The 57,671-nt window shown below is 42.7% G+C and carries 46 protein-coding genes (1 of these 46 cut by a window edge); 28 read left to right on the top strand and 18 right to left on the bottom strand.

Annotated features, from left to right (window positions below; translation table 11 throughout):
• Positions 1-404: 404 nt before the first annotated feature.
• From ACR63N_RS13000 to epmA, 3 genes are read left to right on the top strand one after another with little or no spacing between them, the layout of a single operon-like run.
• Positions 405-1,571, top strand: coding sequence for an AI-2E family transporter (locus ACR63N_RS13000; protein ID WP_367104534.1), 1,167 nt, complete (start codon positions 405-407; stop codon positions 1,569-1,571).
• A 42-nt stretch (positions 1,572-1,613) separates the two neighbouring features.
• Entirely contained in the window at positions 1,614-2,732 is a 1,119-nt protein-coding gene (locus ACR63N_RS12995; RefSeq protein ID WP_367108508.1) for a 4-phosphoerythronate dehydrogenase, read from the top strand.
• Between the two features lie 21 nt (positions 2,733-2,753).
• Entirely contained in the window at positions 2,754-3,812 is a 1,059-nt protein-coding gene (gene epmA / locus ACR63N_RS12990; protein ID WP_367108507.1) for an EF-P lysine aminoacylase EpmA, read from the top strand.
• A 75-nt stretch (positions 3,813-3,887) separates the two neighbouring features.
• Here epmA and ACR63N_RS12985 read toward each other — a convergent pair whose 3' ends face one another.
• The 6 genes from ACR63N_RS12985 to ACR63N_RS12960 all read right to left on the bottom strand — a co-directional run bounded on the left by ACR63N_RS12985 (position 3,888) and on the right by ACR63N_RS12960 (position 8,981).
• On the bottom strand, positions 3,888-4,526 hold the full coding sequence (locus ACR63N_RS12985; protein WP_472782126.1) for an NAD(P)H-binding protein: 639 nt from the start codon (positions 4,524-4,526) through the stop codon (positions 3,888-3,890).
• A gap of 190 nt (positions 4,527-4,716) precedes the next feature.
• Positions 4,717-5,166 carry a YaiI/YqxD family protein gene (locus ACR63N_RS12980; RefSeq protein WP_367108505.1) on the bottom strand — a complete coding sequence of 150 codons (450 nt, stop codon included), beginning with the start codon at positions 5,164-5,166 and terminating at the stop codon, positions 4,717-4,719.
• On the bottom strand, positions 5,166-6,515 hold the full coding sequence (locus ACR63N_RS12975; protein WP_472782125.1) for a 5-(carboxyamino)imidazole ribonucleotide synthase: 1,350 nt from the start codon (positions 6,513-6,515) through the stop codon (positions 5,166-5,168). The genes ACR63N_RS12980 and ACR63N_RS12975 overlap by 1 nt, the downstream gene beginning before the upstream one ends.
• Positions 6,516-6,686: 171 nt before the next feature.
• Positions 6,687-7,253 (bottom strand): 5-(carboxyamino)imidazole ribonucleotide mutase, encoded by a 567-nt coding sequence (purE, locus tag ACR63N_RS12970; protein ID WP_367106525.1) that lies wholly within the window; start codon positions 7,251-7,253, stop codon positions 6,687-6,689.
• Positions 7,254-7,390: 137 nt separating this feature from the next.
• Complete coding sequence (locus ACR63N_RS12965; RefSeq protein ID WP_367106526.1) at positions 7,391-8,344, bottom strand: metallophosphoesterase; 954 nt, start codon at positions 8,342-8,344, stop codon at positions 7,391-7,393.
• 28 nt (positions 8,345-8,372) lie between these two features.
• Positions 8,373-8,981 carry a rhomboid family intramembrane serine protease gene (locus ACR63N_RS12960; RefSeq protein WP_367104542.1) on the bottom strand — a complete coding sequence of 203 codons (609 nt, stop codon included), beginning with the start codon at positions 8,979-8,981 and terminating at the stop codon, positions 8,373-8,375.
• Positions 8,982-9,225: 244 nt separating this feature from the next.
• Here ACR63N_RS12960 and ACR63N_RS12955 point away from each other — a divergent pair, with 244 nt between their 5' ends.
• On the top strand, positions 9,226-10,839 hold the full coding sequence (locus ACR63N_RS12955; protein WP_367106527.1) for a hypothetical protein: 1,614 nt from the start codon (positions 9,226-9,228) through the stop codon (positions 10,837-10,839).
• A 581-nt stretch (positions 10,840-11,420) separates the two neighbouring features.
• Positions 11,421-13,112 (top strand): OmpA family protein, encoded by a 1,692-nt coding sequence (locus ACR63N_RS12950; RefSeq protein WP_367106528.1) that lies wholly within the window; start codon positions 11,421-11,423, stop codon positions 13,110-13,112.
• Between the two features lie 144 nt (positions 13,113-13,256).
• On the opposite strand, the gene nagZ is transcribed toward ACR63N_RS12950, so the two are convergent.
• A complete protein-coding gene (gene nagZ, locus ACR63N_RS12945) occupies positions 13,257-14,342 on the bottom strand; it encodes a beta-N-acetylhexosaminidase (protein WP_367106529.1) in 1,086 nt (361 codons plus the stop codon).
• Positions 14,343-14,961: 619 nt separating this feature from the next.
• Between nagZ and ACR63N_RS12940 the strand changes: the two genes are divergently transcribed.
• A complete protein-coding gene (locus ACR63N_RS12940) occupies positions 14,962-17,190 on the top strand; it encodes a carboxy terminal-processing peptidase (RefSeq protein WP_367104546.1) in 2,229 nt (742 codons plus the stop codon).
• Positions 17,191-17,697: 507 nt separating this feature from the next.
• On the opposite strand, the gene ACR63N_RS12935 is transcribed toward ACR63N_RS12940, so the two are convergent.
• Positions 17,698-18,183 carry an FKBP-type peptidyl-prolyl cis-trans isomerase gene (locus ACR63N_RS12935; RefSeq protein ID WP_367104547.1) on the bottom strand — a complete coding sequence of 162 codons (486 nt, stop codon included), beginning with the start codon at positions 18,181-18,183 and terminating at the stop codon, positions 17,698-17,700.
• Positions 18,184-18,543: 360 nt separating this feature from the next.
• Here ACR63N_RS12935 and ACR63N_RS12930 point away from each other — a divergent pair, with 360 nt between their 5' ends.
• Positions 18,544-20,502, top strand: a complete 1,959-nt coding sequence (locus ACR63N_RS12930; RefSeq protein WP_367106530.1) for a M61 family metallopeptidase — start codon at positions 18,544-18,546, stop codon at positions 20,500-20,502.
• Positions 20,503-20,549: 47 nt separating this feature from the next.
• Here ACR63N_RS12930 and ACR63N_RS12925 read toward each other — a convergent pair whose 3' ends face one another.
• Together ACR63N_RS12925 and ACR63N_RS12920 are read right to left on the bottom strand one after the other, a co-directional pair.
• Entirely contained in the window at positions 20,550-21,173 is a 624-nt protein-coding gene (locus ACR63N_RS12925) for a pseudouridine synthase (protein WP_367106531.1), read from the bottom strand.
• Between the two features lie 415 nt (positions 21,174-21,588).
• Positions 21,589-23,805 (bottom strand): NADP-dependent isocitrate dehydrogenase, encoded by a 2,217-nt coding sequence (locus ACR63N_RS12920; protein ID WP_367106532.1) that lies wholly within the window; start codon positions 23,803-23,805, stop codon positions 21,589-21,591.
• A gap of 747 nt (positions 23,806-24,552) precedes the next feature.
• Here ACR63N_RS12920 and ACR63N_RS12915 point away from each other — a divergent pair.
• The 4 genes from ACR63N_RS12915 to ACR63N_RS12900 all read left to right on the top strand — a co-directional run bounded on the left by ACR63N_RS12915 (position 24,553) and on the right by ACR63N_RS12900 (position 31,873).
• Positions 24,553-25,884, top strand: coding sequence for a GNAT family N-acetyltransferase (locus tag ACR63N_RS12915; protein WP_472782124.1), 1,332 nt, complete (start codon positions 24,553-24,555; stop codon positions 25,882-25,884).
• 347 nt (positions 25,885-26,231) lie between these two features.
• Entirely contained in the window at positions 26,232-27,485 is a 1,254-nt protein-coding gene (gene glyA / locus ACR63N_RS12910; protein WP_472782123.1) for a serine hydroxymethyltransferase, read from the top strand.
• Between the two features lie 310 nt (positions 27,486-27,795).
• On the top strand, positions 27,796-29,622 hold the full coding sequence (gene pepF / locus ACR63N_RS12905) for an oligoendopeptidase F (protein WP_367110433.1): 1,827 nt from the start codon (positions 27,796-27,798) through the stop codon (positions 29,620-29,622).
• 709 nt (positions 29,623-30,331) lie between these two features.
• Entirely contained in the window at positions 30,332-31,873 is a 1,542-nt protein-coding gene (locus ACR63N_RS12900) for an alanine/glycine:cation symporter family protein (protein WP_472782122.1), read from the top strand.
• A 273-nt stretch (positions 31,874-32,146) separates the two neighbouring features.
• Here ACR63N_RS12900 and ACR63N_RS12895 read toward each other — a convergent pair whose 3' ends face one another.
• The 5 genes from ACR63N_RS12895 to ACR63N_RS12875 form a co-directional block, all read right to left on the bottom strand.
• Positions 32,147-32,485 carry a barstar family protein gene (locus ACR63N_RS12895; RefSeq protein ID WP_367106536.1) on the bottom strand — a complete coding sequence of 113 codons (339 nt, stop codon included), beginning with the start codon at positions 32,483-32,485 and terminating at the stop codon, positions 32,147-32,149.
• A 1-nt stretch (position 32,486) separates the two neighbouring features.
• Entirely contained in the window at positions 32,487-33,221 is a 735-nt protein-coding gene (locus ACR63N_RS12890; protein ID WP_367106537.1) for a ribonuclease domain-containing protein, read from the bottom strand.
• Positions 33,222-33,450: 229 nt separating this feature from the next.
• Positions 33,451-34,725, bottom strand: a complete 1,275-nt coding sequence (locus ACR63N_RS12885; protein WP_367104558.1) for a sodium/glutamate symporter — start codon at positions 34,723-34,725, stop codon at positions 33,451-33,453.
• Between the two features lie 406 nt (positions 34,726-35,131).
• The gene (locus ACR63N_RS12880; protein WP_367104559.1) at positions 35,132-35,830 is read right to left on the bottom strand and encodes a ZIP family metal transporter; all 699 of its coding nucleotides are present in this window, start codon (positions 35,828-35,830) and stop codon (positions 35,132-35,134) included.
• Between the two features lie 191 nt (positions 35,831-36,021).
• Positions 36,022-37,323 (bottom strand): glutamate-5-semialdehyde dehydrogenase, encoded by a 1,302-nt coding sequence (locus tag ACR63N_RS12875; protein ID WP_367104560.1) that lies wholly within the window; start codon positions 37,321-37,323, stop codon positions 36,022-36,024.
• A 470-nt stretch (positions 37,324-37,793) separates the two neighbouring features.
• Here ACR63N_RS12875 and ACR63N_RS12870 point away from each other — a divergent pair, with 470 nt between their 5' ends.
• The 9 genes from ACR63N_RS12870 to ACR63N_RS12830 all read left to right on the top strand — a co-directional run bounded on the left by ACR63N_RS12870 (position 37,794) and on the right by ACR63N_RS12830 (position 44,452).
• Positions 37,794-38,264: a hypothetical protein gene (locus ACR63N_RS12870; RefSeq protein ID WP_472782121.1), complete on the top strand. Its 471-nt coding sequence runs from the start codon at positions 37,794-37,796 to the stop codon at positions 38,262-38,264.
• Between the two features lie 76 nt (positions 38,265-38,340).
• Positions 38,341-38,661: a hypothetical protein gene (locus tag ACR63N_RS12865; protein ID WP_472782120.1), complete on the top strand. Its 321-nt coding sequence runs from the start codon at positions 38,341-38,343 to the stop codon at positions 38,659-38,661.
• A gap of 75 nt (positions 38,662-38,736) precedes the next feature.
• Positions 38,737-39,102, top strand: a complete 366-nt coding sequence (locus ACR63N_RS12860; protein ID WP_472782119.1) for a hypothetical protein — start codon at positions 38,737-38,739, stop codon at positions 39,100-39,102.
• Between the two features lie 75 nt (positions 39,103-39,177).
• Positions 39,178-39,585: a hypothetical protein gene (locus ACR63N_RS12855; RefSeq protein ID WP_472782118.1), complete on the top strand. Its 408-nt coding sequence runs from the start codon at positions 39,178-39,180 to the stop codon at positions 39,583-39,585.
• A gap of 298 nt (positions 39,586-39,883) precedes the next feature.
• A complete protein-coding gene (locus tag ACR63N_RS12850; RefSeq protein ID WP_367104565.1) occupies positions 39,884-40,681 on the top strand; it encodes an ABC transporter ATP-binding protein in 798 nt (265 codons plus the stop codon).
• A gap of 240 nt (positions 40,682-40,921) precedes the next feature.
• Complete coding sequence (locus tag ACR63N_RS12845; RefSeq protein WP_367104566.1) at positions 40,922-41,719, top strand: transporter substrate-binding domain-containing protein; 798 nt, start codon at positions 40,922-40,924, stop codon at positions 41,717-41,719.
• 75 nt (positions 41,720-41,794) lie between these two features.
• Positions 41,795-42,673, top strand: a complete 879-nt coding sequence (locus tag ACR63N_RS12840; RefSeq protein WP_367106539.1) for a transporter substrate-binding domain-containing protein — start codon at positions 41,795-41,797, stop codon at positions 42,671-42,673.
• A gap of 305 nt (positions 42,674-42,978) precedes the next feature.
• Positions 42,979-43,710: an ABC transporter permease gene (locus tag ACR63N_RS12835; protein WP_367104568.1), complete on the top strand. Its 732-nt coding sequence runs from the start codon at positions 42,979-42,981 to the stop codon at positions 43,708-43,710.
• A gap of 16 nt (positions 43,711-43,726) precedes the next feature.
• Positions 43,727-44,452 (top strand): ABC transporter permease, encoded by a 726-nt coding sequence (locus ACR63N_RS12830; protein WP_367104569.1) that lies wholly within the window; start codon positions 43,727-43,729, stop codon positions 44,450-44,452.
• Between the two features lie 36 nt (positions 44,453-44,488).
• Here the strand turns inward: ACR63N_RS12830 and ACR63N_RS12825 are convergent, their stop codons facing one another.
• Entirely contained in the window at positions 44,489-45,817 is a 1,329-nt protein-coding gene (locus ACR63N_RS12825) for an erythromycin esterase family protein (RefSeq protein WP_367104570.1), read from the bottom strand.
• The gene (locus ACR63N_RS12820) at positions 45,804-46,472 is read right to left on the bottom strand and encodes a protein-L-isoaspartate(D-aspartate) O-methyltransferase (protein WP_367104571.1); all 669 of its coding nucleotides are present in this window, start codon (positions 46,470-46,472) and stop codon (positions 45,804-45,806) included. The genes ACR63N_RS12825 and ACR63N_RS12820 overlap by 14 nt, the downstream gene beginning before the upstream one ends.
• Positions 46,473-46,844: 372 nt before the next feature.
• Between ACR63N_RS12820 and ACR63N_RS12815 the strand changes: the two genes are divergently transcribed.
• Positions 46,845-48,323: an esterase/lipase family protein gene (locus ACR63N_RS12815; protein WP_472782117.1), complete on the top strand. Its 1,479-nt coding sequence runs from the start codon at positions 46,845-46,847 to the stop codon at positions 48,321-48,323.
• Positions 48,324-48,442: 119 nt separating this feature from the next.
• Here the strand turns inward: ACR63N_RS12815 and hslO are convergent, their stop codons facing one another.
• Positions 48,443-49,411 (bottom strand): Hsp33 family molecular chaperone HslO, encoded by a 969-nt coding sequence (gene hslO, locus ACR63N_RS12810; RefSeq protein WP_367108481.1) that lies wholly within the window; start codon positions 49,409-49,411, stop codon positions 48,443-48,445.
• A 408-nt stretch (positions 49,412-49,819) separates the two neighbouring features.
• On the opposite strand from hslO, the gene ACR63N_RS12805 reads away from it, so the two are divergent.
• The 7 genes from ACR63N_RS12805 to ACR63N_RS12775 form a co-directional block, all read left to right on the top strand.
• Positions 49,820-50,791, top strand: a complete 972-nt coding sequence (locus ACR63N_RS12805; protein WP_367104574.1) for a glutamate/aspartate ABC transporter substrate-binding protein — start codon at positions 49,820-49,822, stop codon at positions 50,789-50,791.
• Positions 50,792-50,901: 110 nt separating this feature from the next.
• Complete coding sequence (locus ACR63N_RS12800; RefSeq protein ID WP_367104575.1) at positions 50,902-51,648, top strand: amino acid ABC transporter permease; 747 nt, start codon at positions 50,902-50,904, stop codon at positions 51,646-51,648.
• The gene (locus ACR63N_RS12795) at positions 51,645-52,313 is read left to right on the top strand and encodes an ABC transporter permease subunit (RefSeq protein WP_367104576.1); all 669 of its coding nucleotides are present in this window, start codon (positions 51,645-51,647) and stop codon (positions 52,311-52,313) included. The genes ACR63N_RS12800 and ACR63N_RS12795 overlap by 4 nt, the downstream gene beginning before the upstream one ends.
• A gap of 147 nt (positions 52,314-52,460) precedes the next feature.
• Entirely contained in the window at positions 52,461-53,180 is a 720-nt protein-coding gene (locus tag ACR63N_RS12790) for an amino acid ABC transporter ATP-binding protein (protein WP_367106607.1), read from the top strand.
• Between the two features lie 199 nt (positions 53,181-53,379).
• On the top strand, positions 53,380-54,594 hold the full coding sequence (locus ACR63N_RS12785) for an FAD-dependent oxidoreductase (RefSeq protein ID WP_367104577.1): 1,215 nt from the start codon (positions 53,380-53,382) through the stop codon (positions 54,592-54,594).
• 398 nt (positions 54,595-54,992) lie between these two features.
• A complete protein-coding gene (locus ACR63N_RS12780) occupies positions 54,993-56,750 on the top strand; it encodes an AMP-binding protein (protein WP_472782116.1) in 1,758 nt (585 codons plus the stop codon).
• Positions 56,751-56,971: 221 nt separating this feature from the next.
• A protein-coding gene (locus tag ACR63N_RS12775) for an AMP-binding protein (RefSeq protein ID WP_367104579.1) crosses the window boundary here: on the top strand, positions 56,972-57,671 show its 5' end (the start). 1,070 nt of this gene lie beyond the right edge of the window; only the first 700 of its 1,770 coding nucleotides appear in the window; it begins with the start codon at positions 56,972-56,974; its stop codon lies off the right edge, out of view.

Genomic DNA, 57,671 nt, shown 5'->3' with positions numbered 1-57,671 from the left:
CTAAGATTGTAAATATTTCATCAAATATAGGAACTAATGACTTGATTATAAACAGCAAAAACGCTAGTAAAAAATAAAACATATTGTTACCTATTCAGTGTTTCTTATTGCATAATAGACGTCAGTAGGTAAATTAAGTTACAGCTCGCTATTAACAAATTATTTGTTGTTACATCTAACTGGTAGTCCTGCTAATAAGCTATAGTCTCAGTTGTAAGAGCAGTTGCAGACTTTAGTTGTAAAAAGACTTAAATGTACTGAACTTATGAAATACTATCCTCGTATATGGATATAGTTTATGGATATAGTTTATAAATACTGTCCATAAGCTGACGCCTGCACACTTATATATTTTGCAGTAGAAACCTATTGAATTTTTGCTGTCAGTTGTTGGTCTACAAGTTATGATTGAAAATTGGACGAAAGAAGTCGTTATCCAGCGTCTGCTTGCTATTACGCTATTGGTTATGTTATTTATCTTGTGCTTTCAGGTAGTGCAGTTTTTTATTGTGCCTGCATTATGGGCAGCAATTCTAGCTTATGTTACTTTTCCGATTTATAACTTTTTTTATAAAAAAGTCAAACTTAGTCCAAATGTCAGCGCTGGCATTATGACCGTAAGTATCTCTTTGATTATCGGCGTACCGTTAGTAGTAGGGGTGTTTATTCTGCAACAAGAAGCTCTTAGCCTATATAGCAACTTAATCTATCGGGTCAAAGTAGGTTATCTTGATGTACCAGATGCGCTCAAAGAGTTGCCTGTTATTGGGCAACAAGTCAAAGATGCGCTATGGCGTATCAACAAAAATCCTGAGGGCGCACTTGAAGCGTTTCGAGCATGGATTCAGTCGCATCTATATTATGGCAAAATGGCACTTGATGTGGTGCTAAGCAGCTTAGCGAAGCTTGGTATGGCGCTAATGACTCTGTTTTTCTTTTACCGCGATGGTATTAGTTTGGTGCGTCAAATTCGTCAGGCTCTGCGTAATATCATTGGCAATCGTATCGATGGCTATATCGATTCTGTAGGGATGACGACACGAGCAGTGGTATATGGTATTGGTTTAACAGCGCTGGCACAGGCATTACTTGCTGGTATTGGTTATTATTTCGCCAATGCTCCAAGCCCTATTTTGCTAACTATTATTACCTTTATCATTGCTTTAATCCCATTTGGTACGCCTTTTGTTTGGGGCGCAGTATCGATCTGGTTACTCAGCCAAGGACATACGGTAGAAGGTATTGGTCTGGCCTTATGGGGTATATTTGTTATTAGCTGGGTAGATAACTTGATTCGTCCTATCGTTATCAGCGGTGCCACCAAAATACCTTTTATCATTATATTTATTGGTGTATTGGGCGGGCTAACTGCTTTTGGCTTCGTAGGTTTGTTTATCGGCCCGGTGGTGCTAGCAATCGCTCTTGCTGTCTGGCGCGAATGGATATCTCAGCATAAAAACGAGATTTTTGAGCCTAAAGAGGCAGCACTGATAGACAATCAGATGTTGTTAAACTTTGATGATCAAGCTTTTCATGATCAAAGCAAAGGTAAAAAAAAGAAGCTTTTCTAAACCTATCTTTTTAATATAAACAATAAATAGAGACGCTCGTTTATGCCTAGTAAAATAACCATCATCGCTGATAGTAATATCGCCGGTCTTAATGACTTCTTTAATAGTAAGACGCTTGGTCAAGAGGCGTACCAAACTGTAAATATCATTAGCGCTAATGGGCGCGACATCACGTCAAAACTACTGGCTGAGGTGCAGCCTGAGGTATTGTTGATACGCTCAGTGACGCCCGTAAACGCGCAACTATTGGATGGCAATACTAGTGTCAAGTTTGTCGGCTCAGCAACCATTGGGACTGACCATGTGGATCAAGATTATTTAGCGCTGCGGCAAATTGGTTTTGCAAACGCCGTCGGCAGTAGTAAGCATTCAGTAGCGCAATATGTTTTAACGTCTATTTTGACCCTACGAGCAGAGTATTGGCGTCAAGCACCGACCCTAGGTATTATCGGACTTGGCAATATTGGAAGCACTCTTGCACAGTATGCCTATGATTTAGGCTGGCGAGTGCTTGGTTATGATCCGTTACTACCGCTCTCAGCATTGAATAACGCAAGCTTTGAGATGGTGTTAAGCCAAAGTGATGTTATCAGCTTACACGTACCGCTGACCGATGCAAAAAGCTCTGATAATCCTCACCCTAATGCCAGCGACTATCCGACACGGCATCTGATTGATGAAAAGGCGTTGAGTCTAATGCCAGCGGCCACGCTACTTATTAACACTGCGCGCGGGCCTGTGATTGATAATACTGCTCTAGAAGCTGATATTGAACAAAACGGCCGACAAGCAGTGCTCGATGTCTTTGAGAGTGAGCCACAAGTCCCCGAGCCGCTACTCTCAAAGCTGGCTTTAGCCACCCCGCATATTGCCGGTTATACCTTAGAAGGCAAGCTGCGCGGTACACAAATGATCTATGATGAGTTGTGTGAGTGGTTAAAGGTAACACCTTTACAGTCGATGCAGCAGCTTATGCCCATAAACATGTATCTGTGGTCTGAGCTAAAAGCACATCCTGATAGGTTAGCTACATTTTATGACATTAAGCAAGACGACGAAGCGCTGCGGGCAAAAGTAGGTAGGGGACAGGTTAGTGGCGCAGACTTTGATCAGCTACGCCGCGATTATCATTTGCGCCGTGAATGGCAATTTGGACAATAGAGCATACTAATGAGTCTAAACATGTCGAGCCATTTAAATACCTTGAATAACAGTGCTGCTCAAAACAATACTAAAAGTTACGAGCCGACCATGACTCTAGCGATGGCACAAAAGCGTGCTCAGCTATTGGCAAATATTCATCAGTTTTTTGCTACGCACCAAGTGTTAGAAGTACAAACGCCTTTGCTATCCCAAGCAGGCAATACCGACACCTTTTTGCAATCAGTAGCGGCCAGCGTCATGTATCAAGATAAACCGCGCACTTTCTATCTGCATACCTCGCCTGAGTTTGCTATGAAGCGCCTGCTTGCCAGCTGGCAAGTACCTATTTATCAGGTTTGTCCGGTATTTCGCGATAATGAGATAGGAAGTCGCCATAATATCGAGTTCACTATGCTTGAGTGGTATAGGCCATATTATAATTTGACTGACTTAGCAGATGAGCTCCGCAGCTTGCTTGAGATGCTTTACGGTCATCCGATAGTCATGAATCACTATCGCTATGTCGATGCATTTATGGACTTTGTGGGTATTCATCCCTTAACAGCTAGTATTACAGCACTGCAAGCGGTAGCTGAAGATAAAGGGCTAGTAGGTTTTGACTTTAAAACAACTATAAATGACATCGATGACGAGAGTAAAGGCAATGAAGAGGAGATCCGGCAAAGCTGGCTGGACTTACTATTTAGTCATGTCGTTGAGCCCAATCTTGGTCACGACTTACCAACACTAATTATTGAATATCCGCCCGCTACTGCTGCCTTGGCAAAAATTGGTCCAGATAAGGAGGGTAACCTAGTGGCTAGGCGCTTTGAGTTATATATCAATGGTATTGAGATTGCCAATGCTTATGATGAGCTGAATGATGGACAAGCACTGCGCGCACGTTTTGAGCAAGATAATGTACTGCGTTGTCGTCACGGTCTTGCGCCGATGCCACTAGATGAGCACCTGCTAGCGGCTTGCGATAATCTACCGCCTTGTAGTGGGATAGCAGTTGGCCTCGATAGGTTATTAATGGTCATTACTGGCGCTAGTAATCTACAAGAAGTCATTCCTTTTCCCAGCGGTTTGGCCTAACTTTTTTTAATAACTACAAACGAAAAAGCGAGCAAACCAAAAAGTCTACTCGCTGTCGTTTCTTGTCAGTTTTTATTATAGATTGGCGACTGCCTCTTTAATATCAGTATTCCCGTTTTGCATGTGGAATACCTTTTTAATAGCGTTGTCTGCTGTTAATACAGCAGCTAAAGTAGCGGCCACATCTTCAATAGCATTCTCGCCTGCCTCTTCAGTATTGACAGCTATTTTACCGGTACCGTCACGCTCTTTTAGAGCACCAGGCTGGACAATGGTGTAATCTAGTTTACTATCATTTACCAGCCAGTTATCGGCATAATGCTTACCAATGTAATAATCTTTTAACTCAGCAATGGCAGGAGCGTCCCATTTACTAGTGTCAAGTGAGAATACCGAGCTTAGCATGATGTAGCGCTTGATACCTTTATCTTCTGCCGCCTGCATAGTTTTGACCGCACCATGTAAATCAACTTCCAATATATTTTTACCGCCCGAGCCTGCTACAAAATAAATGGCTTCAATATCATCGTCCATCTGTTTTTGAATCTCATTTTTGCTAGCAGTAAGGTCTAAATCTAGCTGGCTATAGTTATCGTTATCAAATAACTGTTTATCTTGACGGGTAGTACCAACGACTTGATGGTTATCGTTTAGTAATTGTTCAACCAATTTACCACCAACACGGCCACTAGCGCCTACGACTAATATCTTCATAATGTTTCCTATTGTTATCAATGTATTTTCGTTCTTAAAGAGTTTAATTACGAGCTAACTCGAATAACTGAATATACAATAACAAAAACGGATGCGACACTTAGTTATGATAAGTGCTTGTTGCATTAAGTTTGGTTGCAGAGTGTAAGGGTTTGCAAGATAGATTGAGAAGGATAAAGGTTGATAAAGATTAACGCACTAGTTTATTTAAGCCATCGGCAAAAGCTTTTTTGTCACGGTCGCCATAAGGTTTTTGTCCGCTCATCTCTTGCAGCTCTAATACACCAGTACCGCGCATAGTATCCATAAAATCGCGCATATTAAGCTTTTGCTTGATATTGTTCTTATCATAGATAACGCCGCGTGCGGTAATCACTTGCGCGCCTTTATCAAGAATATCGTTGGCTAAAGGAATATCGCTAGTAATTGCCAAATCTCCTGCTTGAATATTCTCGGCAATATAATCGTCAGCTTTATCAAAGCCTTGCGGTACCACAGTCATAATTAATAATGGGGATTTACGTAATTTAATCGGCTGGTTGGCAACAAATATCGCTGTCGTTTTGGTACGCTCAGCGGTCTTGATAATTAAATCTTTAGCGATAAGTGGTACTGAATCAGCATCTATCCAAATTTGCATTATTTTTTTACCCGCTGATTATTATTCTCTGCGTCTAGCTCACTGATACTTTCGGCAAATTCATTTTTGTCGTTGTCAGCGTACTTGGTTTCAGCGTTCATGGTACTATCTTGGTCGTTGGTCTCATCTTGGTTTTCATCAGCGACTGCACTATTTTTATCAAGCCCAATCTTATTTGGTAATACTGTGATTAGTTTGGCAAGAGCAGGATTGAGATCGACGACATCATTAGGCATCAGGGTAATATGAGCAATTTTGCGGGCCTCACGCTCCTCTTTATGATAGCTATGATAATGCGCGCCATCAATAGCTAGTACTGTGCTGATATCGGGATATTGACCGAGTACGTTGACCATTATTGCTGGATGAATATTATCAGTGTCTCCTAAAGGCAGGCCAACTACGGCACGAATATGATTTTCAAATTGACTGGTTATAGCGCCTTCAATACTCCAATGACCCGAGTTATGCACGCGCGGGGCAATCTCATTGGCAAGCAGATAATCATGACCGCGTGCGTCTTTACTGACGAATAATTCAAGCGCCATTACGCCGACATAATCAAGATGATTCATAAGTTTGATCATGGACGCTTGTGCTTGCGCCAATAAATGACTAGTGCCTACTGCCGGCGCTCGGGTCTTGGCTAAAATACCTTGATGATGGGAATTTTCAACCAAATCATAGCAGCGTACGCTACCATCTTGTCCGCGAGCGGCGATGATAGAAACCTCACGGCTAAAATTGATAAATCCTTCTGCTATTAAAGGCGCAGGCGTTGGCGTTAAGCTGCCTTTACCGCTGACCGCGTCTTTTAACGCCTCCCAAGCCAGCTTGATATCACTATCTTGCTTGATGACGTATTGCCCTTTACCGTCGTAGCCGCCGCGACTGGTTTTGAGTACGATAGGTAAGCCTAAGGTATCACAAGCTTTTTGTAATTCGACCTGCGAGCTGACTGCCATAAAAGGTACAGTCGCAATAGCTAAATCATTAAACAGCTGCTTTTCTTTGAGACGGTCCTGCGCGATATCAAGAGCGATAGGCGGCGGAAACATACCTTGTTTTTGCTGGTTGGCAGAGAGCTTAGCTAACTTTTGAACCGTCATTGTTGGGGTGTTTTCAAACTCTAAAGTAAATACGTCAGCAGCAGTAATAAAATCCTCTAACTGCTCGCTACTGTAGACTCGACCATAAAGACTGGCAGGACAATCGATATTATCTTCTAAAAATATACATTTGTAACCAAGGGGTAATGCTGCCTCAGCGAGCATCATGCCAAGCTGACCACCGCCTAAGATACCGATAGTATGGATAGTTTGAGTAATAGGATAGGCATTAGCGGTCATAGCAGGCTCTTTAAGTTGGTAATAAGTTCAAACAATTATAAAAAAATAGCGCAAATGAAATAGAAAAAGGTGCAACGTATGCACCTGTATTAAGCCTATGTAAAAAAGAATATCAAGTCAAGCAGGTTTAGATGAAAGTGGATCGACTATAAGAAAGTTTGCTAAAAAAACTTATTCGTTAATAATACCCGGCGTAGGGCTGGCTAAAATCGTTTCAGTTTGGGTCTGGCGAAGATGATGCAGTTTGCTTGCAATAGCAGCGTCGTGCAGCGCTAAAATCTGAATAGCGAGCAGTGCTGCGTTATAGGCTCCAGCGGTACCGATAGCTAAAGTACCAACCGCTACACCTTTGGGCATTTGTACGATGGAGAGCAAGCTATCCCAGCCGCTTAGCATAGAGGATTTTACCGGTACACCGAGGACGGGCAGAGGCGTTTGACTGGCGCACATGCCTGGTAGGTGGGCAGCTCCGCCAGCGCCAGCAATAATAACTTGTAAGCCCTGATCTTTCGCGCTTTTAGCATAATCAAACAAGCGATCCGGCGTACGATGTGCTGACACCACTTCACATTCAAAAGCAATATCAAAATCGGCCAATAGCTGCGCCGCTGCACTCATAGTTGCCCAGTCGGATTGGGAGCCCATAATGATACCTACTTTAGCTTGACCACTAGGAGAGGCAATAGGACTGGTAGAACTTGGTTGATTGGTAGAGCTAATATCCGGTGTCGCGCTCATGATGCACTATCCTCAAAAAGACCATCATACAAAAGTTTTATAGCCACCGTAAAGCTGAGTTTAAGCTTTTTTTACAAACTTGAGCGTGTTGAATATTCCCCAATAGAGCAGTGCCAAAGTCGAATACTTAACACGTGTTATGCTAAATCATGACGGTATTGCACAAAGTTGGCGGCTATTAAAGGCAGAGGATTATTAGTATCAAGCTGATAAGCGGTCAAATAACCACTATCTACTGCTGCTGAATAGTCGGTACAAACTACTTGTGGGCTAAGCGGTTCAGGATTTCCTGCTAGCCAATAGTGACCGACGAATACTGGCTTATTAGTCTTGAGCGCAAAGTCAATATTCTCAGCCAAAGCATCTATTGGAATCTGAGCTAAAGCAGAAGTAGGGGCGCGGGCGATTTCATGAATCGTACGTTTATTAAGCTCATCAAGCCACCAGCGTACGCGTACTCGCGAGCGTTCGGTGCCTTCTTTATCCACCATAACTATACCGTTAGGTAGGGGGGTTTCCACCCCTTTTAATACGCGCTCTAGCGCCTCATAAGGCGCGCTACCTTTTTGTGCCGTCTGTATCAATCCCTCAGGTGTTAAGCAGTTATCGGTGGTAAGCAAGGGCTTTAATACAGCCATGCTATCGACATCCCAACAAGCATGGACAAAACAGGCGTCATCAGTCTCAATCCATAAAGGCAGCTCGTAAAGACGCTTGAGCCAATATTCATGCAGTGTAGAACCAAACGGGATCTCTGCCAAAAATGCTTCGTGCTGGCGCGCATGTAGTTCAGTATGACTACGCAGATACTTTTTAGAATGACTCTCTACATCAAGCGTAGCAAAGGCTAGGGCATTATATTCGTGATTACCCATTACGGCATGGGCAACGCCTGCATCTATCATCGCAAAAACTATCTCAAGCGTTGCCAGCTGCTGCGAGCCGCGATCAATCAAGTCACCAATGAATAGCGCTTGATGACCCTCTGGTGGTACAAAGTACTTACCGTTATGAGTGTAACCTAGCTGCTCAAGCAGTCCGGTTAACTTATCTGCATAACCATGAATGTCGCCAATAATATCTATAATCATAAGTTGTTTTCTAATCTAAATGGTCTAATCAAAAGCTGGGCGAGAGGAGGACACTGATAAAGTGCGGTAATACCTTCGGTTCTAATATAATGGTGGCGACCACGCCAAATGCTCCGCCCCACATGTGCGCCATATGATTGATATTAGAGCCGCCGCGTTTGTCTGCATAAATACTATAAGCCACATAAGCGACCGCAAATAAAATAGCAGGTATAGGAATAATGGCAAATAAATAAATCAGATCCCATGGCGCAAGCAAAATAAAGGCAAATAGCACTGCTGACACGCCACCTGATGCCCCCAAACTTAAATAACTGGCGTTTTTCTTATTTTTTACATAGCTAGGTATCATTGCTACAACAATAGCGGCTACATAAAATACTACAAAACCATAACCCCACAAAAAGGGCTGATATAAACCTTCGATGGCGCGACCAAAGAAATACAAGGTAAACATATTGAAGAGCAGATGCATACTATCAGCATGAATAAAGCCGTGGGTGACAAAACGATCCCATTGACCCTTACTAACAGCAGGAGGATAAAAAATCAAACGGTTAAACAGTGCTTTGTTCTGCCATGCTAATAAGCTTACGATGACCGTAATAATGATGATAAGGGTAGTATGGTTAAACAAAGTGTAATCCTTAGGACAGTTCAGACGGAAAAGACAGCATAAACGCAAGTAACGACTTCTTATTCTTATGGTATTTAATTTGCATGATATCTATTTTCATTATAGTAGTGACTATGATGCCAAATAACAATTGTGGGCGGACTGAATTTACATAGCTATACAATTTATTATAGCTTAATTGTAGATTTTCTTAGTAATACACACGCTATTACTCTTATTTTTAGCGTCACCAAAGGCAGTATCTATGACTATTCTTGACCAGCTTGAGCAAACCGTTACCCTCTCTATTTTAAATGAGAAGAGTAATTCAGCATACGTCAGCTTGCTTGAGCAATTCTACGCTATTCTTATCACGCGCTTAGCTTGGTCAGGCGTCTATAGGCAGCTATCTCATAATGAGCAGACCATGCAGTTAGACACCAAGTCAAACCAAACTTTGTTTGAGCAAATTTGGCAGGAACCCGCTCAGCGCCAACTATTGATTGATGAATTAGCCGCAACTTACCACGCTGATAAAAAAACTACTGAGCAGTTATTAGTAGATACCGTATATCCGAGCTGTCTAGAATTAGAAAACTTAGCCGATGGACAGTATTTGCCAGCTTTTTTACAAACCCAGCAAACGCTAGTCCGCCCGTACTTACCAGTGTGGGCAGAAAAAGTGCTACCGTCGTTAGCTCAGACTTTTGAGAGTAGTGCTGATGTAAGTACGATGTATAATGAGACGACTGATAATAATACAGCAGATGATAACGACTTAAAAACTGATGTTGGAGTATCAAGCGTAGCTCAAAGCACGCTGCTAACAAAGAGTGTAACCATAGATTTGGCGAGAGCAGAAACACCATCAAACGAGCCGCTGCTTGCATCAGCAAATACCTTATCAGCAACCCCTATAGAATCTATAAACCCTACCAATGCTATTCATGCCAATCCCTCTTATCACTATGACGTATCTACTTCTAAGCGCCGATCAACTACCAGTCCACGTAGTCACAAGAACAATTTGCTGATGCGAGGGTTGTTACTAGTGGGACTGTTAGCAGCCGTCGGTTTTGTATGGCTATTGATTATTCAGCCTTATTATAAACCAGCAATAGAGCCTACAGTTGCTCCTATCATTACAAACATTACCGCGCCTACCCAAAAACCTGTAGCATCAGTAACCATCCCTGCTAAGCTTTTAGTTGGTGTGGACAATGTAGGCAATTTATATACTTGTACCGCTACAGTCGGCAGTATAGAGCTGCAAGACATCATCAAACAAGCGATGCAGATAAGCTTTGGTGAGCAAACAGATATATGTAAGTTAACAATACAAGAAGGCCGCGCAAACCAGATATCTACTATCGATGTGCAGACTTTGTCTAGCTTATTGACTCTGTTACGTTCAGTGCCTTTTGCGCGTTTGCAATTACAAGATGAGACCCTTAGCTTAGAAGCACCCGACGCAACTATGCTACAGCAGTTACTCACGGACATACGTACATTAGCACCGACATTAACTATCAAGAGTGTAGCGCCTCTATCACAGCCATACTATGATAGCCTCAATAACGATAAGACAGAGAGCCGTAGTGAAGCGGCCAACGAAAATACATCTATAGACGACCCTTACACTAATGCTTATCCTGATAATGCAATGAATGCTGAGCAAAAGTATCAACAGCTAGATGCTGACAAAACAGCACCAGCACCTGTGTACAATAATTTTGATAGTAGTAACAACGAAGATAATAGTTTCAACAATGGCGCTAGGCGCTCAGCATCTATCTCATCTCTAGAAGTTGATGATTTGGCCAATAGTACTATCGTTGCTGAACAGCTAAGCGGTGAAAACCCTATCAACGCAGATTAGATTTGAGATAAGTAAATACTCTACAGCGACATAAATATAATCATGTAAAATCCTGCTAAGAAAGTAGACAAAATTGAGTTCTTGTGGTTACTAAACGTACTATATTTGCAGCACAGTTACGTGCCTCATCTGAAAAATTACTCAATGTAGCATTTGCACAACAGCCTGTTGGTATAAATAAATGAATTATTGTTAGTATAATAGGGGAAGCTAAGTAAGGTGAAAAAGTAGACAAGTCAAATGTTTATCGCTTTACTGTTTTTATTAGAAGTAGCTTATTAGAGTATTTCGATTATTAAATTGATAAGGTAACTGACTTAGTAGGTAATTTCCAAAACCATGGTATCAAATCAAATTTATGAGGTTAGGTTGCTTTAGTTAGACTGCTTTAATTGTAATTACTTAGATTGTAAATTTTACTTATAAAAAGTAACGAAATTAATATATTTATTGAAAGCTATTTTTGTCCTAATTGTTTTAGCTTGTTTAGTCAATATGATTGATACAATTATGAAATACCTAGCTTCAACTATTTAAAATCTTTAGCTATTTAAAATAATTTTCACTGGAGGAAACATATTATGGATATTATTAGTCATCTAACACGTACAGTAACGCCAGCAGTGTTGGGAGATGATCAGTCTCCTGCCAAACAGAGTTTACTTGAACAGTTTTATGCAATATTTGCAGCTCGTCTTGCCGATCAAGATACTTATGGCCGTTTTGCTAACGAAAATATCGCTCGTGATGATCAAGGTTTTTATGACCGTGTATGGACTGATGGTTCGCACCGCGATCAGATCTCGCGCGAGCTTGCAGCTAAGCATAACGTGGATGCTACGGCAACTCGTGGTCTAATTGCTATGGCCGCTCCCCTAGCTTTTCATGAGATCAAAAGCTTAGCAGGTTCTACTCCAGTACCACAGTTTTTAAATGACAATCTTTCTAGCTACCAGCACCATATCCCAGCATGGGCCAGTGCTGTTATTCCTGCTGGTATGGTTGCTGCGGCACCTGCTGGTGAGCGTATCTCTGATACTACTAGTATGGCACCCCTACAGCACGAAGAAGAAAAATCAGGTAGCTTTATGAAGGCGTTATTGCCTATTATTGGTCTGATTATTCTAGGTGCGTTAGCATGGGCTTTATTACGTGGTTGCCAAGACAATCCGGAGCCAGTTGCAACGCCAGTTGTAGTTGAAGAGCAACCAGTTACTGATGAAGCAGCAGTGGCTGTTGCAGCTGCTGAACCTGCGTCACTACGTTTGGCTATGGGCGAAGGCAATACTTTATATGCTTGCCGCATGAATGTTGGTGATGAGGCATTACAAACTACTGTTATGAGCGCCTTATCTAATGCTTATGGCGATGAAGCAGATAAGTGCCGTGCTGATGTCGATGATAGCTTTACTACGGACATGGCCGCAGCGCCGCAGCTTGCTGCTATTTTAGATATCTTTAAAGAAGTTTCTGATGCTAGCATGATTATCAAAGGTGATAACATCGTTGTAAACTCAGCCGATGCTGGTGTGCTTAGCCAATTGGTATCTGATCTTCAAGCTGCAGTTCCTGCTGGTATGACAGTTGAGGCTGAAGGTCCGCTAGACTTACAAGGTGAGATTGATAATAGCTTGGTTGCTGCAGAAACAGCAGTTGACAATCTAGGTGAAAACCCAGATCCTCGTGATGTTGCTCGTGCCTTAAGCTTACAGGTGATTAATTTTGAGCTCGATAAAGCGTTTATTCCTGATGTGAACAAACCTTTCCTTGATCGTGCCGCACAGATTATCACTGAAGTGCCGGATATGGAGCTTATGATTATTGGTCACACTGATAATCTGGCTTCTGATGCTTACAACATGGAGTTATCTCGCGATCGTGCTGAAGCAGTAAAAGAATACTTGGTATCGCAAGGTGTTGATGCTAGTAAACTGACTACTAAAGGCATGGGCGAGTCTGATCCAATCGCTGACAACTCAACAGAACAAGGCCGTTTCCGTAACCGCCGTATTGAGTTCACTGTTTATGACGAAGCGGCTATGAATAGCGATGGTATAGCAGTAGGTGACATGGATATGAATGCCGATATGGATCCAGATTTAAATCCTCTTGATAGCAATAACGATGACATGATGCCGGACTCTGATGATACTGGCGTGAATGCCACTATGCCAGATCCTGATTTGAACCCACTAGACAACAACAATGATGATGTGTTGCCAGATAGTGATGATCCAAGTCAAGGTACAGCGCTAGATCCAGCAGCTCAGTAAGACTGTTTATATTATTGACGACAAAGCTGTTGAATATTGAATAAGAAAAGACCGCATTTAATAAAATGCGGTCTTTTTTATGGAATTAGACTAGGGTTTATTGTTGATATCATGAAATCTTTGTAAGGTATGACTTATTATAGACTACTTATAATGAGTAGGATCGTCAGCTCTAATGCTATTGCCTGTTAATAAACTATTGGAGGGCGATTCAAAGAATGTTTGCATAATCGAGTGTCGCGCTTGTTGCCAATATTCAAATTGTTGACAAGTTGCTTCAAGATCACTTTGCCATGCTGGTATTTGACCACACATGGTTTTAATACGGCTTTGATCAGGGTAGGGCAGATTTTGCGCCGCCTTGGCTGCTTCATGAGCGGCAATGCGATCATTACATACCAAGGCAATGTCACAACCCGCCTCAATAGCGGCTTGTACACGTGCACTGACACTACCAGCTGCCTGAGCGCCTACCATGGATAAATCATCAGAGAATAAAACCCCATCGAACTTAAGCTGCTTACGAATAATATCTTTAAGCCAAATCTTAGAAAAACCAGCAGGCTTATCATCTACTTGTGGAAATCTCACATGAGCTGGCATCAATGCATCAAGCCAAGGCAAAGTCTGAGCAAAGGGCTGCATGTCACTGCTTAAAATCTCGTCAAGGCTACGATTATCAACTGCTTCTGCCACATGAGAATCAGGGGCTATAGCACCATGTCCGGGGAAATGTTTACCTGTAGTTGCCATACCAGCGGCTCGCATACCGCGCATAAACTGCGTGGCTAGAGCCACGATCACTTGCGGGTCTTTATGGAAGCTACGATCACCGATCACTTGGCTAATACCGCCTCGATCAAGAACAGGTGCGAAGCTCAAATCAATCCCAACAGCTAAGACCTCAGCTGCCATCAAATAACCGCAATCATAAGCGCAGCTTAGCGCCTGAGTAGGATTATAATCGAACAATTCACCAATTTTTCCCATAGCTGGTAGTGGCGTGAAGCCTTCACGTAACCGCGCCACACGCCCGCCTTCTTGGTCAATACCGATCAAGATATCAGGGTTATGATAACGAATGCTATCACATAAAGCTCGTACTTGAGCTGCATCGACTACGTTGCGGGCGAACAAAATTACACCGCCGATCTGTGCTTGCTTGAGTAAACTGACGTCTTCAGTTGTCAGCGCTGTGTTATCAATATCAATCATTAATACGCCATACATAGTAATATCCTCAAAGTGCTGGGCACGGTTGTTTTGTTATGAAAGTACTGCAAGGCCTAAGCGTCGTTTTCATTTCTTGATTTTTTCTAGTAAGTATATTATGCCAGTTATAAGCAAACGCTGACGCATTACCTGTCCTTAATAAATGCGACAGCGCGTATAATAAATATGACAGAAAGTTTGGTATGTACCCATGTAGGGTGTAATATTGTTTATACAGTTTGCGACAGTTAGCTGCCAGCGAGCATGATAGCATTGACTGTCATTTAATTAGTCCCAATATAACAAGACCAGAACCGTAATAAAAACTTGTTTTTATCGTTGCTTAACTATTAATAAATATAGTCGATCTACTATAAAATAAATACAATGCTATAAGGATGCTTTATTCTTAAAACATAGGCTTTCTCAAAGCGTAGTTTACTTAGCTTCTGTCTGCTAGCTACAGCGAGCAAGGAAAATTTATACTAGTAACACGCTATAGTAGTTGTACTCCTTTAATTTAGGATTCAATATAGCTTGAGCTATAAATTGCACTTCATGCTTTTTATACCTTATAAATGATTAAAGCAACATATAGTTTGGATACTTCATTACTCAAGGCAATCAGGTACATATAATGAAAAAACAACCAGCACAGTGGTTACTCAGCGTAGCATCAGTTGGCGTAGTCGGGCTTATTCTCACCCAAAGCTACGATACTGCAGTAGCAAACACTAATACAGAAGGCTTTGTTCAGACCCCTGAACAAAAAATCACTACTAGGCAAGTAGCGGCTTTACTTGATCGCAGTCATTATCTCAATCAGCCGCTTGATCGTGAAATGGGCAGCGAGATGTTGTCTATGTATATTGATAACCTTGATCCAAACCATACTTTGTTTCTACAATCCGATGTTGATGAGTTTAAAGAAAAGTATGCAAGCGACTTTGCTAATCGGCTCAAACGCGGTGATTTATCAGCTGGAGTAGATATTTTTGAGCGTTATCGCAAACGCTCGAATGAGTACTTTGAGATGGCAAAAAGAATGCTCAAAACTGATATAGACCTGACATCTGATGAAACCATCGTTCTTGATCGAGAAAAACTGCCACATTTTAAAACCAAAAAAGATCAGCGTGACTATTGGGAGCGACAGCTTAAATTTCAGTTAATAAGTATCACTTTAGGGCAAGAAGATGAAAAAGCTAAAGAAGAGGTGTTTTTAGCCAATCCTGATATCACTCGTGGTCAAGACTTAGTACGCAATGATCAACGTACACCCAATGAGATATTGCTCAATCGCTTATCAAGGCAGCAAGGACAAATAACGCGTATCAAAGATAACGAGATCATGGAGACGATCTTAAATACGGCCATGCTCACTTACGATCCTCATAGTAATTACTACGCGCCTATTCAAGCCAATGAGTTACAGATCCAATCAAGCTTACAACTTGAAGGTATTGGAGTGTCTATTCGTCCAGATCGCAAAAACCCTAACTTCACGCGCATTGTTACCTTAGTAGACGGCGGGCCTGCAGCCAAGACCGGTCAAATCAAACCTAACGATCTTATCATCGGTATCGCTGAAGACGGCAAAACGATGACTGACGTCGTAGGATGGTCAACCCGTGAAATTGTGGGCTTGATCCGCGGTAAACGCGGCACTTCGGTCACTTTGAAACTGCGTCAGCCCAATACGCCTGATGCTAGCGCCCGTACTGTTACAGTGGTACGTGATGTTATCGAACAAGAAGAATCTGGAGTTACGCATCGCGTAGTCGAGGTACAGCGTCCCAATATTGATAGTACTCCGAAGCGTATCGGTGTTCTTGAGATTCCAAGTTTTTATCTCAACTACCAAGCTCGCCGTAATGGCGAGAATTATCGTAGCGTTAGTATCGATGCTGAACGTGCCATTGAAGCTTTGAATAAAGAGAACATCGATGGTCTAGTGGTCGATCTGCGTAATGATCCTGGTGGTTCGTTAGATGAAGTTGCCAAAATGCTAGGACTATTTATCAAACAAGGTCCTTTGGTACAAATCCGTGACAATCGCGGCAACATTCAAGTTTATCGTGACGATGATGGTGGCAAGCAGTTGTACGACGGCAAAATGGTAGTATTGACCAATTTAGCTTCAGCGTCTGCTAGTGAGATTTTCGCCGCGGCTATTCAAGATTATGGGCGCGGATTGGTGGTAGGTAATACGACTACAGGCAAGGGTTCGGCGCAAATTCAGCTAGATAATCTAGCTTTAGGTTCAGCAACCTTGACCCAGCGTAAGTTTTATCGTATCACTGGTGGTAGTACGCAAAATAAAGGGGTAGTACCCGATGTGGAGCTGGTCAACATTTATGATGATGCTACTTTTGGAGAGCGCGCGCAGAAGAAAGCCCTGCCTTGGGATACGATAAAAACCGCCGCTTATAAGCCTGAGGGCAAATTTAGTGCGGATACGCTGGCAACATTGAATCAGCAATCAAAAATTCGTCAAGAGCAAAATCCGCAGTTTGTCTATTTATCGACGCTCAATGATATTCGCGATATGGAAGATGAGAAAAAGCCTATCAGTCTTAATATTAATGATCGCCGTGCGAAGATGAAACTGATTGAAGAGCGCTCGCTCGCTGCTGAAAATAAGCGTTTGATCGCTATGGGTGAGCAGCCTTATGCCAACTGGAATACTTATCAGGCTGCAATGGATGCTAAGTTTGAAGAGCGCAGCCAGATGAAGGCCAGCGAACGTCCAGATCTGCCAGAGAATGAAGCTTATATTAATGAGGCCGCTTATCTGATGCTCAGTGCTGACTCTAAAAAACCTATCAGTCCCGAGGAGACATTACCAGTAGCAATAGAGCCTTAAGTTAGCTTAAGTAAACATGTAAGCATATGCTTACATACATTGACGTTTATAGCTCTTACTATGTACTGTCAAATCTGCGATTATACATCTACGGCATAACTTGATTACACTATTGATGGATACTAGGGATTGGTATTTATAAAGTGTTTATAAGTTGATTCAAGGATGAGGTGCCAATCAAGGACGATAAGATAAGGCTGGATGCCTGTCAGTTACTATTCATCTCGGGATTAGATGGATAATAGCACTAACAAGGATAGTTAGTAATGGAAACCGTATAACTCTAGTGGTTATACGGTTTTGTTACGTCTGTAGATTGAAAATACGTTCAAAGTATAAAAACAATAGTTTTATACTTAAATAGTTTTACACTTAATTAGTTATAAATTTATACATTAATAGATATTAATAAAAAGGCTGCCCCTAGTCACCAGGGGCAGCCTTTTTATTAGATTAAGTCCATTAAACGAATTTATCTTTGTGTAGAAGTATATATACCTATACTAATTAATGCTCAACGCCACCAGCACCATGGACATGACCATGATTTAATTCATCTTCAGTGGCAGCGCGTACTTCTTGAATATCAACATCAAATGTTAGACGCTTACCCGCTAGCGGATGGTTGGCATCAACAGTCACTTCATCATCATTGACATCAGTAACGGTTACTAACATGACCTGGCCACCAGCTTCTGACTGAAATTGCATGCCGGGTTGAATATCATCAACGCCTTGGAAATTATCACGTGGTACACGTTGTACGGCTTGATCTTGATATTCGCCATAACCATCAGCAGGCTCAACGACTGCATTTACCTTTTCACCAGCAGACTTACCTTCTAGTTGCTGTTCAAGACCTGGAATGATGTTTTGATGGCCATGCAAGTAAGCAAGAGGTTGGCCTTCTGGAGACTGATCAAGAATATTGCCTTCATCATCTTTTAGCGTGTAGTTGAACTTGACGGCAGTATCTTTTGCGATAGTAGTCATAAATTATCCTAAATATATTTATTGTGAATTACATATTGAAAATTAAATACGATTGTAATAAACCTAAAAAAGCCAATTAGCAAGCTAGAAGCTATAACATTAGTTAATTATCGTCAGTCTATTAAGGCAACTATTTATTGAAGTTTTAAAGTAACTGTAGCAGTTAGCCTCTTTAATTGTGATGATAATAATAACTTTCAAGGCAAAAACCATAAAAAACAATAAAATTCGTAAATTTTAGCTAACAGACATTAGATTAGTTAAAAAACTTATAAAAGTAAGTTATTTGTTTTTATTCAGCCGTTGCGTTTTTTATTCAAGGCTCCTAACATAAGCTTAAACACTTTATAAGAATTCGCTATGATTTCAAATTCTACTATACCAAACCATGAGCAAGCAGATAACCATAAAAATGTTAACAACGTTAGCACTACTGTTATTAATTATCGCCTCGACTTTGCTCGTTTTAATGAGCATCTGGTTGATGTCACCCTGAGTTTTACGGCAGATAACGATATGCCAAGCTTATGGCTACCTGCATGGATACCAGGTAGTTATCTGATGCGCGAGTTTGCTCGGAATATTACCGCTGTCTATTATCAAATTATAGACGATGACAGCGGCGGTGATAAAAGTGGTACTGAGACAACTGAGTCTTATCGCGCATTTAAGCAGGATAAAAATACTTGGCAGCTTACTGAGGCACAGGCAGGGCAGACGCTTAGCGTGCACTATGAAGTCTACTGTTATGATTTGTCGGTACGCACCGCTTACGTAGATCAGCAGCGTCTTTACGGTAATTTTACCTCACTGACTCTAGCAGTTGAAGGGCAAGAGCACTTGCCAGCTCAAGTGAGTCTATTGGTTCCAGCAGCGTTTATGGCAGATAAAAACAGCGATGAGGTTAAGCTGGCGTGCGGTCTGGAAGCCACTCACCTGCAAGTTGATACTCAAGAGAGTAAAAATCCGCATGGTTACGGGCTGCAGGCAGATAACTACTACGAGCTGATTGACCATCCGTTTGAGATTGCAGTGCAGCAGTCTTTTGATTTTATTATTCAAGACGAGGCGCATCAAACCTTAAGCCATCGATTTTTTATCTCGGGCAAACACAGCGCCAATATGGGCCGCTTGCAACAGAATATAACACAAATTTGTCAGGCTTATCTAAACTGGCTTGGATCGGCACCATTTAGTGATTATACCTTTATGACTTATGCTAGTGGTCAGGATTACGGCGGTCTTGAGCATATCAATTCAACCAGTCTTATCACTCCGCGCCGTGATCTGCCAAGTCATGATGAACCAGAGCTACCAAGCACTGATTATCAGCGGTTTTTAGGCTTATGTAGTCATGAGTATTTTCATGCTTGGTGGGTGAAAACAGTACGCCCTGATGTCATGCTCCAAGTTGATTTACGCCGTGAGGCTTATACACCGATGCTTTGGGTGTTCGAAGGCTTTACCTCCTATGTTGATGACTTTATGCTACAAGCTTCAGGTGTGATCGACAAACCAAGCTATCTGAAGTTATTGGCAGAGCAAATTAGTCGCTATTATCAAACGCCTGGCCGTGCCTATCAAAGTGTTGCTGAGTCGAGCTTTGATGCGTGGATTAAGCTTTATCGTAGCGATGAGAATACGGGCAACGCAGGTATCAGTTATTACAATAAGGGCGCGCTGGTAGCGTTATGTCTGGATTTAATATTGCTACAAAACAGTAACGGTCGTCATCGTCTGTTTGATGTGGTCAAAACGTTTTACCAGCGGGCAAAACAGCAAGACAATAAACGTATTGGTATCAGTAGCGCTGATATGGGTGCTGTCGTTAGCGAATTTATGCCAAAAGCGGATTGGGAGGACTTTGAGCGCCGTTATATCAATGGCGTCGATGAGCTGCCTATCGAGCAGCTGCTAACTGCTAATGGTATTGAGATAGAGACGGATAGCGAGGAGACGGCCGACAATAAGACGCCTTGGGGAATGCGCTACACTGAGACGGCAGCAGGTCTAAAGATTACTCGGGTGCAACGCAGTAGTCCTGCTGCTCTTGCAGGTATATCTGCTAATGATCTGATAATCGCAATCGATGGTATCAAAGCAGATAGTAAGCAGCTAGAAGCATTTAGTCCCGTGACTAAAGGTGTTAGCTGTCACCTGTTTCGCCGAGACGAGCTGCTTACGGTGACCGTAACCTCTGAATCTGCTGATAAAAAAGATACGCCAGCTCCATACAAGATCCATCTAAAACTGGCGGATGATGACAATGTCTCAGATCGAGACAAGGCATACCGCTGGCTTAATGCGTTATCTCATTAAGGCTTTTTTGGCATCGTTGATAGTTAGTAGTTGATGCCAAGCTATTTTTAAGCTTTAAGCCCCAGCTGCTGGCGTCGCTCCTCGTTTAGATGGACACGTACAAACTCACCCACGCCAAGTGAACCCAGCTCAAACCCAGCAACCGACCAGCGAATCAAGCGCAAGCAAGGCAGTCCTACGTGCGCGGTCATCCGGCGCACTTGGCGGTTCTTGCCTTCATATATGGTCAGCATGAGCCACGAGGTAGGGACATTTTTGCGCTCGCGAATAGGCGGATTACGTGGCCACAGCTTGACAGGTAGATCAGCTACGGCTACTAGTTGTACTATAGCAGGCAGCGTCTTGCCGTCTTTTAGCATGACGCCATCGGCCAGCGCGGTTAATTGCCCTTCGGTAGGCACTCCCTCCACTTGTACCAAATATGTCTTACCCTGTTTGCTGGAGCTGTCAAACGTAGCAGCACGCGGTGGCTGGGTAATGGCTTTATTGATTCGTCCATCGCTAGTCAAAATGAGTAGCCCCTCAGAGGTAGCATCGAGTCTACCAGCGATACGTAGGGTTTTGTCATCAAAATAAGGCGCAAGGGTGGTATGAGGATTACCACTATCATCGCGGAACTGGCTTTGCACCCCATAAGGTTTATTAAATAAGATCAGGCTTGAGGTTGTCATAGTATAAGTATTCCTAAGCGAACAAATGATTGAGAATTGCAGTAGAACAAGTTCTAACTAATTAGACGCATTAGCTGTTGTCTCCACCACGATTTATACCGCTGACCTTTTCATAAATACGCTGTAAAGTATTAAACAATGACCACACAAAAACCCACAAAGCAGGAAAGCGAAGCCGATGGTAAATCCAGTGCGCCAAGTATGGTCAGGTGAAAATTTAGTGAGGGTATACCATACCCCGCCCACAAGGACGAAAATGAAAAGAATACCTCTGGCCGTCGAGATTTTCTCTAGCATTATAGAGCCTCTGACATCATAAGTGCTATAAATGCAAAAACCCTTAACAATCGAAGATTATTAAGGGTAATTTTGGCACAGATACTAATACTAAGTTAAGTGTAAACTTAGCTTTGTTTTATAACGATTCAATAGCGTTATTAAAGGTTTGACTTGGACGCATAACCTGCTCAGCAAGCTTCTCATCAGCCAAATAGTAGCCATTAATATCTACGTGTTTACCTTGTACCTCATTCATCTCTTTGACAATGGTTTCCTCATCGTCTGCAAGTTTTTGGGCTAACGGCGCAAACTGTGATTTTAGTTCTTCATCTTTATCTTGCTCGGCCAGCTCTTCAGCCCAGTACTTGGCTAGATAGAAATGACTGCCGCGGTTATCAAGCTCACCAGTTTTACGTGAAGGCGACTTACCGTTGACAAGTAGTTTCTCTGTGGCTTTGTCTAGAGTGTCAGCCAGTATTTGGGCTTTATCGTTATTGTCGTTCTGGGCTAAGTGCTCCAAAGACACGTTCAATGCTAAAAACTCGCCTAGTGAGTCCCAACGCAAATGGTTCTCTTCTAGTAGCTGATCAACATGTTTTGGTGCCGAACCACCAGCGCCTGTTTCAAACAAGCCGCCTCCTTCCATAAGAGGTACTATTGATAGCATCTTAGCACTGGTACCAAGCTCCAAAATAGGGAACAAGTCAGTAAGATAGTCGCGTAGAATATTACCAGTCGCTGAGATAGTATCAAGACCGCGAGCAACGCGCTCCAAGGTATAACGCATCGCGCGAACCTGTGACATGATCTCAATATGTAAACCATCGGTATCATGATCTTTTAAGTACATTCTTACCTTTTTGATCAGCTCATTTTCATGTGGTCTGTAAGGGTCTAGCCAAAAGATGACTGGTGTATTTGATTCGCGCGCGCGGCGTACAGCAAGCTTAACCCAATCTTGAATAGGTTCATCTTTGGTTTGACACATACGCCATATATCACCCTCTTCGACGCGTTGTTCCATGAGTACTTCATTCGTATCTATATCGACAATACGGGCTATACCAGCAGCGCTGGCTTCAAAAGTCTTGTCGTGCGAGCCATACTCTTCAGCTTTTTGTGCCATAAGACCCACGTTAGGAACCGTACCCATTGTGGTAGGATCAAAGTTGCCATGCCATTTACAGAAGTTGATCATTTCTTGATAAATACGCGCAAAAGTAGATTCAGGCATGACCGCTTTACAGTCGTATAGTTTGCCGTCAGCACCCCACATTTTACCGCCTGCACGGATCATGGCAGGCATGGACGCATCGACGATAACGTCGCTTGGTGAATGGAAGTTAGTAATACCTTTAGCAGAGTCCACCATTGCCAGACGCGGACGGTGCACCTGACAAGCATGTAAATCGCGTTCAATCTCTTCACGCATGGTAGCTGGCAACTCAGCAATCTTGTCATATAGATTTGCCATACCATTATTGACGTTGACGCCTAACTCATCAAAGAGCGCGCCATGTTTTTTGAAAGCATCTTTATAATATATTCTGACCGCATGACCGAATACAATAGGGTGTGATACCTTCATCATAGTCGCTTTTACGTGCAGTGAGAATAAGATGCCAGCCTCACGGCAATCTTCCATCTCTTGCTCATAGAACTCAAGTAGCGCCTCTTTACTCATAAACATAAGGTCAATGACCTCTTTATCGAGTAGCGCAAGCTCTGGCTTTAAGATTTTAGTACCGCCGTCAGTTAATAACTCCATGCGGACGGTACGCGCTTTGTCCAAAGTCATAGACTGCTCGCCATGGTAAAAATCGCCACTGTGCATGTGTGAGACGTGCGTACGTGACCACTGCTTCCATTCACCCATAGAGTGGGGATGCTTGCGCGCGTAGTTTTTGACAGCTTTTGGGGCACGGCGATCTGAGTTACCCTCACGCAGTACCGGGTTAACCGCACTACCTAGCGCTTTGCCATAACGCTTACGCAGCTCTTTTTCTTCATCCGTCTTTGGCTCATCTGGAAAATCAGGTAGCGCGTAGCCTTTACTTTGCAGCTCCTTAATTGCTTCTTTGAGCTGCTGCACTGAAGCACTGATATTTGGCAATTTGATAATATTAGCATCAGGATCTTGCGTCAGACGCCCAAGCTCAGCAAGATTGTCAGGAACGCGTTGCTCTTCTTTTAGATACTCGGGAAATTCAGCCAACACGCGCGCGGCCACAGATATATCAGTGGCTTCAACATCGATACCTGCAGTTTGGGTAAAAGCTTTTACAATAGGTAAGAATGATAAGGTGGCAAGCGCTGGGGCTTCGTCAGTTTTTGTATAAATAATTTTTGACATTGTAGTAGTATATTCCTTTAGATTATTGTTAATAATAAGACTTGAATGCCTGATAATACAGGGTAGTGATAATCAAGTCTGGATACGCTTTACATAAAAACTTGTTAGCGTCAACTTGTTGGCATTGATATTGATGAAAAAGCACCTTAATTACAGACTATAAACTCATAAGCCTCAAGCTTATAAGACCTACATTTACAGTCTCTAAACTTACAAACTCTAAATGGCTTAAGAATGAATTGTTAACAACATATTATAGCTGATAAACTATAAATCAGATACGATGTCAATCTCTTAAGATGGACGGGTATACTGTTTTCATCCATATCTTAGGTAACCAAATTATATTAAGCTGGTAAAAACCTTATTCTACCAGTCATCAGCACTGATATCATCTTTTCTATACTTTTACAGCTTTTTAACTCTGTTTTTCTAGCTCCATTTTAGAGTGCAGACGTTAAAGACAATGTACATCTCACAGCTACAAATGTTGGATAAGCAGCTTTGACGTTGCTTTATATCAATAAACAACAAATATTCTTTTCGCGTATTTTACATTCGAGCACTAGCTGTTTAGAAGTGCTCAATACGCTTTAAGCTTTTATATCTATGTGTTAACTTTCATAAAAAATAGGCTAATATTTTCGTTTGTTTTATCTACGCATTTGTACAAATTATAATAGCAATCTGGTAAGAATTTGCTAGGATTACTACTAACTAATACTCAAAAAAGTGATAAAAAACAATATGAATACAAGTTTACAATATGCGCTAGTGCAGGATATGAGCTGGCAAAATTTAGCCGATTGGCAGACACCTGACACTCCTTTTATGTCGTTTGAATTTTGGCAAGCATTAAATGATACTGGCGCCATCGGTGATAAGGCAGGATGGTTACCTATCTTTATTTTAGTGCACCGCGTAGAGAAGCAAGATTTAGCACAAGCGGAGTCAGCATTGGATATCACTCAACCTGTAGCAGTGATGCCCGTATTTATAAAAGATCATCATCGCGGCGAGTTCGTATTTGATTATGCGTGGGCGCAAGCTTATGCACGCTATGGCATTGATTATTACCCGCGTCTAGTCACCAGCATACCCTATACGCCAATTACCGGTGAGCGTTTTTGGTTGGCTCAAGGTGAGCGCTTAGATACTGAAATCGTAACCACGGCTATTGCTGGGATCGACGATATTGCTGGGCAAGTGGGCGCCTCAAGCTGGCATGGACTCTTTGCTACCTCCAAGTTGGCAGCTCTTGCGACTACGGCAATGCCTGCTGATAATGTTGTGGATATGGCAGCAATAGCGGCAGAGGCTAGTGAGGTCGGATTAGAAGAGCTAACTTCTCATCTGCCGGTGCTTGAGCGCCAGGGCTGTCAGTTTTTGTGGCAGAACAAAAACTTACTTGAGAATGAACGCGCTTTTACAGATTTTGATGAGTTTTTGATGACATTGACCGCCAAAAAGCGTAAAACAATTCGCGCTGAGCGCAGAAAGGTGGCTGCACAAGGGATTACTTGTTCTCGCAAATGTGGTGACAAGATTAGCGATGAGGATTGGCAAGCTTTTTATCATTGTTACGTGATGACCTATGCCGTACGCGGTCAAAAGCCTTATTTGAGCATTGATTTTTTTATAGCCTTGGCACAAAGCATGCCTGAGCATCTTATGCTCGCCCAAGCTTATGATAGTAGTAACGAAATCATCGCCAGTAGTTTGTTTTTGTACGACAATATTGATAATGACAATAGTACCTTGTACGGCCGCTATTGGGGCGCACTGGCTGATTACGATAGCCTGCATTTTGAGCTTTGTTATTATCAAGGTCTCGAATTTGCTATTGAGCAGGGCCTTGAATATTTTGATCCGGGCACGCAAGGTGAGCATAAACTCATTCGTGGCTTTATTCCGACAACGACGCACTCACTGCACCGTATTTATGATCCGCGTTTTGTACCGGCGATTAGCAATTTTTGTACTGACGATCGGATGCGCATGGCACAATATCGTAAGCAGGCTCATGAAGCGCTACCTTTTAATGCCGATAACATGCCCAAGTTTGACGTAAATAAATGAGACGAACCTAGCTAAATGATTGTGATATTGCGCTTACTATTTGTATCTGCAGGTGACTATTTTTATTTATAGTTTTTTAAAATTTAAAATATCTAAGACGTGTTTACTTCAAGTTAAGGGGAGTGATTTTACGCTCGTGACATAAATTTTCATGATACACTAGTTTTGTAATAGAATTTAGATGCAAGACAAGCATCAAAAGTAGTGCTGAGCAGGACAAGTCTATTCTAGACTATGTCCTTTTAATCGTTTTATCTCAACTAGAAAAACCCTAGTAGTACTTTAATCACCTTATTTTTAATAAACCCTTTCTAATTTTAGTCATTAGACCTACATAGGACGTAAATATGTTTAAAGATATCTCTATTAAAGAGTACGATCCAGAGCTTGCTGCAGCTATGGAAGCAGAAAGCAAACGTCAAGAAAGTCACGTTGAGCTTATTGCTTCAGAAAACTACTGCTCGCAAGCGGTGATGGAAGCGCAAGGTTCAGATCTGACCAATAAATATGCTGAAGGCTATCCGGGCAAGCGTTATTATGGGGGCTGTGAGCACGTAGATGTCGTTGAGCAGTTGGCTATTGACCGCGCAAAAGAGCTGTTTGGCGCAGAATACGTCAACGTCCAGCCACACTCAGGCTCTCAAGCAAACTCAGCGGTATTTTTAGCGCTTTTAGAGGCCAATGATACCGTCCTTGGTATGAGCCTTGATGCTGGTGGTCACTTGACGCATGGCGCGCACATAAACTTTTCAGGCATTAACTACAATGCCGTGCAGTACGGTCTAAATGAAGCTGGCGAGATTGATTACGACGAAGTGGATCGCTTAGCTCGTGAGCATAAGCCTAAGATGATCATCGCAGGTTTCTCAGCTTACTCACAAGTGGTGGATTGGCAGCGTTTTCGTGATATCGCCGATGAAGTGGGCGCATACTTTTTAGTGGATATGGCGCATGTCGCTGGTCTTGCTGCTACTGGCGCCTATCCAAGCCCAGTACCATTCGCTGATGTGGTCACCAGTACCACGCATAAAACACTACGTGGTCCGCGCTCAGGCATTATCTTATCGCGTGATGATAAGCTGGCCAAAAAACTCAACTCTGCCGTGTTCCCAGGTAATCAAGGTGGTCCTTTAATGCACGCTATTGCAGGAAAAGCAGTAGCATTTAAAGAAGCACTGGAAGATGATTTTAAAACCTATCAAGAACAAGTGGTCAAAAACGCCAAAGCCATGGCAAAAGTGATCATGGATCGCGGCTATGAGATCATCTCTGGCGGTACAGAAAACCATTTGATGCTGATCAGCCTCGTTAAGCAAGAGATGACGGGTAAAGAAGCCGATAAGTGGCTTGGCGATGCTTATATTACGGTTAATAAAAACGCCGTCCCCAACGATCCAAAATCACCGTTTGTGACCTCCGGTATCCGTATCGGTACGCCAGCTGTGACGACACGCGGCTTCGATGAAGAAGATGTCAAAGAATTGGCAGGTTGGATTTGTGATGTGTTAGACAGCCGCGGCGACGAAAAGGTTATCGCTGATACCTGCGAAAAGGTTAAGGCCATTTGTGCCAAAAAGCCTGTTTATGCTAAAAACCAATAGTTGACTGGGTATAGTTAGTTAAAAATAAAACTGTTATTTGAATTTGCATGGGCTGCTGGGATGAATTTTGCGCAGCCTCTGTGAAATTTATGTAAACAGCCAGCAAGGAAAATTTATACCAGCAGCACTATATTCTTTTTAGAGTGCATCGACTATAGCATTAATAGTAAGAACCGCTTGGCTTTGGCTCAGCGGTTTTTTTATGGTTGACGTTTTAAGAGTCAGAATTTTAAATTAACGGTTATGCTACTATCGACTTATAATTAAGCCGATTATTATTCTTTAGAAAACTACAAAATAAGAGAAAAACATGACTCAATCGCAAACCCAAAAACCAACCCAATCTTTACCCCTGCGTAAAGACGTGCCTACCCAGTTAACTTGGGATATGAGCGCCTTATATGCGACGCCAGCCGACTTTTACACGGATTTAGATAAAGCAGAAACGCTCGCTAATAAATTAAGCGATGGCAGCTTACTTGTACTTAAAGACAGCGCCAGCATCGTCAAATTATTAGAAACTTATGAGGCATATTTAACCATCCAGTCCAAGGCAGGCACTTATGCAGGCGCGCAAAGTGCGGTTGATATGACTGATAGCGAGCTACAAATTAGAGCGCGCGATTACTCGTCAAAAATGGCAAAGCTAGATAGCCAAACCACCGTAGTGGTGCAAACGCTAAAGCAAGCCAATGAAACCATGATCCAGCAAGCGCTACAAGACAACGATAAATACCGCCCGTTTTTATTAGATTTATTAGCAGAAAAACCACATACCTTGAGTCTAGATGTCGAGACTGCGCTAGTAGCGTTATCGCCAGTGCTGGGATTGCCTTATGATAATTATGAACAGTGCAAATTAGCGGATATGAGCTTCCCCGACTTTGAGGTCGATGGCAAGTGGTATCCGCTGAGCTTTTCAGCCTTTGAAAACGAGTATGAAACCGATGTGCGTACCGAGTTTCGACGTGCTGCCTTTAAAGCGTTTTCAAAGCGGCTGCGCGAGTCGCAACATACCATCGCTAGCAATTATTTGACCCAAGTTAAAAAAGAGAAAATCATCGCTGACATGCGCGGTTATGAATCTGTTTTTGACTATCTACTGCAGGAGCAAAAAGTTCCGCGTGCCATGTATGACGAACACATCGATACCATCATGACGCATTTAGCAGTGCCCATGCGCCGTTATGCCAATTTGCTCAAGACCGCAAACGGCATCGATAATATGACTTTTGCGGATCTAAAAGTGCCGTTGGATGCCAGTTTTGTGGCGAAAGTCAGCATCGATGACGCGCGTGATTACTGTGTCAACGCTTTAGCGCTACTGGGCGAGGACTATACCGACATGGTCAAACGCTCATTTAGCGAGCGCTGGTACGACTTTGCACAAAATAAAGGCAAGAGCACGGGCGGCTTTTGCGCCTCACCTTATGGCGAGCACTCCTACGTCCTGCTATCTTGGACAGAAAACTTAGGCGATGTTTTCACCTTAGTGCACGAAATTGGGCATGCTGGGCACTTTTATAATGCAGGCCAGCAGCAAAACTACCTAAGCTACGCGCCCTCACTGTATTTTATTGAAGCGCCCTCAACCTGTAATGAGCTGCTGCTCGGACATTATTTGCTACAGCAAAAGGACGACAGCGCCTTTCAGCGTTACGTTATTAGCTCGCTACTATCGAACACTTATTATCATAACTTTGTGACGCACTTTATTGAGGCGCACTTTCAGCGCGAGGTCTACCGCGCTGTCGATGCGGGCAAGAATTTGAGCACGGATGATTTGCATCAGCTGATGAAAGCCAGCTTACAACAGTTTTGGGGCGATGCTGTCGAGATTGACGATGATGCGGCACTCACTTGGATGCGCCAGCCGCATTACTATTTGGGCTTGTATTCCTACACTTATAGTGCGGGTCTGAGCATCGCCACGCAGCTGTTTAAAAAGCTACGTAACCAAGAGCCTGTCATCGACGATTGGCTCGCGGTACTGCGTGCTGGCGGCTCAAAAACGCCTGCCGAGCTGGCGCAAATGATCGGTGTGGACATCACGGATAAAGCTACACTTATTGATACGATTGACTTTATCAGTAGTTTGGTTGAGCAAGCGGCTGAGCTGACTGAGCAGATGGCTTAGGGAGCAGGGGTAGGGTACATTTTATGCACCGTTTGGAGTCGTTGTAGGGTGTCGCCCTGTGCACCATTAAAAGACAGATATTTCGGGTATTCTTATTACGCGGGGCGACACCCTATGATAGTGCAAATTCGAAAATAAGGTTTGCCAATTTGGGGTAGGCTGGGTTTTTAACCCAGCATTTTAACTTTGCAAAATTACGAGCTGGGCTAAAGCACCAACCTACGCTAACTTAACGAAGTTTATGAAAAAGCTAATGCTATCTAGAAAAAACCTGTTAATGCTAGAAATTGGAAAAGATTTAGAATGACAGCAAACAAAAACTGCTTGGCTTTTAGCTTAGTAGTTTTTTTGCGTTATCACTATCATTTTTTGATTCTATTGCTACTACGTAGCCAGTTGTCAGATACGATACAAACTCTAATTTGTTGTAGTAAGGGTATGGGTGTTTGCTTTGAGTTTCTAGTTTGATGACTATTTTAGTGATTATGGACTGTATTATGAATACTACCTTTTAGAAGCTAGGTTTATATCTAATTTAAAAAAAATTATAAATTTTTTGTTTATTTAATCTTATTAGTATATATTTAACGTTAACAATATAGTAATAATAAAAGTATAAATCGTAATGTTCAATTACATATTTAATATTGATATTATTACAATTGTTTCAAAGTTCACTAGGAAGTGATTCTTATTAAAGGGATTTTTTATGAAAAAACAATCGTTAGTCGCTATGTTATTCCTACTTAGCACCAGTCTTGCGCAAGCGGCTGAGCCTGAACAGACAGGCTTAGCTGCATTTGGTGCAGGTCTTGATAGCTTTATGGCTAATATATTTGGATGGTTCGTAGATCTTATCTTCTTCTCAGTGCCACTCGGCGATACAAGCTTTCCACTCATTGTAGGTTGGTTGTTAGCTGCAGCAATAATATTCACCGTCTATTTTGGCTTTATCCAGTTTCGTCAAATAAAATTATCTATTGATATTGTCAGAGGCAAGTATACCGATCCTAACCCCGCTGTCAAAGAAGAAGGCGAAGTCAGCCATTTTCAGGCCTTAGCTACTGCTTTATCAGGTACCGTTGGTCTTGGTAATATTGCAGGTGTGGGTGCAGCGCTGGCTATTGGTGGACCTGGTGCCACTTTTTGGATGATCGTGGTTGGCCTGTTCGGTATGGCCTCCAAGTTTGTAGAGTGTACGCTAGGTGTCAAATATCGTACGGTACTACCATCTGGCGCTGTATCAGGTGGGCCTATGTACTACCTAAGCCGCGGTATGGCTGAACGTGGTATGGGCGGATTTGGTAAGTTTCTAGCCGTTGGTTTTGCGCTGATGTGTTTATTGGGTTCATTAGGCGGCGGTAACATGTTCCAAGGTAACCAAGCCTTTGCAGTCATGAGCTCTACTTTTAATATCCCAACAGATTACAGTATCTTCTTTGGCGTTGGCTTGGCCTTTTTAGTCGGCATGGTTATCCTCGGTGGTATGCCGAGCATAGCAAGCGTTACTGAAAAAATCGTACCCTTTATGGCTTTGTTATATATCGGTATGAGTGTAGTCGTACTAGTTGCAAACTTTAATCTTATCGGTATAGCATTTGAACAGATTTTTGTTGGTGCTTTCACTGGTGCTGGTGTTGCAGGTGGTTTTGTTGGTGCATTAATTCAGGGCTTAAAGCGTGCGACCTTCTCCAACGAAGCGGGTGTTGGTTCTGCCGCTATTGCTCACTCAGCGGTAAAAACCAAAGAGCCTGCTACCGAAGGTTTAGTAGCCTTACTAGAGCCTTTTATTGATACAGTTATCATCTGTACCATGACGGCATTGGTTATCACTATATCCGGGGTGAACACAGCCGCAAACTTACAATCTCAAGCAGTTACTGGTGTAGATCTAACCCGTGCCGCCTTTATGGAAACGGCTCCAATTTTCCAATACTTCCTAGCTATAGCTGTGATAATGTTCGCCTTTTCAACGATGATTTCATGGTCATACTATGGTCTAAAGGCTTGGACTTACCTGTTCGGTGAGGGTAAATTTACCGAAATTATATTCAAGCTCATCTTTTGTATCTTCGTCGTTATCGGTACCATCATACAGTTTAGCTTTGTTATCGACTTCTCAGATGCAGCCATTTTCGCTATGTCAATCTTTAACATCATCGGTTTATACTTCTTGATGCCGATTGTGAAAAAAGAGGTTCAATCCTTTGTTGCTCGGGTGAAGAGTGGTGAGATTAAAAAGTTTAAATAATGGGTTTGATTGAACAAGCTTCATAACTTTATAATTCATAAAAGCCCGCCAAGAGTAGTCTTGGCGGGTTCTTCGATATCTGATATTCATTATTTAGCAGATCTTTATTAGTCTCGTAGATTGGGTTTTTAGCTCAGTATTGTGACTTTGTAATATATAGAAGCTGGGCTAAAGCCGCAGCCTACAATTGCGTTTTGAATAGAAAATCAGTAAAGAGTAATTAACATGACAGACTATGATATTGATACCTTACTTAAGCAATCAAAACAGTAGCTACTCATCACCATCTCCCCCAACCACCCACAACTGCGGCCTACCAAAATCTCGATAAGCATCCTCAATCATACTTTTAAACACTTCAAAGTCCTCGTTATTTATCTGCTGCACGTCAGTTAAATCTAAACGTAAATGCTCAGCATCACTATCTGTTAAGCAGTCCCAAGCACTATCCCAATTGTGGGCAAAATAATCAGGGAAGCTAAGTGCCTTGTCTAAAGCCTTCAATAAACTAGCCTTATCAAGGACTTCATCTACAACAATATCGATAGCTTGCTCAGGAACATGGGTAGGCGTTTCGCTGTCTTTATTAATATAATGAATGGCTTGGCTCATATTAGTTCACCTGTAATTGTCTAAAGCTATCGTAGTGATCGACGGTTAGATAATAGACAGTCGGTGGATTGCCGCCCGTGACGATACGTCTAGCGCCGCGATGTGAGAGGCCGGGTGTCGGTACGGTGTACTCGCGGTAGTAGCCACTGGACTGCGCGGGCAGGCGACCTTCACGGTTATAAAAGGTCGTGCCGTCTTTGGCAGGATAAGGGAAAGGACCGCCTTGCTGAATCAGTGCGATAGTGTTATCAATTTGCGCATCGCCAGTGATGGCGGTATTAGCGCTTTGCTCAGTTTCTGAATAGCTGGGCGCTATATCTGCGTTGATTACGTCCTGATTGAACAGCGCTGACTTGATATCACCAAAGAAATAAACAGCCATAGCGATAATGGCAATGAAACTAATCAGGGTGGTGAGTGGACTTTTTTTATGCTGGTTTGCAGGTCGTGGACGCTTTGAATTAGAGTGGTTTTGACGCGGCTGGTTTGTCGTAGCATGGTAGGACTTTAAGGGTGGACTCTCTTCAAGGCTAAGGGTGGTATCCGTGACCTGAGTGGCACGTAGCTGGTTTTTTTCGTTGCGAGCACTGCTAAAATACACCTGCTGTCCAATACGGATAGGCTGCGATAATTTAATAGTGCTGACATGAAAAAACACGTCCTCGCTTTGGTCATCGGCGGCGATAAAGCCGTAGCCTTTATCAGCGTTCCAGTGTTTGATAGTGCCGCTTTGCATGACTACTTTTCCTATTGGTAACAATTTTTCTTACGTGCTCTGCCTTTATAGGTTTAATGCTATGCAAGGTTTATACCAGTAGCATTATTAAAATGGATTAACGATATGATAGACATGGCGTCAACAGACGCTACTACACCCTAACAAACGCTCTTTAATAAAAAATCCTACGCTAAAAAAACGTCAGCATTTAGCTGACGTCTGTGTTGATGACTTAACTCATATAAGATCACATAAACGGTAAATTAACAAATATTTGCAAGATTGTAGCATTGACAATATCAACAAAAAAAGCGCCTACCATAGGTACAATTAAGAATGCCTTGGGCGAGGGTAAGTAGCGATCGGTAATGGCCTGCATATTAGCAATAGCGGTCGGCGTCGCGCCCATACCAAAGCCGCAATGTCCTCCTGATAATACGGCTGCATCATAGTCCTTGCCCATAATTCTAAAGGTTAGAAGATAGACATAGGCAATCATAATTACAGTCTGTACCAGTAAGATAATGATAACAGGTCCTGCCAAGTCAGTCAGCTGCCATAGCTTCAATGATAACAATGCCATCGCTAAAAACAGACTTAATGAGGCGTTACCGAATACGTCAATGGAGCGATCAAACATATCAAAGTTGAAGACGATTGTGAGCACGTTACGGATAATCACCCCGCCTGCCAGCGCCCAAACGAAGGTGGGGAGTTCAAACCAAGTATCTGTCGCCACCATAGTCATAGTCTCAGCAAAAGCCAGCGCACCCGCGAACAAGGCCAGAGTCTCAATGGTAGAGGAGGCAGTAATAAAGCGCATACTATCAGGTCTTTCAAATATGTCTTTATTACTATGTGCTTTATCTTCATCATGCTTGGTACTATACAGTGACTGCGCGCTGGCGACTTTTTCGATATCGCTTGGATCAGACTTGGCAACTGAAGGCTGCAAACCAAGCCTATTGATCAATCGGCGCGCCACAGGACCACCAATCAGACCACCAGCTACCAGTCCATAAGTAGCTACTGCAATACCTAAAGTTGTCGCGCCGACTACCCCGTAGTCTTCTTCTAAAGTAATGCCCCAAGCGCCTGCCGTACCATGACCACCCGTTAGCGCAATAGAGCCTGTCACTAGCCCCAGCAAAGGATCAAGGCCAAGAATGCTTGCCAAGGCAACCCCAACGATATCTTGTAAAACAATAAAGACCGATACGACGATGGTGAAAATCAGTAATGGTGAACCCCCAGCTTTAAGCCGACCAAAATCAGCGCTGAGTCCGATAGAGGCAAAGAACATTAGCATGGTGGCAGTTTGCAAGCCTTGATGAAAATTAAAGGTAAACCCCCAAATGATATTAAGCGCGTAAACAATAATAGCAGCAACCAAGCCGCCTGCCACCGGCTCTGGAATATTAAAATCCTCTAAAAACTTAATTTTTTTCACCAAAAAGCGTCCAAGCAACAGTACTAGGGTGGCAAGGATTAGGGTGTAGTAGCCATTTAGGGTAATTTCCATAAATCTATCCTTTTTTTTGTAAGCCTAAGAATACAAATAAACCTGAACTTAAAATAAGATACGCCTTATTTTAAGTTCAGGTTTTAAAGTAAGAAGCTAAAATTATTTAATCTTACATCTCACTCTTGTCAGATACTGCGTTATGATGTCACAGTCCATAATTGCGGTTTACCACATCTTTGGTAAATGTCTTTAATAAGCTGTTTAAACATGCCAAGGTCTTTATGATTTTGTTCAACAGACCCCTTAAAATAAGAATATAAAAAAGTCAGCGATTAAGCTGACGTTGTAAATTATACTTTAAGAGAAGTTATAGAGGGCAAGATAGATACAAGTTTTAATAAATATCAGGATGGGTATTAGTATAGTGAAGTAGAGTTAGTAAGAATAATCAAAAATTTTGACTTTAGCCGCCTAACTGATTTAGTCCTAGTGCTAGAATTAAGCCAATAGCAGTGCTAATACCTGCCCAGTGATTGCCTTTTTTAAAGGCGTCAGGGAAGATCTCGGTTGCCAGCGAGGCAATCACCGCACCGGCAGCGAAGCAATCGATCAAGCTTAAAGTAGATTTTGGTACATCACGCAGCAGCTGATTGCCAGCGATAGCTGCAACCGATAATAAAACAGCGGCCCCAATCCAGATCATAATTATCTTTTTATTACTGTTGCCATCCTCCTTCATTTGTTTCGCGCCGCCAGCAGCTTCTGGCAGATTAGAGAGCAAAATAGAGCCTGCTAATGCGGCCACTTGCATAACGTTACCACCGATCAGTGATACCCCCAGTGCTAAGTTTTCAGGCACGCCATCTAAGGTGACCGCCGCTAGTAGACCGCCGCCGCCACCGCTTTGCATTTTTTCGTCGATTAAATAATCGGTACCAGTAAACACAGCTGCGCCTAGCAGGGTGAACGTTATAGTGGCGAGAAGTCCGCTATGATTAACCGCAGGCTCTAGCATTTGTAAAGCGACTGATAGCATCAAAGCGCCGCCAGCGATAGCTAATAAGTTACCTTGAACCCATTCTGAAAGGCTGCCATAGGCACCCCATAGTGCGCCAACGATAAGCGCGCCTGAGACGACTAAAATAACCAAAAAAACCATCATGATTTTAATTATCCTTTTTTACTATTGGCAATAACTTATTCTCAAAACAAAAATTAGCAAAGTTAAAAAATTATTTCATGGTATTTCTAGTTTAATTTTTATTAAAAATATAACATCTTTGCTGGTCACAAAAAACGTCAGCTAATGCTGACGCTCGTGATCATTAAAACTATTAACATATAAAAAACAGATCAGGCGCGTACCTCGCCATGACCGTAGACGATCCATTTCTGTGAGGTCAAACCCTCAAGTCCGACCGGGCCACGAGCATGAATCTTATCGGTTGAGATACCAATCTCAGCGCCAAGTCCATACTCAAAACCATCAGCAAAACGGCTGGAGGCATTAATCATGACGCTAGCTGAATCGACTTCGCGGATAAAGCGCTGCGACTTACTGTAGTTATCAGTGATAATCACATCGGTATGATGGCTGCCGTGGGTATTGATATGTTCAATTGCCGCGTCAAGTCCGTCAACGACTTTAATCGCCAGAATGGGCGCGAGATATTCAGTATCCCAGTCCTCGCTAGTGGCTTTAGATAAATGACCATCAAGCTTAGTATTGTCACTTAAGATAGCCTGCGATTTTTCATCAAGTCGCAGCTGCATCGCATCATCGGCTTTGACAATAGCTTCGGCAATCTTGGGTAGCATCTCATCAGCAACGGCTTTATCAACCAGCAAAGTCTCCATGGTATTACAAGTGCCATAGCGATGGGTTTTGGCATTAACGCTAACATCGATAGCGATATCAAGCTTAGCATCGCTATCGATAAAGGTGTGACAGTTACCGTCTAAATGCTTGATGACCGGTACTTTAGCGTCTGCACTAATACGTGCAATCAGGCCTTTGCCGCCACGTGGCACAATGACATCGACGTATTCAGTCATAGTGATCAGCTCGCCGACAGCCGCGCGATCTGTGGTTTCCAGCACTTGTACGCTGTGCTCGGACAGTCCTGCTTTTGCTAAGCCTTTATGGATACACTTAGCAATCGCTTGATTGGATTCAAAGGCCTCAGAGCCGCCGCGTAAGATAATGGCATTACCGGATTTGAGCGCCAAAGACGCCGCCTCTAAAGTCACGTTGGGACGCGATTCATAAATCATACCGACGACGCCGAGGGGCACGCGCATTTTACCTAGCTGGATGCCTGAGGGACGATAAGTCATATCAGTGACCTCGCCGATAGGATCGGGCAAGGCGGCAACGTCTTTGAGCCCTTGCAGCATGCCATCAAATCGCGCGTTATTGAGCTCTAAGCGATCAAGTAAAGCACTATCAAGATCATTCTTTTGACCCTTATCCATATCAATTTTATTCGCTGCTAAGATGTCGGCTTTGGCAGTGACTAGCTCATCATGAATAGTCATCAGTGCGGCGTTTTTATTGCCTGTATTAGCAGCAGCAAGGGCACGCGAGGCGGCGCGGGCTCGTTGACCAACATTTCGCATATAGGTAGTAATATCTTGGGTATTCAATTGACTCATAAAGTGCTTTCCTTTTATTTATAAAATGAAGACAAAAACTCGACTTTGAGCTAGGACGTAAATAAGGTGATGATAAGTAAATAAAGGTAACTGGGCAGTAATTAAGTAAAAATAGCACCTAAACATAAATGACTATAACAATATAAAATTTGTCGACTTTTTATGTCAGGCTACCTTCTAAATAAGCTTACTATGCCAATAAAGATAAACTTTCAAAAACATTTGCCTATAATGCTAACAATATACTGCTTATATTTATAACCTTTTTGGGCAGATGTTGTAAGGCAAAGGAGTAATAGTTACGCGTTTTTAACACAATACTGCTGTAATTACTAAGGTGGCAACATTCTATTATAAGTATAGTTGAAACTTCGAAGTTAAGCGCTCGTTTATCATAATATTAACTAAGCTTGACTCAACTCCAATCAAATTTCCAATGCTATTTTTTTAAAACAAGATAGAAGGCTGATATGAGTATTAATGACATTGTCAATAGAGTAGATATAAATAATAAAAAGTCCCAGATCTCTACCTGTCAGCTCTCTACTTGGAAAAAGGGATTGTTCATTACGTTGACAGCAGTAGCGTTGACATTGAGCGCCTGTAGTAGTCAAGAAGAAGAAAAGCCTATGGAAAGTTCAGTCCATGAATTTGATACACAGACCTCAGAGGAGGAAGCGGCGGCTGAGATAGCAGCCGCAAATGCGCCAATGATTAGTGACCGTGAAGATAATCCTATCTCGCCAAGTAGAGACGAACCTGAAGGGTCAGGAGCCGTTATAGGCGCACAAGCCACGCCTGATACTGATGTAACGGGCGGTGTTGGTAGTACAGTGAACACCGACATGCCAGACAATACTGTAGGAACCGACTTAGAAGCGGACAACGATCTTGACACTTTGAACGATAGCGACATGATAGAAGAGACCTCTGTTAATTAGTGACACTAGTATTAGACAAGTAGTACCAGACAAATGGCATTAGGTCTATATAAATAACGGAAAATAGAGAATTAGTATGAGTACTAACTCCAATACGAACACAACAACGATGAGTGATAAAACTATGCAAAAATCTATTTATAAAGCAGGATTATATTTTTCTTTATCAGCAGTATTATCTTTTTTTGCATTTAACAACGCATTTGCTGCTGATGACGATACGGTAGTCAATACTGTAGAGCAAGTAGAAGTTGACAACGATGACAGTAATGTAGAGATTGGTGACACAGACACAGACACAGACACAGACACAGACACAGACACAGACACAGATACTGATACTGATACTGATACTGATACTGAATGGGATTATGGTGATACAGACACAGATGATTAGGTTTTATTTATAGAAAAATCAATATTAAATCTAATATGACTTTTATTGTTGTTAACCAAACCATGGAGAATTAAAATGACTACTATAAAGCGAACAACAGCCAAAAAATGGCTATATGGATCTATAGCAGCGTCGGCTTTAATGCTGGGTGCCTGCTCAGATAATGAACAGACACCTGCTGAGCCAGTACCCGCTGAACCTGAGACTATGGCAACAGTAGACGATACGCAACCTATGGTTGAAGAACAGCCTATGGTTGAAGAACAACCAACTACTGATGTTGCTAGTACCAGTGGGGTTACTAGTACAGGTGAAGTTACCAGTATGGATGACACAGATAACACTGATCAAGATATGGGATCTACTAGAGGTGAGGTAGCCTCGTTGGACGGTGGTACTGATACCAATAATAGTGAAGTAGATACTGATACTAATAATTAAGCGTCACTTTTGTCAGAACCAATACAAAATATACTATAACTTTTACCTTTGCTGACCCTGTTATGGAGAGTCTCAATGACTACTATTAAGAAAAGCTTTACAAAGCTAGCGCCCTCTAAAAAGTGGCTGTATGGTTCTATAGCGATCGCAGCTTTGACACTTGGCGCTTGTGCGGATAATGACCCTTCACTTTCTGAACCTGAGGCTATGGAAAATGTAGATGATGCACAAACCCCGGTCGAGCAGCAGGCAACTGATGTAGCTAGTGCAAATGAAGCTGATAATGAGATGGAGCCTACTACAGGTGAGGTTGCTTCGTTGGATGGTGGTACTACTAGTGAAGATGTCGATATGGCTGACACTATGGAAACAGAGACGCTCACTAATGAAGATATTGGCGTCGCTGACAGTACCGCTGTAGGCGTCGATGATGCTGATATCATAGACGGTAGTGAGTCAGAAGAGCACGTCTCAACCTACTAATATTTTATAAATAGATTTTGTTCAGCTCTACAGCTTCGATGCTTCAAATAGTATAAAATTACCGAAAAGACGCTCAAACTTGCAATGCAGTTTGGGCGTATTTTTTGTTGCCATAATCAAAAATAAAACAGAAAATTTGCCTTTTAAACCCTTTCTAAGAGACAATGTATGCAACTGAGCTTATAGCGTGCACTACTGCGTCTAACTAAATGCTTAATAAAATATGCTCATTGCAAATTATCTAACAAACCCTATACTCATAATCATCTTATTTGAACCAACGGAAACCTGTTAAGTCATGCTAGACATTGCTAAAGATTCGACTCGTCCTATTGCTTTGGCGGTAGAAGACCTTCACAAGAGCTTCGGTTCTTTGGCGGTATTAAAAGGGGTAACGCTCACCGCCTATGATGGTGATGTCATCTCTATCTTGGGCTCCTCAGGCTCTGGAAAATCGACTTTACTGCGCTGCATTAATTTGCTTGAAAAACCGACAAAAGGACGTATTAGTATTGGCGATGATGAGCTGCTGCTAAAACCCACAAAATCTGGTGAGATGCAAGCGGCGAATGTTAAACAGCTTGAGAACCTGCGAGCGCGTGTAGGTTTTGTATTCCAAAGCTTTAATCTGTGGCCGCATAGAACGATTTTGCAAAATATCATTGAAGGACCAACGCAGGTACTGAAAATAAAAAAAGATCAGGCGATTAGCGATGCTGAAAAGCTACTTGATAAAGTAGGGTTATTGGACAAAAAAGATGCTTATCCAGCCAATTTATCGGGAGGTCAGCGCCAGCGCGTAGCTATCGCGCGCGCGCTTGCTATGCAACCGCGAGTACTGCTGTTTGATGAGCCAACGTCTGCGCTAGACCCGGAGTTGGTTAATGAAGTACTGGCCGTTATGCGTGAGCTGGCAGAAGAGGGACGTACTATGTTGATTGTCACTCACGAGATGCGTTTTGCTCGTGAAGTATCTAGCCAAGTGGTGTTTTTGCATCAAGGAGTCATTGAAGAGATGGGCACACCTGAACAAGTTTTTGACAACCCTAAATCAGAGCGCGTGAAAGAGTTTATGGCTGCCAATCAGCAAAATTAGTTGCCCAATTGCTTAAGAGTTAACTTGTCGTTCATATTTATCCTGTGCAATTCTTAGTTGTTTTCAGTAATAATAGTCAATAGGTAAAATGTTTGTTTTTGATACTTGAGTCAGGTATTATCAATAAGTTAGTAACTTATCGATATCTGTTAGTATTTTAACAACTTGGCATGGACGTCAAAAACAACGAAGCGTTTATTAAACAATGCTCTAAAAACTTTCAAACATAAGGAATGTAAGATGTCGACTTCTCGTCTATTATGGTCATCTATGACTATTACTGCCGCTTTAGCGCTTAGTGCTTGTAGTCAATCTAATGAAGCTGGTGATGCTGAGACTAATGCTGATACGGCAGCAGGCACTGCTAGTAAGACGTTACGTATTGCAACCGAAGGCGCCTATCCTCCTTTTAACTATACCAATGCTGATGGTAGCCTTGCTGGCTACGATGTCGATGTTGCCAATGCGTTATGCGCGCAGATGCAAGCTGATTGTGAAATCGTCGCGCAAGATTGGGACGGTATTATTCCTGGGTTATTGGCACAAAAATATGATGCGGTAGTTGCAGGGATGTCCATCACCCCTGAACGTCAAGAAAAAGTGGATTTTACTGAGCCTTATTTTGCAAATACTATGGTATGGCTGACCAATACGGACAGCGGCTTTGACCCAAATGCTATTCAAAATTTAACCCTTGGTGGACAGCGCTCCACTACGCCCGGCGCGTATTTGCAAGAAAACTATGAAGGCAAAGAGGGCAACACGGTGCAGCTGTATGACAACTACGATAATGCCTATTTAGATCTAAAATCTGGCCGTAGTGATGCGGTATTAGCCGAAAAAGTGTCTGCCAAATCATGGTTGACAGATAATCCTGAAGGCTTTGGTATCGTAGGTGATGAGATCGATAATGACGATAATATTGCCATAGCGGTACGCAAGGGTGATCCTTTAAGAGATGAGTTTAATCAAGCTCTAAGCGAGATTCGTAGCAATGGCGAGCTTGCCCGTCTTGAACAAGCCAACTTTGATCAATAGGCTACTTATGAGTAAGCTATTGATCAATATATTCTAATTAATAAGCTACTGACTTATCTGTCAAGGAATAATAAAATGACCCTTTCAATATCATTGTTCTCTCATAAAGGTGTTTCTAAAAAACTATGGCTAGCGCCGCTTAGCGCCGCTATGATTATGTTAGCAGGGTGCAATAATAGCTCAGAACCTACAGAGAATGCTACAGCCGATGCCCCAGCAGATACGGAAACCATGAATATAAAGCTGGCAACCGAATCAAGCTACAAGCCCTTTAGTTATACGGATGCCGATGGCAATTTGATTGGCTATGAGATTGAGCTCGTTGATGCATTATGCGCGCAGATGCAAGCGGAGTGTGAAGTGATCTCTCAAGATTGGGATGGCCTGATTCCAGGGCTAAATGCGCAAAAATTTGATGGTATTATCGCTGGTATGAACATCACCCCTGAACGTCAAGAAGTGGTAGAGTTTAGTGATCCTTATTACTATAGTGGCTTTGTATTGATTGGCAAAAAAGGCGATGACATCAGTATCGATTCCCTGCAAGGTCAGTCTATCGGCTCGCAGCGTGCAACGACTGCTACTGAGTATCTACAAGAGGAGCATTCAGATGCGGATATTAAACTCTATGATACTCAAGACAATACGTATTTAGATCTCACCTCAGGACGCATCCGCGCGATGATGGTCGATAAGGTTATCGGTGTTAATTGGTTGGACACTGATGCTGGTCAAGACTATGAGATCAAAGGGGAGGAAATCAGTACCAATAAGGATGCGATAGCCATGGCTTTTCGTAAAGGCGATCCATTGGTTGCTAAATTTAATCAAGCCTTAAATGAGCTTAAAGCCAATGGCACCTATGACCAGATAACGGGTAGCTATTTTGGTACCAGCTCAACAGCCGCCGCTCAAGAGGCTATGCCTGCAAGCGAAGAGGCGGTAGCAAACTAAATAAAAGATCGTCTCTAAAAGGATATTGCCATAACGGTAATATCCTTTTTGTTTTTTAAAGAACGGATTAGTTAAAAGGCTATATTTATCCTAGAGCTTTGGGCGTCAGTTTTATAGCGCTCCCTTTAACATAGAGCGTATTGATTGTGATAAAATCAATGACCTTTTCTGCTGGGTTTAAGTGTTATCGTTTAAAGGTAAGTCTATGTTAGGTGGTATAGGTTACCACCACTATAGATAGCATAGAACTCAGTATTAATTTTTATTTAATATGCTGCCACTATCAAGAGGCCAAGTGAACTACTGTGTTTGATTTACAAGGATTTGGCGCGCTATTACTAAGCGGCGCCACCGTCACCATTAAGCTTGCGCTAACTAGCCTGATTATTGGCATGATTTTAGGCTTATTAGGTGCTACGGCCAAGCTATCCAACGTTTGGATACTACGTAAGCTTGCGACCATATATACAGCGACTATGCGCGGTATTCCTGAGCTATTATTGGTATTGTTCATCTACTATGGTGGCTCGATACTACTGATGAGTATTCTCAAAAGGTTTGGCTACAACGAGTATGTTGAGATCAGTGCTTTTTGGGGCGGGGTTATGGCGCTTTCTATCGCTTTTGGCGCTTATGCTACCGAAATTTTTCGTATGTCAATTCAAGAGATACCTGTTGGTCAGAGTGAGGCGGCACAAGCTATAGGCATGCGTCCTTTTCAGATTTTTTATCGCATCACCTTACCGCAGGTCTGGCAGATTGCTTTACCTGGTTTGGGTAACTTGTTCTTGGTACTGCTCAAAGATACCGCGCTGGTATCCGTCGTTGGCCTCAAAGATATTATGTATCAGTCTTCGCGTGCCGCGCAGTCAACTCAGCAGCCTTTCACCTTTTATATGGCAGCGGCTATTATTTATTTGGGGCTGACTATGCTGGTTACCGGTTTTATGATATGGCTTGAATGGCGCGCTAATCCAGCAGCGCGCTATGCTAAAAAGATCAGCCGTCAATCAATTCAGCAACCAACGGTAAGGTAAGGAGTAGGAGAGGCTCATGGATTGGAATTGGCAAGTTATTTTTGATCATATCCCAGATCTTTTAAGCGGCGCTGTACTGACCATACAGTTGGTCGTCTTTTCAGGCGTTATTGGGCTTTTTTTCGGGGTGATCTTAGCGCTACTGCGCTTATCTAAAAGCTGGGTAGTACAGGTACTGCCCTTCTTATATATTTTCTTCTTTCGCGGTACGCCTCTGCTAGTGCAAATATTTTTGATTTACTATGGGCTTGGGCAATTTGAGGCAGTACGTAATTCTTTTCTTTGGGAGCCGCTACTAAGCCAAGCTTACTGGTGTGCTATTATTGCCTTTACCATGAATACTAGCGCCTATCTTGCTGAGATTATTCGCGGAGCCATTCAGGCCATTCCAGCGGGCGAGCTTGAGGCTGCTGACGCTATTGGTATGTCGAAATGGCAGAAACTCACGCGTATTACTTTACCGCGCGCTTTTGGTATTGTCATACCTGCTTATAGCAATGAAGTTATTTTTATGCTCAAAGGCAGTGCTCTGGCATCAACTATTGCGCTGATGGACATTACTGGCGTTGCACGTACTATCAGTGCACGGACTTATACTTTGATGGAGCTATTCTTCGCCGCTGGCGTTATCTATTTGCTATTATCATGGGTAATTTTATTTATCTTTGGTAGATTTGAGAAAAGAATGAATCGCTATATGGCTTATGTACCACCAGATGTGGTCACTAATACTATTCCATAAACTAGTGGGCGCAAGCTGGGTTTTGGCATTAGCTTCTTATAAACCAAACGGGAAGGTATCCAATGTTTCTTCTCCTACCTTTTTCGTCAAAGCTTCAACCGCACGCGTTTTATCAAACCAGATATATTCATCAAACTGAGAGGGCAGACAGGCATAAAAGTAATGACTCTGTCGCTCAGTTTCAGGTCTATAAATGACGCCTATCGCTCGTTCTAAACGCTCTGGTAGTAACTCCTTACGAACGTCTTCATACAGTGGATAACGCAGTGGTAAAAGAAAATTATCAGCAGCTACCTTATGAAAAATACGTTCATAACTATCAATATGTGAGGGCTGTACTTGTTTTATCTCCATTGGCCCTCCCCATCTAGATGCAGCGGCAACAGTACCGTGATTGGTGCCAAAACCTATATTGTAAGATTTGTCACCATATTCTTGCCGTGCCAATTGACCTATATTTAATTCGCCGCGCGCGCCCATTTGAGTGGCCCGAGCATCACCAATGTGGGAGTTGTGCGCCCAAACGATTGCTTTTGATTCAAAACCTCTAAACTCCAGCACCTCTTTTAATGTTTCAAACATATGCTGATCACGCTGATTCCATGAGTTGTTTTCAGCAGAATACCCTTCAGTATAATACAAGGTACGGTAATAGCGTTCGGCATCGGCTATCAGCTTGGCGTTTTGTTTGGCATCAAAAAATTGTTCTTCGTTAGCTTTAGAATACTCTAAACGTCTTGCAAGTAAATCATGAAGATTTTTCAGTACTTCTGCTTCACAGCTCTTATGCTGCTCGGTTATCACAGCGCGGCTGTACAAAGCAGGATCATCTGCCCAAGGCATCAAACAGTCATAACGCTTGCGGGCAATTTCTGCAGTCTTAGGATCTACTTGCTGTAAATAGTCCAATACTGCTTCAATAGAGCTGTATAAGCTGTACAAATCCAAACCATAAAATCCTACTTTTTGCTCCAAAGATTCAGTTTTATCATTGTATGCATGAAGCCAATGGGTAAATTCAAGCATGGATTGATTGGCCCACATCCAAGTAGGAAATCTGGAGAAAGGTTTATTTTGCAGCAAAGCATCCTGTTCCCTGCTATGAATATAATGATGGATATGCGCAGCGTCCGGCCAGTCCGCTTCGGCGGCGATAATAGTAAAACCCTTTTTTTCTATCAGCGCTTTGGTGATACGTGCCCGCATATCATAAAATTCAGCCGTCCCATGTGAGGCCTCGCCAAGCAATACGACTCGGCTATCGCCAATACGCTTTAGAAGACTATCTAGATTGACGTCATCGATATTTGTAAAATGCTCACTTGATTGAGCAATTAATTCAGGCAAAGTCTTATAAGTTTTCATCCCTTTTCTCCTGCCAACCTGCCGCGCCAATCAAAGGTACAAAACGAACGCTTCCCAGATCTTCTGTCTGATATTCATCTTTACTGATACGCCGAATACGTACCAGTTTTTGTAAATTTAGGGAGGTACCAACGGGAATGATCATCCGTCCGCCAATGGCTAATTGTTCTTTGAGTGTTTGCGGTACTTCAGGTCCCCCTGCTGCCACTATGATGGCATCGAAAGGTGCTTTTTCAGGCCAGCCAAGGGTACCATCGCCATGCTTGACCTGAACATTGGTATAGCCCGTCTCTTTAAGTTTTACCTGAGCAGTATCTGCCAAGGCTTTATGGCGCTCAATCGTATAAACATTCTCACAGATCTCCCCAAGCACGGCTGCGGCATATCCCGACCCTGTACCGACTTCAAGTACGCGGTCATCTGACTTCAACTCAAGGCCCGCCGTCATCAATGCAACAATATAAGGCTGTGAGATAGTCTGATTTTCCTCAATAGGTAAAGGTGAGTCTCTGTAAGCAGATTCAATGAGATTTGTAGGCGTAAATTTTTCACGCGGTACTGCACCCAGCGCATTAAGTACTGTTTGATCATGAAGACCACGTGCCACTAGTTGCTCATCTATCATTTGCTGTCTTAATTTTTTAAAATCCCTCATTATGATCTCCTTAATTTTCATTTTGGAAGATTCAACATGCCCTAATAAGCAGGATACTAAAAATGATATCACTTTAGGCTATGGTTAATGATGACTTAATTCAATATATTCTCATCTAGTTTTTGTCATATTAAAAGAGTAGTGCTTTAATGCTATAGTCAATCCCAAATAAAACTGACATATTTAATCTTAGAAACTCTGAAAGGTAACACCTTTAAAGTGACTAAAGTATATATCTCATAACTTTAAAGCCTGTTAATCGTGAATGGCAAACGCAGATCCGTTAAAAACTTTTTGTAAATAATATCTTCTATTTATCTTATTTACCCGTTAATATGCAAGGGATAATTTATTTTTAAATTTGCCAAAATTATGTCCAGTATAAAGACGTTCGACACCATTCATGACCTCTTCGCTGGCAAGCGCCGTTACGCTACCACTCATCTCGATAATGATCCCAGTATCCGCTATCAAGACGATGTATATGAACAACTGGCTCAGCTTGAATATATCTATGTAGATGAATTGACCGAACAAATAGCGAGTGGTAGCGATGATTTGGTTTGGCAAAAGCCGTTGTCTTTAGCTGACTTTTTTGAAGGATTAACACAGCTTGCGGCCATGGGCGTCGTTGAAGTGACCGATATCGTAGAAGCCATTCATCGTGAGATTCTTTTGCGTCCATTAGGGCGGTTTAATGAAGGTAATCTGAATAAATGGCAGCGCGGTATCACTGGACGTATCTATGGTACGGTACGTCAAGCGATGTCTTTAATAGGAAATAATCTGGTATCAGGACTGCGGCTGTATAACAATGTGCGCAACCAAAGCTTCCCGCGACCGTTGCCCGAAACTATAAGGCAGCTGGTTAATATCTTAAATGGAGTTATGGGCGATCATCTTGTCAATCATAACAATCCACTCGCCATTCCGATGGTGTTGTATGACCACTCTTTATTCCCTATCCATGAAAACATACCGCACCGTAAAATATCCGGACGAGTTATCATTCTATGTCATGGTTTGTGTATGAGTCATTTAAGCTGGCAGCCATTCGAGCCTGACAGTTTAGGTAAGCGTATTGGTCGCAGTCAGCTTGATGCCACTGTTTTATACCTAAATTACAATACGGGACGACGTATTTCCAGCAATGGACGCAACTTCGCTAAAGTGATACAGCAGCTCATCGATGACCATCCAGACATTATGCAAATAGATTTGATTGGGCATAGTATGGGCGGATTGGTGGCTCGTAGTGCTCTATTTTATGGCGGCCAAGCTAGGCAAGATTGGGTGAATCGGGTTGGCAATCTAATCACTTTAGGATCACCGCATCACGGCGCGGTCCTTGAGCGCATTGGCAATTTTGTGCAAGATGTTATCAGTAAACTACCCTTTGCAGGTGCGCTTGCTAAGCTGGGTGATTTGCGTAGTGCTGGTATTATTGATTTGCGCCATGGCAGTGTTCGGGACGCCGATTGGCAGTCCCTAAAAGGCCGCAGCGTGCTTCCGCCAGATTTTCGACATCCTACGCCGCTGCCGCGGCATGTCTATACTTATTTTATTGCCTCTACCTTGGCTGAGGCGCACTATGATGCTAAAACCACAAAATTATTGGGTGATGGTTTGGTTACCATTGAATCTGCACTGGGTGAAGATGAAGACGAGCATACATTGTTGGTGCCTGAAGGCCACAAAGCAATATTTTATGGCATCAGTCATTACAATCTAATTTACAGCAGCCGAGTGCACAAGCAAATCATAGCTTGGCTTTTGGATAATGGTCAAAGCGATTATTTACTCAGTCCACGTATCTACTCTTATCCTAAAAATGTTGAAGTGGTGATCTGAAGAGCAGGCAAACTTAATCTTAGCGTAGACTGAATCTTTAGCAAAGCATTTTCATCACCTACTAAAAAACCCCTCAAACCTTTTGGTTTAAGGGGTTTTAGTATAATTATAACAACCAACTACTCAGCAAATATCGCTTGTACATCATCTTTGGTAAATTTGTACACCTCTCCACAAAAGCCACAATCCATCTCAAAACTGCCGCCTTGCTCATCAATGATATCTAAAGCTTCCGCTTCGCCAACTTGCTCAATGGCCATCGCTGACTTCTCGCGAGAGCACGTACAGCCAAACGCTAGCGCAACAGGATCAGGAACGACGACGTTCTCCTCATTGTACAAACGGTAAATAATCTCGTTGGCAGCAAGGGTGGTCAGCTCATCACTCTTTACAGTACGTGTCAGTACAGATAAGCGCGTCCATAAATCATCATCAATACCGGCGTCTTCGTTTTGTTCAGCTTCAATAGTTTCATCAAAAGTGCGCGGTAGCATCTGTACCAAGATACCACCCGCTTGCAGACCATCGGATGCTAGATTAATCAGCGTTGGAATCTGCGCCGACTGTTTTTGATAATGCGCCAAACAGTCCGCTAAATTATCATGAGTACGCTCAACGATACCCTGGTATGGCTCGCCATTATCAGGCTGGATATTAATAAATAATAATCCTTGTCCCGGCGCGCCCAGCTCAGCAAAAGCTTCTTTAGCGTGGGTCATATTATCCCAAGCTTGTACTTGCTCATCGTTATCTGCTTTCCAGCTAGCAAGGGCGCGAATAATACCGTCTTGGTCGCATTCTGCCATCGCCCAATTAAGCAAGCTCTCACTGTCTGAGGACTGCAATTGAATAGATAATCGACCATTAATTTTAACCGTACCAATAAGCAGGCTTGCGGCACTTAGCATCTCGCCAAGCAGGCGTCTGATCGCTTCAGGATAAGGTTTTTGGGCAATCGTATTAGCATAGCTGCGTGACAGGCGCACGACATCGCCGCGTACTGGCGAGTCTTCAATAAAAAAACGCTGACGAATATCATTGTCGATAACAATAGTGTCAGTTTCTTGGATAGGATTGTTTGGAGTCATAAGTCATTTTTAGTATTAAGAAGTTGTTAGCTTTATGGGGTTTATTTGCCATTTATCAATTGTGATTTATCAATAATATTAGCGCTGTATTTATACTTAGGTTCGAAATTTAGTCACATGTAATAGGGTTTTATAACGGTAAATGAATATTTAATAATTAAATATGAAATATTATGAATATAAGCAATAAATTTTACTAACCACTCTAAAATTGTTGTAAAGTAACATTAAGTTGCTTTAAGATAACTAAAAGTAACAGCAAAAATGCTGGTTTACAATGGATATCATATCAATTACTAATGTTATCTAACCATCCAGACTCTTTTTGATGAGTCAAACTCAACTAACCAGATCCAATTAGAAAAGTTCTCTTTCAATTAGTAACAATGTGATAAAAGGATATGTCTCATGGCTTATACATTCTCAAAACCCTTAACGTTGGCTGCATTTATGACATTAGGACTGGTTGGTTGTAATAATAGCAATCAAACAGCAACCGATGATATGCCAGTAGATGATGCAACAACCACTGAGGCGGCAGCAAGTCTCGAGGGTACTTTACAAAAAATCAAAGACTCGGGCACTATTGTTGTCGGTCACCGTGATTCCTCTATTCCGTTTTCATATATCGCTGATGATCCCAATCAGCCTATTGGCTATGCTCATGATTTAGAAATGAAAGTCGTCGATGCAGTTAAGCAAAAGCTCAACATGCCTGATCTGAATGTTCGTTATAACCTTATTACCTCACAAACCCGTATTCCTTTGGTACAAAACGGTACAGTAGATTTTGAGTGCGGCTCAACTACCAACAATGAGGAGCGCCAACAACAAGTTGCTTTCTCAAATGGTTTCTTTGAGATTGGCACACGCCTGTTGACAGGTACTGATTCTGGAATTAACGACTTTGAGGATTTGGCAGACAAAACGCTAGTCACCACTGCTGGCACGACCTCAGAGCGCTACATTCGTCAGTATATTGATCAAAACCAGATGGATACCGACGTTATCTCAGCTAAGGATCATGGTGAGGCTTTTCTTATGTTAGAAAATGGCCGTGCTGATGCTTTTATGATGGATGATGTACTGCTAGCAGGCGAGAAGGCCAAAGCTAAAAACCCTGACGAATGGGTAATAGTCGGAGAGCCGCAATCGTTTGAGATTTATGGCTGCATGATGCGTAAAGATGACCCTGAATTCAAAGCGGTGGTTGATGAAGCGCTTGTCGATGTGTTTAGCTCAGGTGAGATTAATAGCATCTACGACAAATGGTTCTTAAATCCTATCCCGCCCAAAAACGTCAATCTAAACTTTGAGATGTCAGATAATCTAAAAGCTTTAATTGCAAACCCTCATGATAGTGCTCAGCCACAGAACTAGCCACAGCTGGTTTAATAGCTCATCTCGTTATAAATAGCTCATGCGTTTAGCCTCTTCTAAAACGCATGAGCCTTGCAGCTACTGATAAGGACTATTTAATAAGGACTGTTATGAATTATAGCTGGAACTGGGGCGTGCTCTTTGAGCATACCGGTATCGGTAACGAGCTTTATTTCCACTGGATGCTGACCGGTCTTGGCTGGCTGCTGTTGATTGGCAGCATCGCCTGGGCAATTGCGATGGTCATTGGTACGATACTTGGTATTATGCGCACCTTGCCAAGCAAAACCGCCCGCAGCATCGGCACCGCTTATGTGACCTTTTTTCGTAATATTCCGCTACTCGTCCAACTATTCTTTTGGTTCTATGTTGCACCCGGCTGGCTGACGCCAACACTCCAAGAGTGGTGGTATAGGGATCTGTCACCTAATACCTCGGCAATGCTCTCAGCGAGTATTGGTCTGGGGTTATTTACTGCTGCACGTATCGTTGAGCAAGTACGTACCGGTATCGAATCGCTACCTCAAGGTCAAGTTAATGCCGCTTACGCGCTTGGCTTTACTATCCCGCAAGCTTATAGGCAAGTACTGTTGCCACAAGCTTTTCGTATTATACTGCCGCCACTCAGCTCAGAGTTGACCAACTGTTTCAAAAACGCCTCAGTTGCCTCCTTGGTTGGGGTGATGGAGCTGATCAGCCAGACCAAAACTATCAGCGAATACACTCAAAACAGTATTGAGATCTATACCTACGCGACCATCATTTACCTCGTTTTTAATCTATCATTGATCGCGATTATGGGACTTATTGAGCGCAAACTACGCGTACCGGGACTGATTGCAGGGAGTCAAAAATGAATATGACTGAACTTGTAACCGCTTATCCGGGTTTACTAGGTGGTATGTTGACCACCTTAAAGGTGCTGTTTTTAGCGATTCTTGGTGGTATCAGCTTAGGAACCATTTTAGCGCTAATGCGTTTATCTGGGATTAAGGTTTTAGAAGTTCCTGCTAAATTATATGTTAATTATTTTCGCTCCGTGCCTTTATTACTGGTACTGTTGTGGTTTTATTTTGCCGTACCGATGATCTACTTTTGGATTGCTGGTAAATATCTGCAATTAGATGCTGCTTTCGCTTCGTGCGTAGTCGCTTTTATGATGTTTGAAGCCGCTTATTTTTCAGAGGTCGTGCGCGCCGGTATTCAGTCTATTGGTAGGGGGCAGGTGAATGCGGCTAAAGCGCTGGGTATGACTTATGGTCAGTCGATGCGTTTGGTGATCCTCCCGCAAGCTTTTCGTAAAATGCTGCCACTGATTTTGCAGCAATGTATTATTCTATTTCAAGATACAACTCTGGTTTTCGCTATTGGGTTAACCGATTTCTTTCGCGCCGCCTATGTACGTGGAGAGCTAATGGGGTTACTTACGCCTTATATATTAGGTGCTGGTGCCATTTATTTTATCATCAGCTTAAGCGCTTCTATCGGTGTGCAGCAAGTACAAAAGCGCTTACGTTTTTAGCTTTTTTGGCATGAGAGTTTAGCAACAACTGCAAAAGATTAAAAAAATGGCTAGGAGCCAGCAATGAGTAAAGCGGATACATACGTAAATGAGTTTGGTGGACTGGTCACTGATAATGGTCATGCCAGCGACGAGATCGTCATCAAGATGACTGAGGTTAGTAAATGGTATGACGATTTTCAGGTACTAACGGACTGTACCGCTCATGTACACAGAGGCGATGTCGTTGTCGTTTGTGGGCCATCAGGTAGCGGTAAATCAACCTTGATTAAGACAGTCAATGGTTTAGAGCCTTTTCAAAAAGGTGAGATTATAGTCAATGGTATTTCGGTCGGAGCACCTAAGACCAATCTGCCCAAACTACGTAGCAGTGTTGGTATGGTATTTCAGCATTTTGAGCTGTTTCCGCATTTGACCATTATCGATAATCTAACCGTAGCGCAGATCAAGGTGCTAGGACGCCGCGAGGACGAGGCCAAACGTAAAGGTATGGCATATTTAGATCGAGTAGGATTGAGCGAACAAGCGCCAAAGTATCCCGCTGAGTTATCGGGTGGTCAACAGCAGCGGGTAGCGATTGCGCGAGCATTAGCGATGGATCCGGTAGCTATGCTGTTTGATGAGCCCACCTCAGCGCTCGATCCTGAGATGATTCAAGAGGTGCTTGATGTGATGGTGGAGCTGACGCGTGATGGGATGACGATGATGTGTGTGACTCATGAGATGGGTTTTGCCAGACAAGTGGCTAACCGCATTATCTTTATGGATGAGGGCTATATCGTAGAGAATTGTAGTAAAAAGGAGTTTTTTGAAGAGGCAAAAAGCGCGCGTGCACAGCTGTTCTTATCAAAGATTTTAAATCATTAAATGCTATCTCAGCATAGCTTTACAAAAAGAGGCGCCTATCGGGCGTTTTTTTACACTTGTCGTTTTGTTAGTCAGTGCCTGCTCACTTACTACTGACCAATCTACTAGCTTTCTTAGTTTACAAGCGTTTCTTGTTTACTGCTACAATAGTCATCATGATTTTTAAAACACAAGACACCAAATTAACCTTGGAGCTAATATGAGTGTAGACAATTTATCTACGCAGCAAGGCGTTGTTATCATCGGTGCAGGTCTTGCAGGCTGGCATGTTATCGATGCGATTCGTAGCAAAGATAAAGAGATACCGATTACTTTAATTACGACCGATAATGGCGATCGCTATCATAAGCCGATGCTGACCATGGCCATTAGCCAAAATAAAAGTGCCTCTGATTTAGTGCGAGCTACAGGTGAGGATGCGGCAAAAGCGGCAAATATTACCTTACTTGCTAATACTCAAGTCAATGATATCGATGCTGCCAATCAACAATTACATCTTGTCTCTGCTACACGCTCAGACCCCGTTTATACCAATTACGCCACTATCAGCTATGATAAGCTGGTATTAGCCATGGGCGCACATCCTATATTCCCCAAAAGCTTGCCGCAAGATTTGGTCTGGCATGTCAATCATATTGAGCGCTTTGGACAACTGCAAGAGCAGCTAAACACAGGTAGTCAGCATGTCGCTATCGTGGGAGCTGGTATGGTAGGCACTGAGATTGCAGAGGACTTGCTCAAGGCCGGTCACCAAGTGACGCTCATTGACCTAAATGAAGCACCGCTGGCACAAATGCTACCAGCAAAAGCAACTGCTCGTATTGCTAAAGCCATTGAGTCGCAAGGTATTCAGTTTTTAGGCGGCTATCAAGTCACCAGTGTGACTCGCAATCAGGATGATAAGCTGGAGGTAGGTTATCAGCCGCTAGCAGTGGAAGCTGCAAATGAGGAGTCATGTGCACCGCTGATTGTCGATCATGTCATCGCTAGTACAGGACTTGTAGTTGATGATAAGTTGCCTGCCGCCGCAGGCATTGAGTTCAATCCGCGTACAGGTATTGTGGTTGACTCTTCAACCTTGAGTACCAATACGGCAAATATCTATGCCATTGGCGATTGTATGTCGATCGATGGCGTGGCCTGTCGTTACGTAGCACCGCTACGTGCGCAAGCGGCTACTATTGCTGATGATATCTTGGGTCATGAGCATGAGGGCTACGAGCACAAGCCGCCGATGATTCGCCTAAAGAACAAAGCGATATCGGTCATGGTAACGGGTGTCCCGCAGGCCGATGGCGATTGGCAAATTAAAACAGATAGTATAGATGAGCTGGTCATGGAGCTACTTAATGACAGCAAAGAGGTGCGCGCCACAGCGACTATCAAAGCGCCTGTAGTCGCCAAAACCTCGTAGTCGTTAAACTTAACATATTAAGCTTAATTATTAATCCCAGCCTTAGCTTTATAAAGATTATAAAACTAAGGCTGGTTTTTTTGTACTAGTAGCACAAAGCAAAAATGTGTTAGTTCTATTTAGGCTCAAATATAACATGGCTTTAAAGCTATAGTAGGCTAAGCAAGCAAACTTTAAAGTTATGTAAGTGAAAAATTAATACGATTGACAGACTTCAAATTATAACGCTATATTGATTGAAACGATAAATAGTATTCGAGGAAGAGAATACGGTATTTATGGCTTACTTATAAATAGTTTGTTCATATACAGCTTGGCGACTAGTCATCTATAAACTAAGCATCTACAAACTAGTCACCTACAAACAATGATTAATAAACGCAACGAAAGGATTCGTTATGACCTTATCATCTTATTACGATAGTATTCTTGATAACCTGCCAAACGTCAATACAGGCGTACGCTCAGCGAATGCTCCGCTTACTCAAAGCCACGATAAAGGGCCAGAAGTACCGCTCATTGAAGCCACTATCGGCGACTTTTTTGATGCTATTGTCCACAAATACCCTGACCGCGAAGCACTCGTTTCTTGTCATCAAAATATTCGCTGGACCTACTTTGATCTGCAACAAAAAGTTAATCAATTAGCCAGCGCCATGATTGAGACGGGCTTTGAGATTGGCGACCGTATCGGTATCTGGTCACATAATAATGCCGAGTGGCTACTCATGCAGCTGGCAACCACTAAAATCGGTGTCATTTTGGTCAATATCAATCCTGCCTACCGTACCTTTGAGCTGCAATACGCTCTTAACAAACTGGGCTGCTCAGCTCTAGTACTTATGCGTCACTTTAAAAGTAGCGATTATACGCAAATGATTCGCGAGCTGTGTCCGGAGATTTACCATAAGAATTATAATCAGCTAGATCTGGTTGAGATCCCAACGGTTGAGCGTATTATTTGGATTGATGAGCCGGGTAATGAGGAAGACTTTAGCTATATGCAAAAGTTCTCTGATTGGATAAGCGAAGGTGATGCTCATGATCCACGCATAGCTGAGCGTCAAGCCAAGCTTAAAAACACTGATGCGATCAGCGTTCAGTTTACTAGCGGTACCACAGGTACGCCCAAAGGCGCGACGCTAAGCCATCGCAATATTTTAAATAACGGTTATTTTATGGGCGAAGGTATGAACCTCACCTTCAAGGATAGGTTATGCATACCTTTGCCACTTTATCACTGCTTTGGCATGGTGGGCGGTAATTTAGCGATCATGACTCATGGTGGCTGCGCCGTTTATCCCAATGATGGTTTTGATCCGTTGACGGTGTTACAAGCAGTAGAGGAAGAAAAATGCACCGCTCTGCTTGGGGTACCAACCATGTTTATTGCCGAGCTTGATCATCCAGACTTTGACAAATTTGATTTATCGAGCCTACGCACGGGTATTATGGGCGGGTCTAGCTGTCCTATTGAAGTGATGCGCCGCGTTATGGATAAGATGCATATGAAAGAGGTGACCATTGCTTATGGTATGACGGAGACCAGTCCCGCTTCTTGTCAGACCAGCTCGCAAACGCCGCTTGAAAAAAGAGTATCGACCGTAGGTATGGTACTTCCAGCTCTTGAGATCAAAATTGTCGACACCCAAACGGGTGAGACTGTCCCCATTGGCGAGACCGGTGAGCTATATACCTACGGCTATGCGGTCATGAAAGGGTACTGGGGTAGTCATTTTAAAACGAATGAAGCTATCAAAGACGGCTGGATGCGCACTGGCGATCTTGCCACTATGGATGAAGAGGGCTATATCACGGTGGTTGGCCGTAGCAAAGATATGATCATTCGCGGCGGGGAGAACATTTATCCCGTCGAAGTTGAGAACTATCTGTACCGCCATCCTAAGATTCGCGATGTACAAATTGTCGGTATACCTGATGCCCATTACGGTGAGGTATTGGCCGCATGGATTGTTGCTAAAGAGTCTGAGAGTTTAACCGAAGACGAGGTACGCCAGTTTTGCCGCGAGCATATCGCTCATTATAAAGTACCGACTTACTACCGTTTTGTCACTGAATATCCTATGACCGTAACCGGTAAAATTCAGAAGTATAAAATCGCTGAGCACATGATAGAAGAGCTGGGTTTAGCGTGATTTGATAATGCTCTATTTTTGATAAATTGAAATTTCATTAATTGATGCGCAATGTAAATTGATACACAATGTATCACTATACTTGACAATCTTTTGCTAGAAACGTTATAGTAAAGTTTACTTAAAAAGAGTAAAGTGTTCTATAACAGTTAGTTATAAGAAAAGGTAAACCACTTTTACCAATCAAAATTAAGTATAAATGCAAAACGAAAGGACTCGTTATGACTCAATCCTCCAACCCCGATACTATACTCAGTAGCATTCTTGATAACGTCTCCCCTATTAATATGGGGGCACGTTCTGCCAACGCGCCACTAACAAAAAGCTATGATAAAGGTCCTGACGTACCGCTCATTGAAGCCACTATTGGTGACTTTTTTGATGCTATTGTACAAAGATATCCAGAGCGTGAAGCCCTTGTCTCTTGTCATCAAAATATCCGCTGGACCTATAAAGAGCTACAGCAGAAGGTTAATCAGCTGGCAAGCGCCATCATTGAGATGGGACTGGAGATTGGTGACCGTATTGGGATCTGGTCGCATAACAATAGCGAATGGCTGCTACTACAGTTAGCCACCGCAAAAGTCGGCGTCATTTTGGTTAATATCAATCCTGCCTACCGCACTTTTGAGCTGCAATATGCACTCAATAAATTGGGCTGCTCAGCGCTGGTACTCATGCGTCATTTCAAAAGTAGCGATTACGCACAGATGATTCGCGAGCTGTGTCCTGAGATTTATCATAAAACTTACAATCAACTGGATTTGGTTGAGATTCCAACGATTGAGCGTATTATCTGGATTGATGAGCCGGGTAATGATGAGGACTTTGATTATATGCAAAAGTTCTCTGATTGGATGAGCGAGGGTGATGCGGACGATCCGCGCGTTGCTGAACGTCAAGCACAGCTAAAAAACACTG

Source organism: Psychrobacter sp. M4 (assembly GCF_055699795.1).
Note: the sequence above shows the minus strand (reverse complement) of the source record. Positions and strands in the feature narration are given on the sequence as shown.

Excerpts from the sequence above, each read along its gene's own strand:
- hslO (WP_367108481.1), bottom strand. The coding sequence starts at position 49,411 with ATGACTCCAAACAATCCTATCCAAGAAACTGACACTATTGTTATCGAC.
- ACR63N_RS12980 (WP_367108505.1), bottom strand. The coding sequence starts at position 5,166 with ATGCAAATTTGGATAGATGCTGATTCAGTACCACTTATCGCTAAAGAT.
- ACR63N_RS12825 (WP_367104570.1), bottom strand. The coding sequence starts at position 45,817 with ATGAAAACTTATAAGACTTTGCCTGAATTAATTGCTCAATCAAGTGAG.
- ACR63N_RS12860 (WP_472782119.1), top strand. The coding sequence starts at position 38,737 with ATGACTACTATAAAGCGAACAACAGCCAAAAAATGGCTATATGGATCT.
- ACR63N_RS12870 (WP_472782121.1), top strand. The coding sequence starts at position 37,794 with ATGAGTATTAATGACATTGTCAATAGAGTAGATATAAATAATAAAAAG.
- ACR63N_RS12875 (WP_367104560.1), bottom strand. The coding sequence starts at position 37,323 with ATGAGTCAATTGAATACCCAAGATATTACTACCTATATGCGAAATGTT.
- ACR63N_RS12985 (WP_472782126.1), bottom strand. The coding sequence starts at position 4,526 with ATGAAGATATTAGTCGTAGGCGCTAGTGGCCGTGTTGGTGGTAAATTG.
- pepF (WP_367110433.1), top strand. The coding sequence starts at position 27,796 with ATGACTCAATCGCAAACCCAAAAACCAACCCAATCTTTACCCCTGCGT.
- glyA (WP_472782123.1), top strand. The coding sequence starts at position 26,232 with ATGTTTAAAGATATCTCTATTAAAGAGTACGATCCAGAGCTTGCTGCA.
- ACR63N_RS12890 (WP_367106537.1), bottom strand. The coding sequence starts at position 33,221 with ATGCAAAGCGGCACTATCAAACACTGGAACGCTGATAAAGGCTACGGC.
- ACR63N_RS12955 (WP_367106527.1), top strand. The coding sequence starts at position 9,226 with ATGACTATTCTTGACCAGCTTGAGCAAACCGTTACCCTCTCTATTTTA.
- ACR63N_RS12785 (WP_367104577.1), top strand. The coding sequence starts at position 53,380 with ATGAGTGTAGACAATTTATCTACGCAGCAAGGCGTTGTTATCATCGGT.
- purE (WP_367106525.1), bottom strand. The coding sequence starts at position 7,253 with ATGAGCGCGACACCGGATATTAGCTCTACCAATCAACCAAGTTCTACC.
- ACR63N_RS12820 (WP_367104571.1), bottom strand. The coding sequence starts at position 46,472 with ATGAGGGATTTTAAAAAATTAAGACAGCAAATGATAGATGAGCAACTA.
- ACR63N_RS12880 (WP_367104559.1), bottom strand. The coding sequence starts at position 35,830 with ATGATGGTTTTTTTGGTTATTTTAGTCGTCTCAGGCGCGCTTATCGTT.
- ACR63N_RS12975 (WP_472782125.1), bottom strand. The coding sequence starts at position 6,515 with ATGACCGCTAATGCCTATCCTATTACTCAAACTATCCATACTATCGGT.
- ACR63N_RS12895 (WP_367106536.1), bottom strand. The coding sequence starts at position 32,485 with ATGAGCCAAGCCATTCATTATATTAATAAAGACAGCGAAACGCCTACC.
- ACR63N_RS12840 (WP_367106539.1), top strand. The coding sequence starts at position 41,795 with ATGACCCTTTCAATATCATTGTTCTCTCATAAAGGTGTTTCTAAAAAA.
- ACR63N_RS12930 (WP_367106530.1), top strand. The coding sequence starts at position 18,544 with ATGATTTCAAATTCTACTATACCAAACCATGAGCAAGCAGATAACCAT.
- ACR63N_RS12995 (WP_367108508.1), top strand. The coding sequence starts at position 1,614 with ATGCCTAGTAAAATAACCATCATCGCTGATAGTAATATCGCCGGTCTT.
- ACR63N_RS12935 (WP_367104547.1), bottom strand. The coding sequence starts at position 18,183 with ATGACTACTATCGCAAAAGATACTGCCGTCAAGTTCAACTACACGCTA.
- ACR63N_RS12845 (WP_367104566.1), top strand. The coding sequence starts at position 40,922 with ATGTCGACTTCTCGTCTATTATGGTCATCTATGACTATTACTGCCGCT.
- nagZ (WP_367106529.1), bottom strand. The coding sequence starts at position 14,342 with ATGTATGGCGTATTAATGATTGATATTGATAACACAGCGCTGACAACT.
- ACR63N_RS12815 (WP_472782117.1), top strand. The coding sequence starts at position 46,845 with ATGTCCAGTATAAAGACGTTCGACACCATTCATGACCTCTTCGCTGGC.
- ACR63N_RS12950 (WP_367106528.1), top strand. The coding sequence starts at position 11,421 with ATGGATATTATTAGTCATCTAACACGTACAGTAACGCCAGCAGTGTTG.
- ACR63N_RS13000 (WP_367104534.1), top strand. The coding sequence starts at position 405 with ATGATTGAAAATTGGACGAAAGAAGTCGTTATCCAGCGTCTGCTTGCT.
- ACR63N_RS12920 (WP_367106532.1), bottom strand. The coding sequence starts at position 23,805 with ATGTCAAAAATTATTTATACAAAAACTGACGAAGCCCCAGCGCTTGCC.
- ACR63N_RS12800 (WP_367104575.1), top strand. The coding sequence starts at position 50,902 with ATGAATTATAGCTGGAACTGGGGCGTGCTCTTTGAGCATACCGGTATC.
- ACR63N_RS12805 (WP_367104574.1), top strand. The coding sequence starts at position 49,820 with ATGGCTTATACATTCTCAAAACCCTTAACGTTGGCTGCATTTATGACA.
- ACR63N_RS12780 (WP_472782116.1), top strand. The coding sequence starts at position 54,993 with ATGACCTTATCATCTTATTACGATAGTATTCTTGATAACCTGCCAAAC.
- ACR63N_RS12940 (WP_367104546.1), top strand. The coding sequence starts at position 14,962 with ATGAAAAAACAACCAGCACAGTGGTTACTCAGCGTAGCATCAGTTGGC.
- ACR63N_RS12850 (WP_367104565.1), top strand. The coding sequence starts at position 39,884 with ATGCTAGACATTGCTAAAGATTCGACTCGTCCTATTGCTTTGGCGGTA.
- ACR63N_RS12865 (WP_472782120.1), top strand. The coding sequence starts at position 38,341 with ATGAGTACTAACTCCAATACGAACACAACAACGATGAGTGATAAAACT.
- ACR63N_RS12915 (WP_472782124.1), top strand. The coding sequence starts at position 24,553 with ATGAATACAAGTTTACAATATGCGCTAGTGCAGGATATGAGCTGGCAA.
- ACR63N_RS12790 (WP_367106607.1), top strand. The coding sequence starts at position 52,461 with ATGACTGAGGTTAGTAAATGGTATGACGATTTTCAGGTACTAACGGAC.
- ACR63N_RS12900 (WP_472782122.1), top strand. The coding sequence starts at position 30,332 with ATGAAAAAACAATCGTTAGTCGCTATGTTATTCCTACTTAGCACCAGT.
- epmA (WP_367108507.1), top strand. The coding sequence starts at position 2,754 with ATGTCGAGCCATTTAAATACCTTGAATAACAGTGCTGCTCAAAACAAT.
- ACR63N_RS12795 (WP_367104576.1), top strand. The coding sequence starts at position 51,645 with ATGAATATGACTGAACTTGTAACCGCTTATCCGGGTTTACTAGGTGGT.
- ACR63N_RS12885 (WP_367104558.1), bottom strand. The coding sequence starts at position 34,725 with ATGGAAATTACCCTAAATGGCTACTACACCCTAATCCTTGCCACCCTA.
- ACR63N_RS12965 (WP_367106526.1), bottom strand. The coding sequence starts at position 8,344 with ATGATTATAGATATTATTGGCGACATTCATGGTTATGCAGATAAGTTA.
- ACR63N_RS12830 (WP_367104569.1), top strand. The coding sequence starts at position 43,727 with ATGGATTGGAATTGGCAAGTTATTTTTGATCATATCCCAGATCTTTTA.
- ACR63N_RS12855 (WP_472782118.1), top strand. The coding sequence starts at position 39,178 with ATGACTACTATTAAGAAAAGCTTTACAAAGCTAGCGCCCTCTAAAAAG.
- ACR63N_RS12925 (WP_367106531.1), bottom strand. The coding sequence starts at position 21,173 with ATGACAACCTCAAGCCTGATCTTATTTAATAAACCTTATGGGGTGCAA.